Source organism: Rickettsiales bacterium (assembly GCA_033762595.1).
In the GTDB taxonomy this organism is placed as follows: domain Bacteria; phylum Pseudomonadota; class Alphaproteobacteria; order Rickettsiales; family UBA8987; genus JANPLD01.
Map to the genome: position 1 here is coordinate 1 of JANRLM010000028.1, position 55,010 is coordinate 55,010.

A 55,010-nucleotide genomic window follows, 5' to 3' on the forward strand; every position below is an offset into this window, starting at 1 on the left:
TAATTAAATTAATTGTGAACCCAGCAAATAGAGAGAATACAACGATTTGTAATATCTTACCTTCAGCCATTGCACCAATTGCATTGTGAGGGAAAATACTAATTATCATCTCCAAGAAATCTTTTGGCCCATCTGTTGGAATTTGGAAAGTAGATTTCTCCATATGAAGCTCAACACCTTTGCCTGGCTCAAAAATAATGCCAGCACCAAGACCAATTACAACCGCAAAACATGCCGTGCCAAGATATGCAAGCACTGATTTCAAGCCAATCTTAGACATATTAGAGGAATTAACCATATTTGTAATCGCAGAAACAAGCGAAAAGAAAATAAGTGGTGGAATAACCATTTTAACAAGGTTAATGAAGATAGTTCCAAGTGGAAGTAAATATCTAGTGTAATCAGCGGTTTTATATTCTTCTATGGAATCAATTACCCCCATTGAAAGTAGCACATTAGCAAGCGGGTGATGGATAATATATCCAACAATAACGCCAAGCACCAAGCCAATTAGAACCTTAACCCAGAGTGCAACCTTACCAGAAGTATTTTCGTAACTAGCAGCCATATCTAAACCTTACTTATAAAATATTAATAATATTCCAATCCCCTGTGAACAAAACAGGAAATTAGAAACAAATTTTTCAATATGTCAATGCTAAATTTAGAAAAAATTATTAATACACTTGACTTATATCAAACCACAGCACCAAACCATAATTGATTTTTGAATGTGTAGGCGGTTTTCTGCCTCATCGTAAATCACAGATTTTTCACCATCTATAATTTCAGAAGTTACTTCCTCACCCCTGTGGGCTGGCAAACAATGCAGAAAAATGGCATTTTTATTGGCAAGGGCAAAAATTTCTTCATTCACTTGATAAGGTTTTAATATCCTTTTTTTCTCAATATTATCTTCATTTTCTCCCATTGAAACCCAAGTATCTGTGGTTATAACATTCGCATTTTGAACTGCATCTTTTGGGTTTTCATAATATTTTACAAATTCAGATTCAAAATTTTCATATTTGAATTTAGTTGGAAAGGAAATATTTAGCTCAAAACCGAATTTATTTGCGGCTTGAATCCAGCTTCTGCAGACATTGTTGTAATCCCCAAGCCAAGCAATTCTTTGATTTTTTATATCACCCAAATGTTCTTCTATAGTCAGAATATCTGCCATTATTTGGCAAGGGTGGCTATAATCTGTAAGGCCGTTAATTACTGGCACTGAAGCGTTCTCGGCAAGCTCTAGCAAACCTTCGTGCTTATAGGTTCTAATCATTATAATATCAACATATCTTGAAAGCACATTTGCGGTATCTTTAATTGGCTCACCCCTGCCAATTTGAGAGTGAGAGCCACTTATAAAAATTGCATTACCACCTAGCTGATTAATTCCAACTTCAAAAGAAACTCTGGTTCTGGTAGATTCCTTTTCAAAAATCATCGCAAGTTGCTTGCCCTCTAAAATTTTATTGATGATTCCACTTTTGAGATCAGATTTCATTTTTTTTGCGAACTCCAATATATGCCGAAGATCTTTTTCTTCAACATCTGAAATATCAAGAAAATCTTTAGTTCTTTGAGTCAATTTTATTTATTTTATTGAGCTTAAATATACATCCAAAACTTGCAACCCTTCATCAGCTTGGGCTTTTGTTAAAATTAGTGGCGGTAAGAACCTAACCACGCTATCAGCGGCAGGTGCAGTTAGCAAACCAACTTCACGTAAGCCATCAGCGAATTCTTTAACTTCTTTGAATTTTTCTGAGTTAATTTTTAGCCCTATCATTAAGCCTTTGCCTCTAACTTCAAGCAAATAATTTGGATATTTAGTAACTAAATTTCTTAGCCCTTGCATTAGATAATTACCAACCTCAACAACATTTTCGAGGAAGCCTTCTGCAAGCATAATATCCATAACGGCGTGGCAAACTGCAACCGCCAAAGGGTTACCAGCATAAGTTGAACCATGCGAACCGACCGTCATTGTATCACCAACTTTCTTGTTTAGCAAACAAGCACCAACTGGAAAGCCCGAGCCAATGCCTTTTGCCGAAGATGAAATATCTGGGTGAACATTCGCCCATTCGTGAGAGAAAAACTTGCCAGTTCTTCCCATACCGCATTGAACGCCATCAAACATTAGAATAAGATTATTTTCATCACAGATTTTTCTTAAGCCCTGCAAAAATTCATCACTACAAGGGCGAATTCCACCCTCACCTTGCACTGGCTCAACTAATATACCAGCCGTATTTTCATTAATTGCTTTTTTAACCGCTTCTAAATTACCAAATTCTACTTGATCAAAACCATCAGCTGCAGGCTCAAAACCTTTCATGAGCTTCTCTTTGCCAGCCGCAGAAATACAACCAAGAGTTCTTCCGTGAAAAGCCCCGTGGAAAGTTATAATTCTATATTTATGCGGGTTACCGGTTTCATCGTGATATTTTCTGATTGCTTTCATTCCGCACTCAACGGCTTCCGCACCAGAATTACACATAAACATATAATGTGCGAACTTTGAAGCTTTTGTAACCCTTTCCGCAAGCTCCTCATAGCCTTGAATTGAATACATATTTGATACATGCCATAGCTTAGCAGCTTGATCTTGCAATGCCTTTACAAGATGTGGGTGGCAATGACCCATTGAATTTACGCCAATTCCAGAAGCAAAATCTAAATATTTTTTGCCGTTTTTATCATAAAGATAAATATTTTCACCTCTCTCAAAAGAGTATTTTGATTTAGCATATACTGGAAGAATGTGCGTCATTTATTATTATTATTTATTATGATTAGCCTTATATAATAAATGTTTATTAATGCAAGAAAGGTTAGAATTAAAATTTCTTTAGATAAAAATTATTTCACCTTGACTAATTAGTTTTTGTGATTAAATTGCAACAAGTAATTAATTTAATGTTAATTAGCTTGTTACCTACTACAAAAAAAATTGACGGCTTCAACCCTGAGGATTTCCAAGCACTTGCAGACGCTATGGAAATTACTGGTAATCCAGATAATGATGTTCTTCCATCAACAAATTTTTCTCAAACAGCAAGAAAAGCTTTCAACCCTTTTTCTAAATTTAGATAAACTAACAAAGGGAGTGATTAATAAGAATAGATTTTATTAAATTATATGTTGTTTTTCCTCTAAAGTGTCACCCCGCATTTATTGGGGGGTAAGACATAAAACAAGCTCAAAACTTAGGTTTGGAAATACTTTCAACAATTAACCACGCAATAAATGCGGGGTGACATTTAGTGGTTAAGTGGATAAAATCTATGCTCAGTAATAACTGCCCTACCCAAACCTTCTTTCAATATATTCTTCAACTAATTGCTTGAATTCAGAGGCGATATTTGCCCCTCTTAAAGTGTGAGTTTTTTTGCCATCAATAAAAACTGGGGCTGTTGGTGCTTCACCAGTTCCGGGTAGAGAAATACCAATATCGGCGTGCTTGCTCTCTCCTGGGCCATTAACAATACAACCCATTACCGCAACATTTAACTTTTCAACACCGGCATATTTATCTTTCCAAATTGGCATAGAATCTTTCAAAAAATTCTGAATATTTTCTGCAAGCTCTTGGAAGAATGTTGAAGTTGTTCTGCCACAACCGGGGCAAGCTGTAACTTGTGGCGTGAAGGAACGCAAACCTATTGCTTGCAAAATCTCCTGACAAACTTGAACTTCTGTTGTGCGAGGCTCATTTGGGCGTGGCGTTAGCGATGCACGGATTGTGTCGCCAATCCCTTGTTGAAGCAGATAAGATAATGCAGCCGTTGTTGCAACAATTCCTTTACTACCCATGCCAGCCTCTGTTAGCCCTAGATGCAAGCAATAATTAGATTTTGCGGCTAAATCCTCATAAACTTTTATTAGATCATTTACACGGCTAACTTTGCACGAGATAATAATTCTATCAGCACCAAGCCCTATTTCTTCAGCTTTTCTAGCACTTATTAATGCGGATTCAACAATCGCATTTCGCATAATTTCATCTGCTGGTTTTGGGTTTGCGGATTTGGTATTATCATCCATCATTTTAACAACCAACTCCTGATCCATACTGCCCCAATTCACCCCAATACGAACTGGCTTATTATATTCAATTGCTTTCTCAATCATTACTTCAAACTGAGCATCTTTCTTTTTGCCAAAGCCAACATTTCCGGGGTTGATGCGATATTTATCTAATGCCTTGGCACAATCTGGGTAATCAGTAAGTAGCCTATGGCCATTATAGTGAAAATCGCCAACAATAGGTGCTGTGCAGTTTTTAAGTAGAAGTTTTTCTTTAATATATGGAACAGCTTTTGCTGCAGCTTCCGTATTAACGGTTATACGCACTTTTTCAGAACCCGCCTGCCATAATTCAATAATTTGAGCGGTTGTTGCCTCAACATTTTCGGTATCCGTATTCGTCATTGATTGCACAATAATTGGTGCATCACCCCCAACATATAGATTTCCAACTTTTACTTTATATGTTTTATGGCGTAATTTCATTTCATTTTTAAAGTTATATTTCAATATCTTAAGCTTATATAAGGAATTTTTAATAAATAAAGCAACTTGATGAGTGCCTAAAGAATCCTGATGTTAGCTTTAAAATTGGCTCACCCACAGATGGCTTCCAAAAAGAATAACTAACTACTTTCCCGAAAAATCAATCGCGTTGAGCAAACTCTCAGAGGATAGGATATAATAATTATCTTCCATTGAAATTTTGGAGATATCTGGCACTAGAAAACCATTCATATAAATTTCTACATCATCTGTTTTTTGTAGCTTAAGAAATTGTGCATCAACTAAATCAAAGATATAGGTTTGATTAATCTTGAGCGATTTTTCTAAAGAATTTCTGCCATTTGCATCAAGCAGAGAAATTTTTGTTGGGTGCAACGCCAAAATTACTACATTCACATTTTTCTTTTTAAGCTCAGAAATATCCCTTTCAAAAGGGCTTTTTGGAGCTGGAATTATCTGCTCAGAATTTGATTTATCTTGTGTTTTGAGATATTTCGTTTTTTTATCATCGGTTGAGAAAAAGATTAAATAAACCAATATTATAATTAAAAAACAAATTGAAACCAAAGTTTTTGTTGGAACAATATTGTTAGATTCCTTGCCGAATTCTAAGCTCATTTTATGTGGGGAGAATAATTCTTCCTCAGAAACAACTCTCTCAAATTGCTTGGTATCTATCCCCATAAATTCAGAGATACTTTTTACATAAGCCTTAGTATAAATTCCACCCGGAAGCCTAGATAGATCACCTTCTTCAATCGCTTTTACATAATCAAGTTTGATGTTGGTTTTTTCCGCAACATCTTCAAGGCTGATGTTTTTTTCCAGCCGGACGCGTCTTAGCTCGTCTAAAAATTCATTAGAAAGTATTTTTTCTTCCTCTTTACGCACAATTAGAAAAATGATAAATTTATTATAATTCTTATATCTATTCAAATTTCTTAAGACAAGATATAACTTGAGAAAATCTTAGTTTTATGTATTTTTTTGCCAGTAAATAGCAATTATTTTATAAAAATGTCTAATAATAAAACTTGGTCTCCATCTAGTTGGAGGGGGCTCCCAATTAAGCAACAGCCGATTTATGAAGATGAGGCAAAACTGAATAAAACCCTTGGTGAACTTAAAAAATACCCTTCACTAGTTATTCCGTCTGAAATTCGCAATCTAAAAAAGCAAATGGCACAAGTGGCAAAAGGTAAGGCGTTCCTTCTGCAGGGCGGTGATTGCGCTGAAAGCTTTGCTGAGTTTAACCAAGGTAATCTTTTATCTTTCTTCAAAGTTATTCTGCAAATGACAGTCGCTTTGATGTATGGTGCAGGTAAGCCAGTGGTGAAAGTTGGCAGAATTGCAGGGCAGTTCGCCAAACCTCGTTCAGCTGATTTTGAGGAACTGGAAGGAAAATCTTTGCCAAGTTACAGGGGTGATATTGTTAATAACATTGATTTTACTGAAGAATCTCGCAAAAATAACCCTGAAAACCTACTCAAAGCTTATTTCCAATCTGCTTCTACGCTTAATTATTTGAGAGCTTTAGCCAAAGGTGGCCACGCATCTTTGAGGAATGTAAGCAAATGGAATGATGAATTTATCCAAAAATCAACGCAAGGTAAAAGATTTTCCGCACTAGTTGATGCAATCAATGTTTGCCAATCTTTTATGAAAGCGTGCGGAATTTCAACAGATGAAGTTTCTCAGCTACAAGAAGCGGATTTCTTCATTTCTCACGAAGGTTTGTTACTGCCTTATGAAGAAGCTTTTACCACACAAGATGAAAAAGACGGGAAATTTTACGCAACTTCGGCTCATTTACTATGGATTGGCGATAGAACTAGAGGGCTTGATGATGCCCACATTGAGTATTTCAGAGGAATTGAAAACCCAATCGCCTCTAAGGTTGGTCCTTCAATGAAAATTGATGAATTGCTGAAGCTAATTGATACCTTAAACCCTGAAAATGAAGCTGGCAGGCTTACTCTTATCAGCAGAATGGGGCATAATAAAGTTGGCGAAAATTTACCTGCTTTAGTTAGAGCCGTTAAAAAAGAGGGCAAAAATGTCATATGGAGTTGCGATCCTATGCACGGCAACACTATAAAATCACCAAATGGTATTAAAACTAGGCCGTTTAATGATATACTTTCTGAAGTTAGAAGTTTCTTCCAAATTCACGAATCAGAAGGCACTTATGCAGGTGGCGTGCATTTTGAAATGACTGGTCAAGATGTAACTGAATGCATTGGTGGCTCGCAAGCAATTACTGAGGTTGATTTGAACAAACGCTATCACACGCATTGTGATCCTCGCCTAAACGCCTCACAAAGTTTGGAATTAGCCTTCCTGATTGCTGAGGAAATTAAGGGGTAATAGTAAATAGTGATAGTGATTAGTGGCGGTGATTAGTTTAGGTGATGTTTACACTTTATTCCCTTTTGTTTCTTCACAATCACTAACCACCATCACCAATCACTAAAATAATATGAACCAAGAACTTGCGAATTATGCTTGTTATTCCTCAAAATCTCGTGGCAGATTGCATAAAGAGGCACTCAAAAAAGGCAGATCTGAATTCGCGAGAGATAGGGATAGAATAATCCATTCAACCGCTTTCCGCAGGCTTGAATATAAGACGCAAGTTTTTATTAATAATGAAGGCGATCATTATCGCACAAGGCTTACACACTCCCTTGAAGTAGCACAACTTGCAAGAAGCCTTGCAAAAATCCTCAGACTTGATGAAGAGCTTTCAGAAGTAACAGCACTTGCCCACGATTTAGGCCACGCACCTTTCGGCCACGCCGGTGAAGACGCTCTGCAAGAAGCGATGGAAAATTTTGGTGGCTTTGATCATAATGCTCAGACTATCAGAATTTTAACCAAGCTAGAAAAGAAATATATTGATTTTGATGGGCTTAACCTCACTTGGGAATGTTTAGAAGGGCTTGCAAAACATAATGGCCCTGTCAAAAAACCAGCAAGAGCATTACTTGAATTTAATAAAATCTGGAATTTAGAATTAAATAGTTTTGCTTCCCTTGAAGCACAAATCGCCGCAATTTCCGACGATATCGCTTATAACAGCCACGACATTGAAGATGGCCTTAGAGCTAGCTTATTCACCTTTGAAGAAGTTTTTGCCCTGCCAGTAATTGGAGATTTATTCAAAGAAACTAAAAAGCAAATCAAAACCAAAAACTCCTTCACAAACCAAATTTTGGTTAATGAGGTTAGAAGTGCCTTTATAAAACATATGCTAGATGATGTAACATCACAAACTCTTAAAAATATTGAAAAATATAAAATAAGGAATGTTGATGATGTTCGAAATAGTAAATTGCAATTAGCAAATTTTTCTTCTGATTTTAACGAGAAATTAAAAATTATCAGAGCTTTTTTGAAAAATAAAATGTATCACCATTATAAAGTTCAGATAATGACTCGCAAAGCCAAAAGAGTTGTGAAAGATTTATTCAATTTTTACTTTGAAAATCCAAATTGTTTAGCACCAAATTGGCTTGAAAATATTAATATAAAAAATGAAAAAGAATTAGCGGTGAACATCGCAGATTTTATCGCTGGAATGACAGATAGATATGCTTTCATTCAGCATAATAAAATCTTCAATGTGCAATATACTAATTTATAGGCTAGTAAATGAAAATTGAAGATAAAGGTTTTATATTATCAGCCCAAAAATTCGGGGAAAATAGCTTAATTATCAAAATATTAAGCCAAGAAAATGGTATTATACACGGCATTTTTAGAGCAAGCTCAAAAAATAAAAATCATATATTACAGGGCAACCAAATATGTTTCACGTGGAACGCTCGCCTACAAGAACACCTAGGAAATATCTCAATTTCCGTAGAAAAATCATATGGAACAATATGTTATAATAATTACCAAAAAATTCTTTCTATAAATTCCCTATGCTCTCTCATTTTAGAATTATTCCCTGAAAGAGAAAAGATAGAAAATATCCACAAATTAATGCAGGAATATTTATCCTACATTGAAAGCGAATCAATTTTTGAAAATTGGTTAGAGAAATATATATTACTGAAATTAGAATTGCTTAAAAATTCTGGTTTCGGCTTTGATTTTAATAGATGCAGTGAAACTGGTGTAGCGGAAGTTTTTTATATTTCACCAAAGACAGGTGCGTGCGTTTGTAAAGAAATTGGTGACCCTTACAAAGAAAAATTATTTATAATACCAAAAATATTTTTAGAAAATTCATTTGAGAAAACAAAAGAAGATATTATTCAAGCAATTGAAATTATTAGATATTTTTTAGCAAAACATATATTTTCAGAAAAGAATAAAAATCTACCTTTTGCTTTTGAAGAATTTTATTCAATATTAAAAAACCAGAAGAAAAATTTATCTTTTAATTAACTCTGGAAAATCAGTTATAAAATTTGCATTTGGGAGTTTTTTTAGACTATCAAATAAGCCATTTTCAATTTCTTTTTCTTTGATAGTCCAAAAATATTTTTCTCTTTCGCTATTTAATATTTTCTCATTTTTTGTGTAGCAATTTGGAATAAAAATTGTGTTACCTAGTTTATCAGATAAGTTTTCTATATATTCAAAATAACCCTCTTTTTCGGCATCATCTGAGGTAAATAGCAAACCAATTTTTATATTTTTGTCTAACTGCCTAAAAGATATTAAATCAGAATGATTAAACGATGAAATTATCAAATTATCTTTAAGAATTTTGGAATTTTTTATTTCTTTGTAAACTAATTCTGAAATTCCATTTTGCTTAATTTCAATATTAAGAATTTTATTTTTTCTTACAGAAAAATACTCAAAAAGCTCAGATAATTTTGGGATTTTATAGATATTATTTGGTTTTCCAATTCTTTGTAAATCTATAATTTTTGAATTGCTTGAGGTAATTTTTATATCTCCCCCATTATGGATTTTTATTTCATCATCATGGATTACAAAACAAATTTTATCTAAACTTGCAAAAACATCAATTTCAACACCATCTGCATTATTTTTAATAGCAAAATTTATCGCCTCAATAGTATTCTGGTAAGGCTTATTGATATTTTCATCTTGCCTTATACCTCTATGACCAAGAATTTTCATATCTGTTGATATATCTGTTGATAAATTTTTAGTAAGATAATTTTTCTAAATTTATTAGAATTTATGAGTTTAATTTCATAATTTATCAACAGTTTTTATGTTGTTTATAAATTTATTATTATATTATAATAAACCCGTTAAATGTTTGTTTTGTATAATTTATTTATATTTATATTTGTCGATAAATCTGTTGATAAAAAATTATAAGAGTTTTTGTGCCAGATAATAAATACCAATACTAAAATAATTAATATTTTATATTATTTTGCTATTTGATAAATAATTTCTTTGATGGAATGTGAAATATCCATATTTCTTCTTTCATGGAGATTAAACAAATTAAGTGCTGTAAAGAAATTCTTTACATCATCTTTATTTTTTGATGATTTTGCTTTTTTAGAAAGATCAAAAAGCAGAATATTTTTGAAATTATTATAATTATAGGATTTCTTATTTTTATCTTTTTTATCTTCCTTAAAAATTGATGAAATATTTGAAATATCTTTTGAATCAACATTCGGAAATTTCTTCACAAATTTTATGATAATTTCAGTATCATATTTCAACATATTTAGATAATTTCCAGCTGAAAAACCTGAATATTCAGCCAATTCTTTTTTATATTCAACATCAAAATTTTTGATAATTTCTAAAAATTCTTTTTCATTTGGGTTTTTGAAAAAAATTTCAAAACAGCGAGATCTTATAGTTGGCAAAACCGAATTTATATTATGAGAAATTAAAATTAAAATTGAGTTATTATTAGGCTCTTCAGTAATTTTAAGAATTGCATTAGCTGATTGATTTGAAAGATCATCAATAGAATCAATTATAACAATTTTATATTTTGATTCTGCTGGGCTGTGATTGAGAAAAAACTCAATTTCCCTTATTTTATCTATGGAAATAGATTTTTTTTCAGATTCTTCTGTAAGCTCAATAACTAGTAAATCTGGGTGATTACCATTCTCAATTTTAAGCTCAACTTTTTGATTTATTTTAGGCTTTGAATTATCTGAAGTTTCCAGAATGCCCCCAAATAAATCAATTTCAGAATTTTGCTTTTGCTCCTCAATACCTATTGAAAGTAATTTTTTTGCAAAAAGATAGGCAACATTAGCCTTGCCAACCCCTTTACCACCATAAAATAGAAGGGTTTGCGGGATTTCTTCTGAGGATATAAAATCATCAATTTTATTGATAATCTTCTCAGATCCTATGTATTTTTTTACAAATTTTGGTGATGAAATATCTAACATTAAAAACAAAGAAGAAAAATATTAATAAAATTGAAAAATTTTAACCAAATATTAATAAAATGTGATATAATACCATATTAAGCTAAATTACTTGGGTTTCCCAAGTGTTTAATTAGTTTTTTATAGAAGAAATTTTTAATTTCTGCAACCATACAAAAATTAGAAAAAACTAGAAAAATTTATGGCAAAAGGAGATGCAGGAAAAGTTCAGAGAGATCCGTTATTCTTGGCATTAACACGACCAGCTATGATATTCGGTGTAACTTACGCTTGGTTTGGCGTGAACATTATGGCTTGGACAATGGTTTTTGTGAACACAAAAGATTTTGGATTGTTAATTCCGGGCTTAATGATTTTTCACGGAATAGGATATTATCTTTGTGCATTTGAACCAAGATGGATGGAAATAGCAAAAATTTGGGCGTTAACCGTGCCAACTTGTTTGAACCGCTTTTATCACGGCAATACTTGCTCTTATGATTTATATTAAAAAAGATTTTTAAGATGTTAAAATTTACAAGAAGAAAAGCCTTAAAATCTGCGATATGTGCTACTGAAATTAGCCAAACTAAATTTATTCCCTATAAAGGTCACTGGGACGAAAATATTGTTATCACAAAGAAAAATGAAATGCTTTTGACTATTAAAGTTGAAGGGTTTTCATTTGAAACCGCTGATGATGAAGATTTAGACATCAAAAAAACAATTCTAAACACTCTTTTCAAATCTATTTCAGGTGGTAATTACGCAATTTACATTCACACCGTTAGAAAGAGAGATTATACCGAATTAGAAGGCGATTTTAATAATAATTTCTGCAAAGAATTAAATGAAAAATGGAAAGAGAAACACAAAACAAAAGTTAGCTTCAAGAATGATTTATATATAACAATCGTTCATAAAGAGGATAAAGAGGGAACGGTTTCAATGTCCGTGGGTTTGATAAATAAACTCAATCAAGCCGCAGATAAATCTCAAGCGGATTTAGTTTTAAGAGAAGCCGCAAAATCATTAAAAGAAATAGCCAGCAGGTTAGTTGGCTCACTAAAAAGCTATAAAGCAAAATTACTAGGAATTAGAAGGGAAGAAAGGGGATATTTCTCAGAAGTATTTGAATTTTTAGGATTAGTACTAAATGCAGGAACTCCTTCAAATATGTTAGTTCCAGCGGTTAATGCAGATAGATACCTTTCAAAAAATCGTGTTTATTTTGGTAAAAGAGCCATAGAAATTCGTGATGAAAAGGGCAGAAGCAAATTCGGTGGTGCAGTTTCTATTAAGGAATACCCACCATATACACACGCAGGTATGTTTGATTCCCTTCTGCATTTACCTTATGAAATGGTAATAACGCACGCTTTTTATTTCAGTAATCGCTCATCTGCAATAACTTCAATGCAGCTTCACCAAAACCGAATGAGAAGTGCGGGCGATAAAGCAATTTCGCAGATGGAACATCTTACCATCGCGATGGATATGGCACAATCTGGTGAGATTGCATTCGGCAGACATCATATGAGTGTGTTTGTATATACAAATAATTTGGAAGATTTGGATATGCAGGTTTCAGAGGTTTATTCTGAGCTTGTAAATGTGAATGTTTCACCGATTAGAGAAACCTTTACCCTACAAGGCTCATTTTGGGCACAACTTCCTTGTAATTATGATTTTATTGCGAGGCCTTCGGTTATAAACACATTCAACTTAGTGGGAATGTGCCCACTGCATAATTACCCATATGGCAAGCCGAAGAACAATCATTGGGGGCCAGCTGTTACGCAATTAGATACAACTTCTGGCACACCATTTTATTTTAACTTCCATGTTAGAGATGTTGGTCACACTATGATAATTGGCCCAACAGGTGCTGGTAAAACGGTTTTATTAGGTTTTCTTGCGGCTCAAGCACAGAAATTTAAGCCCGATATGTTCTTCTTTGACAAAGATAGAGGTGCTGAAATTTTAGTACGAGCAATTGGTGGCAGTTTTACGATCTTAGACCCATCAGGCAAAATGGGTTTTAACCCTCTACAACTTGAAGAAACTTCAGAAAATAAAGAGTTTTTAATAGATTGGCTTTCTGCTTTATGCTCAGAATCAGGTAAATATGATATTTCGCCTGAAGAAAGGGAAAGAATTGTTGAAGCCATAAACGGCAATTATAAACTCCCTAAAAAAGATAGGGTGCTTAGAAATATCGTTCCGTTTTTGGGGCTAGAAAAACCGGGGTCAATCGCAAGCAGGGTTCGCATTTGGCATAGCGGAGAGGCTAGGGCAGGGGTGTTTGATAATGATGAAGATTCACTTTCATTCAGCGGTAAAAAAACTCATGGGTTTGAAATGGCGCCAGTGCTTGAATCTCCAGAAACATTGGGGCCAGTGCTTATGTATATTTTCCACCGAATTAATATGACGCTCACTGGCTCACCAACAATGATTATTTTAGATGAGGCTTGGGCTTTACTTGATAATAAAGTTTTCGCACCAAGAATTAAAAACTGGCTGAAAGTTCTAAGAAAATTAAATGGTATGGTAATTTTCGCAACGCAATCACCGGAAGATATCTCAAAATCACAAATTAGTGAAACACTTGTTCAGCAAACCTCAACGCAGATTTTCTTAGCGAATATGAAGGGAACTTCAATCTATCAAGATGTATTTAAGCTCTCAAATCGTGAATTTGCAATTATTAAATATACGGACCCCGGCTCAAGATATTTCCTAGTAAAACAAGGTGAGGATTCAGTTGTCGCAAGAATAGATTTATCTGGAATGAATGAACTGATTGAAGTTCTTTCCGCAAGGGCAGATACAATCCGTATATTAGATAAAATAAGAGCAGAAGTTGGTGATGATCCAGATAAATGGCTACCAATTTTTAAGAAGGAAGTTGTTAAATCATAGGGTGTTAGGGTTTGGGAATTAGGTTCTAGGGATAAAATAACGAAGGAAAAACAAACAAAAATAAATGCTAAAGGGATTAAAAATAACTATCATTTTATTCTTTATAATATTTGCGAATTTTTCAAATGTTGAGATTGCAAATTCTTTGCCATTTGGAAATGACGGAAGGGTAAAAGGTGAGGCTATCGGCTGTAATTTTTACCCCGGTTTTGTAAACAAAATTGTTCAATGCATTACAAACCAAACCACTTACGGCCTTGTTACAAATGCACTAAACAGAATGCATAGTTTTTTTGTCGCAACTGGTAATTCTTTAGTAGTGATTTACATAATGTCTTTCGCAATGAAACTCAGTTTGCAAGGCGTTAAAGAGCTTAAGAAAGAAGTTGCGATAGTTGCACTAACCGCAGTTGGTGTAATTACGCTAAACAGCACAACAAGTATAACAAAATTTATGAATTTCTTTATTAAAGGGCAAGAGGAATTTGTAAATGTAACCACAACTGCAATGTCAACAAGGCGCGCTAATGAAACAGAAAGGGGCATTAGAAGCAGTGATTTTTTGTGTTATCAAAGTCAAGCAGGACAAAAATATAATATTTGGCAAAGGATTGATTGCGTAATTGGCTATATTCTAGGCGTTCACCCACTTGTAAAATACACAGAAAAGCATGTGTCTTGTGATAAAAAATTTGATCCAACAATGGGCGTGGATTTAACTGACCCTGATTTATCCTCCGATGAGCAAAAACTAAACCTAACAGCACGGCCAAAAATTGGTTGTTATGATTACAGCTTATTTGCTGGCGATAAAAACCCCTTTGCCGATATGGCATCTGACCCGTTTTCCTTTATGCAAGATACTGGAAAAGTAACTGATAAATTTGAAGTTGGTGTGTCGTTTTCATTTATCGTGATGATTGTTCTAATGCTATTTAGTGAAGATTTTGGGATAATTTTAATGGTTACAGGCTTATTTATTGTAATTATTCTAATAATGGCTTTTGGGCAGGCGGTTTTAATATATGTAACCTCATTATTTACAATTCTAGTTCTTGGACTTTTTGCACCTATAGTTATACCGCTTTTTTTATTCAAAACGACCAATCAGATATTCACATCTTGGCTTCAAATGTTCTTCTCAGCGATGCTAACCCCTGGGCTAATGTTTGCCTATTTAAGTTTTATGATTCTAACCTTGCAATATGTTCTTAACTACGAAACCACCGTTAATGGTGAGCAAGTTAGCATTATGACTTATCATTTTGGCGATAAATATATTAACGCTAAAAAAGATTATAAAGACGCCATGACAGTTACAAAGAATTTAAGCTCTGAGGAACAACTAAACGCAGATAATTGGCGAAAAGTTATTGAGGAAACCATCAGAACCCGTGTTGAAATTAGAGATAGAGATAAAAATGTTGAAACCGATATGTTGAGAGATGAATCTCAATTCACTAAAGATGCACCAAGGCTAATTGCAGAAGGAAGAGCAAGAAATTCAGGAATTTGGGAGAGTATGTCTGGCGTGTTTTCAAGAATGTCTTCAATGCAATCTGATAAAGTTAGAATGCCACATCTTGATTTCCAAAACGCAGATGAGAAAATTAGAGAAATGTATAGTGCAAAAGGTTTAATAGAGCTTCTTCAAGAATCCCAATCCTTCCTCAGCATTCAAGAAATAGCTAGATTTACCGAGCTTACAACCAAACTAAATGATCCTGAACAATGGTATAAATTTGTAAATGAATCACCCGCTATGAAAAATTTTATTGAAGGCAAGATTGCTGGTTGGGAAAGGCAGGATTACCTTGATAAAACCGCTTATATGCAATTAATTATTGTTCTATTTTTGACCCTTTCAGTAACTTATAGCTTTATGAGTAATGTGCAGAATTTTGCCGCAAGGCTTTCAGGCGCTGGGCTTTCACCAGCAGAGAAAATGGTCAATTTATATAATATGAGCGTTAAAAGAATTACAGCTTCTTTCAAACAATGAAAAATATTTTGAAAATATTTATCTTATTTTTATTCGCAATAATTTACTTGCCGAATAATTCTTATGCGGGACCACCGCCACCAAATCCGAATGAAGAAAGAAGACTTAATTTTACTGATGTTTGCCAAAGCCCAGCAATCAAAAAGCCAAACAGAATCACTGGTAATGTTGTTAGGTGCATTGAGGTTTTAATCAATAATTCCGCAGATAGCATAATCGATAAATATATTGCAGGCTTTGCTACTTTTGTTTTTTATCTAACAATGATGGCGATTTTATTTTTCTCAATAAAAGCTATGTTTGGTCAGGTTTCAACAAGGTCTGTCTCATTAGTTTTTATATTCAAAGTCGCATTAGTTTTAAGCATTACTAGCCCGCAATCAGCGGATTACTTGAAAGGGGTTCGAGATACAATGGTAACTTCCCCCAAATATTTTTCAGTGGTGATATTAAATTCTATGTTAGAAAACCCAGTAGAAGTTAATGATGAAGAATCAGTTAAAGTGGATATATTTGATACTTTTGATAAATATATCCTAAAACTTTTTGGGGTTGAAAATGCTGATCAAAAATTCCAAAGAGGTAACGCCTCAACCACCAAAGAGGAGTTTAATAAACAACGGCGAGAGGAATTATTCATTGGGCTTTTTGCATTAGTAGCAGGATTATTTTTTACTGGTGGGGTGGGGGCAACCATCACAACTATAGCACTTGGGTTTGTAACAACGCTTTTATTTGCAATGGCACAAGCGATTTTGTTTTATGCAACCATCACGATTGCACTTAATTTTCTTATAGCAATTTCACCACTTGCAGCAGTTGCTTTATTATTTGATCAATTCAAAAAAATTTCCTTTGTTTGGTTCACAAGTTTTATTGGTTATGCCGTGCAACCTTTAATATTTGTATCGTTCTTAGGCCTTACCCTCCTTGTTTTAGATAAATTAACAACAAGAATTTCAGGGCCTTATGAAAAAGCAAGAATACAATTTGAAAGAGGTGAAAATGGTGAAATAAAATTATTTGATTGCGGAAATTACAGAAAATCCGCTGATGAAAAAGCTGAAGATGCAAATAGTAATACAGGTGATGCTGGGGAATCACAAAGGCAAGCAGAGGGTTTAGGCGGTGATGTTTCTTCAAAAAGTGAAGGCTGTAAATTCTATGCACCTAAACTAAAACTCGGTGAAGGCACAGGGCTTAATCATAATGATATTTCTGAGCTTTCAGGCAATCAGCTTGCCGTAATTTTCTTAATGATTGTAATGCTTGGTTTTATGAAGCAAATACCAGATATGATGAATAAAATAACCAGTGAAGCAATAGTTGCACCAGTTTCTGGTGTTGCGATTGGTGGTGGTCAAGGTGGCATCAATGAAAAACCAATACTTGCAACGCAGAAAATCTTAACAACTGGTAAAGATGTTATTCAGAGTGCAGTTAGGAAATGAAGAGGGCATAGAAAATGAAAAATATTTATCAAAAAATAATGAGTAAAAATCTTTTTAGCATAACGAAGATTATTTTTCTGTGTTTATTCGCGGTAATTCTAAGTTCTTGTGCGGCAAGTGAGGGGGAGTTATCTGATGAAGATCTTAAAAAATGCACACCTTTTGATGAATTTTTCAAACTTAGCCAAAATGCTAGTTATAAGCCAATTGGCATTGATGTGAACGGCACTAGAGTTGGTATAATAAGTTGGCTCATAGATAATATAGATGATATCGTAACTGATGCTTCAAGAGAGATGTTCACCGCTATTTCTGAAGATGATGAATACCGCGCAATAATAGCAATATGTATCACGCTTACAATTATGTTTTATGCAGGCTCAATAATGCTCGGGCTTGCTCAATTATCGCCATATTCGGGCTTTATATTTATTCTAAAAATAGTTTTTGTTTATAATTTTGCAGTCAATTGGGATTTCTTTTTGTTTTATGTGGTTGAAACGATAGAGGCTTTTATTAGCGATACGGTATCGCTTGCTTCAAAGACATTTACTGGCTTTGATGGCTTTAAAGAGGGGGATCTCGGCATAAGTGTTACAAGAATAACCATTATCGGTGAGATGGATAAAATGCTTAGTATATTATGGGATTTTAGAATGTTCAAAGTTGTTCTTGCTCTTGCATTTACTGGTATTACGGGTGCATTTTGGGGTTTGGCATTACTTGCTCTAATTGTTATGTATTTACTTGCAGTTTTAGAGATTATAAAAATTTATCTTTTAGCTTTTATCGGCAGGTATGTTCTTTATGCATTAGGGCCTATATTCCTAACTTTCTTGCTATTTAACCAAACTAAATCCCTATTTAATGGTTGGATGAAAATGCTTATCAGCTTTGCATTACAGCCAGTATTTTTATTCATATTTGTTGGCTTGTTTATGTCTGTAATCGCAAGTTTTATGAATAGTATTTACATTGAAGATTTAAGAGACCCAGTTAGGCTCGTGCAGGGTGGTGGCCCATCTGGAAATGCATTAACAATTCCAGCTAATGCATGTGTAAAATATGAAGTGCTTGAAGATACCCCTTTTGGTAAAATGAATTGGTGGCGAATCTGCACGCAGGTTTCAGCTGATGTAGTTGATTGTAAAACTGACGATTGGCTAAAATCAGCAATTGATTTAGATATTTGGATGTTACTCGCAAGTGTGATTATCTGCTACATGATGTTCTCAATGACAAGTTGGGTAGTTGGCGTTGCTGATTCACTGGCGGCAGGTGGTATGGCACTTTCTAACACGCAATTACAGGGCGTTCCACAAATTAAGAGTGCAATCACTGGCGGAATAGGGCAGGGCTTTAAGACCATGATGCAGAGTGCCGGTAAAGGGAATAGAACGCCTACAGGCGGAGGAGGTGGTTAGTCATTGAAATTTAGGAAATGGTTGTTGGGAGTTAGGAGTTGGGCAAAATAATCCAAAGCCCCTATTCAAACCTCATGTTCAAAGCCTTTTTGGGTGTATTTTATAGGTTTTCCTTTGTGAGATATTTTAACTTTATCAGATTCTTTGCCTAATTTTTCTTTGGTAATTTTCCCAATTTTTGAAATTTTAATATTAAGTTTTTTGGCTAAATTTTTAATTTTATTCCTATCTTTTTGCCTTGCAGTAAATATCAGCTCATAATCATCACCGCCGGAAATTTGTTCAAAGAATAATTCATCTTTTATCGCAACTGGAATATCTTCTTTATTAATTTCTGCATTAACTTTTGAGGCAATACAAATATTTTCCAAATCTCTAATTAAGCCATCTGAAATATCAGTGCAGGCAGTTGCGATGCCAATTAAATTCCTCGCGAGCTCAATTCGGGCAGTAGGATATAAATAACGATTTATAAAATAATTTTTATCCTGATATGAAAATTTTTCAATCTCTCCCTTTAATATTTGAAGCCCAATATAAGCATCACCAATATTGCCAGAAACATAGATATCATCACCCTCAAGTGCGGTTGAGCGAAGCAATGCTTTGCCAGCCTCAACCTCACCAATCATTGTGATCGAGAAAAATAACTGCTCATTAGTTTTTATCGTATCCCCACCAAGCAAGTGGATATTATACTCTTTGTTGAGTTCTGCGAGCTTTGAGGAAAAACCCTTAAACCATTTCTCATCAAGCCCTTTTTTGATAGAACCAGTTATGCTATAATATTTTGGTATTCCGCCACTTGAAGCAATATCTGAAAGATTGCTAACAAGCAGGCGAGAAGCAATAATTTCCGCCATTGAGTTTTCAGGAAAATGAACCCCTTCCGCCATTCCATCGCTGGTGATGATATAATCAAAGTTTTTATCCTTAGGGATAATTGCAATATCATCTTCCAAAGATAAAGCACCGCTAAAACCCTTCGCCAAGGGCTTGAAATATTTAGATATTAATTCAAATTCTTTCATTTACTATTAGTTATTAATGTGTTATAGTATCTATACAACTAGACGTAAGTCGATGCGGCTCCCGAGAGGGAGCCGAATAAAAGCTACAGACTTTCCTTAATTTTTCCAATAATTTCATAAAATTGTTTTTCTGACAACCTTGCTATTTTTTTGAGAAGCCTTTTAGAATCAATGGTTTTGATTTGATGAATTATAGCAGATTGCTCAACTCCATTTAATGTAAATTTATGGTAATAGGGATTATCCTCTTTTATTTTACTACTTAGTGGAACCACAAGAAGAAGTTTTGCATTTCTCTTTTTGCATACAAGAATAGGCCTTGCGGATTCTTTGCCCTTACCATCTTGCTCAAAGCCAATATTAACGCCCAAATTACACCACCAAATTTCTCTCTCAAAGAAAATTGGCCTTTTTTTATGTAAATCAATTTTACTTTTTAGTTTGCACCAATTTTCATAGTCCTTTTCCATAATGATGATATTTTTCTTAAAATAGATAGTGCAATAAGTTTTACTATAAACTATAAAGTTGAAACTGATTTTGCAAGATTAGCTTTTTATGTCAAAATATCAAGTTTTAGCGAGGAAATATCGCCCTAAAAAACTCTCCGAGCTTATCGGGCAAGATGCCCTTGTGCAAACAATTTCCAATGCAATTTCTCAGAATAGATTGCCGCATGCTTTTGTTCTAACTGGTATTCGTGGCGTAGGTAAAACTTCAACCGCCCGAATTATCGCAAGATCTCTACTTTGCACAGGTGTTGATGATAAAAATGAACTTCCAACCACTGAGCCTTGTGGGGTTTGTGCAAATTGTCAATCTATCTCAAATGATAATCACATCGATGTTATTGAAGTTGATGCCGCCAGCCGAACTGGAGTTGATGATATTCGTGAAATTATTGATCAAGTTTCCTACGCACCAGTAATGGGTAGATATAAAATTTACATCATCGATGAAGTTCACATGCTTTCAAAAAGTGCTTTCAACGCACTTCTCAAAACGCTTGAAGAACCGCCTTCGCATGTAAAATTTATCTTCGCAACTACTGAGGTAAGGAAAATTCCAGTTACAATTCTCTCTCGTTGTATGCGTTTTGATTTGCCGAGAGTTAAGGGCGAAACACTGATAAATCACTTCTCTAGAGTGGTTGAAGCTGAAAATGCCAAAGTTGATATTGATGCAATTAGAGTTATTGCTGATGCCTCTGAAGGCTCTGTGCGTGATGGTCTTTCCTTGCTTGATCAAGCAATTGTAACCAATAATGGTGAGGAAGTTACAGCTAAAAAAGTTAGGCAAATGCTTGGGCTTTCTGATAAAGATAATATCTTTTCTTTAGTTGAAAATTTGTTAGAAGGCAATTTTGAAGCCTCTCTTGAATTATCACAAAAAATTTATGATGAAGGTGCTGATGCGAATGTTATCATCAAAGATATGCTAGAGGTTACGCATAAATTAATGATGTATAAAGCAAGCCCTGCCCTGCTAAACCCTAAATTAATTAGTGAAGTAGAAATTACAAAAGCAAAACAAATTTTACAAAAAAACTCCCTGCCGAAATTAGGCAGAATGTGGCAGGTTATTAATAAGGCAATTGAAGAATCTAATTATTGCCCTAGCCCTTTAATGGCGTTGGAAATGTCTGTAGTTAGGTGTTGTTATACAGCAAAATTGCCAACTCCAGAAGAAATTATCTCAGGTAAAGCAAGCATAAATTTTGCGACTAAAGAAGAAATTATTACGCCAACTGAAGCAGTTCAAGAACAAGAAGAAGAAAATTTATTCGCTCAAAAAAAAAGCCTTCTGAACAGCTAGAAACCTCAGAAACTCTGGTAATTAAGGATTTTACCAATATTAATAATTTCTCTGAGGTTGTAAAAGCATTGCAAAATGCAGGTGAAAACCTTACGGCCTCTTGGGCGGAGAACCTTAAAATATCTAGCTTTTCAGCAAGTGATTTCAAAATTGAAGTTACTAAACCAGTTGATTTTTCTATCATTACGCAAAAAGAATTTTTAGAGAAATTAAGGCAGGTTACTAATCAAAATTGGCAGGTTATTTACATAGATGAAATAGAGGCAAAAAGCGATGCGATTTCAATAAATCAGCAGAAAATTTTAGAGATTGAGAATAGAAAAAAACAGGCTATAAATAGCGATGCAATTCAAAATATTCTCAAAGAATTTGAAGGTGCAGAAATAATTTCAGTAGTGGCTTAACTCCTATGTCACACAGCAAGAGCATAACAAAAAAATAAAATTATGAATATAAATCAATTAATGAAGCAAGCACAGAATATGCAGAAAAAGCTTATGGAAGCTCAATCGCAAGTGGAAGAGATGGAAGTAAGCGGTGCTTCAGGTGGCGGTATGGTGAAAATTACTATTAACGGCAAAGGCCACGCAAAATCTATTGAAATTGCACCAGAGCTTATAAACCCTAGTGAGAAAGATATTCTTGAAGATTTAATAATTGCTGCAATTAATGATGCAAATTCTAAAAAAGAAGATGAGGCCTCAAAAAGAATGGCTGATTTAACTGGCGGCTTACAACTTCCACCCGGCTTCAAAATGCCATTTTAGTTTATAAATAGTTATATCAATTATTTGCATCAATTAATTCTTCATCAGTGAAAACTGATTTTTTGATAATTCCGATTCTTTCAATTTTGACAGGGGTTGAGATGCCTGATTTTTCAAGGGCTTCAAGAGCTGTTTCTGCTTCAACTAGTTCGAAATCTTTTTCAGTTTTGAAGATTTTATAACCAGATTGAGATTTTTCCTTAATATTTTTTACCTTAAATTTCGCCTCTTTTAACATTTTTTATAACTTTTTAATAATTATAATAACTTTTTAGTTCTAGTCATACCTGCCCCGTGTCAAGCACGGGATAAACTCCGGCAGGTATCCAGCGGAGGAAAAATTTATAAATCATAGTATAAATCTTTCCATTCTGGGTTAAATTTTACAATTTCTTTAATTTTGTAAATTCTTTTCCAGTTTTTAATTTGTTTCTCTCTAACTATTGCCTCTAAAGGATTATCATAAATTTCATAATATACTAAATTTTTAACGCCATATTTTTTTGTAAAACTATCTGCCAAACCTTCTTTATGCTCCCAAATTCTTCTAGATAAATTATTAGTAACACCTGTATATAACGTGCCGTTTGGTTTTGAAGATAAAATATAGACAAAATATTCCATTTTTGCTCTGGCTGGATACCTGCCGGAGTTTATCCCGTGCTTGACACGGGGCAGGTATGACTAAGTTTTTTTCTATCTAAGCCTATCAAAACCTTCCGCAAGGTCAGCAATAATATCGTCTGGGTTTTCAAGGCCGATATAATATCTTATAACTGAATTTTGATATTTATCTTTGGTTTGAGTTCTAATACCATCAAAAATAACCCTTCTAACAAGGCTTTCAAAGCCACCCCAAGAAGCACCGATGCCGAATATTTCATAATTATCTATCATATTAGCAATTTGAGAAGTGCTATAATTTTTATCAAGCACGATTGAAAATAATGGCGTTGCACCGCTAAAATATTTCTTCCAGTTTTTATGTTCAGAAAATTTTGGATAAGAAGGTGCTAAAATTTCAGAAATGCATTTTTGTTTTGAAAGAAAATCCAAAATTTTCTCAAGGCTGTTTTGCTGATATAAAAGCCTTGCAGAGAGGCTTCTAATACCCCTTAGAGCTTCATAGCAATCTCTTGGGCTAACTGATGCACCAAAATTTTTGTAGTTAGTCGCAATCTTGCTAAAAACTTGCTCGGAGCCAGCGGTAATTGCACCCATTAAAACATCTGAATGTCCATTGATGTATTTAGTTATAGCGTGAATTGAGACATCAAAGCCAATTTCAAGTGGCTTAAAATAAAAAGGTGTTGCCCAAGAATTATCAATAATAGTGATGATATTATTTTCTTTAGCGAATTTTATAATCGGCTCAAAATCAATGATTTCAAAGGTATAAGAACCGGGGGCTTCAATGAAAATAACCTTAGTATTTGGCTTTACTTTTGAAAGCAAATCTTCAACATTATTTGGGATATAAAAACTAGTTTCAACCCCGAAACCGCTTAAAACTTTATTACAAAATCTTCTATTTGGTCCGTAAGCTGAATCAGTTAAAAGTAAATGGTCACCATTCTTCAAAAAGCTAGTTAAACAGAGGGTTATAGAAGAAAGCCCAGATGAAGTTAGCAAAGTTGCGTAACCATTTTCAAGCTCTTTTATAACTTCTTGCAGGGCAAAATTTGTTTGATTTCCTGCAATGCCATAAGCTGGATCAGTGGTTTTTGCATCAAATAAATCCTCATAAAAACCCTCGCCCCTTTCAGCTTTTTCGTAGGCTTCCATAGTTGGAAAAAGCAAGGTTGAGGAAAATAAAATCGGTGGATTTATTGTTCCAAAATGCTTCAAGGAATTTCTGCCCTTTTGAACTAATTTAGTTTCTATTTTCATAAATATTTTTCCTAAAAGGATTTCCAAGAAATACCTATAACCAAATCAGTGATTGTATCATCAATATTGCAAAAAGGCATAATGCAATCACGATATTTTATAACTATATTACCTTTATTAACAAACTGCCCAGATGAAAGCACAAAAACCCTATTATCACAGGCATTATCCATAGCCTCAGCTAAATTAGAGCCTGGTAAAATTCTTTTGTCATAGGAAGAAACGTATCTATCCTTAAGCTCTTTGCCAAAGGCTATTGTTAGGTTCTTACCTATATGTTTGCATTGATAAATCTTTTTTCTTTGTGAGGTTGCATTGGCTTGAAAATGCATACAATTATCCCACATATCTATAATAGAATTTTGATTAAACTTTTGAAATAAAGGGGTTTCTGCGTTTTCTCTAAGGTTATCCCAATAACTTTTAAGGCGGTTTACCAAACGCCTTTCTGATATATTTTCTGTGTTGATTGACATCTTAAAATTTTGGTAATTATTATTAAGTTTACTATTTTGCTTTAGTATTTATAAACAATTAAAACAAATAAAAAACTAAATTCAATGCAAAATAAAATTGTGAAAATAGCCGAGAAAAATGATTATAAAGTTAAAGATATAACTCTTGCTGATGAAGGCAGAAGGCTGATTGATTTGGCAGAAACTGAAATGCCCGGCTTAATGGCACTTCGTAAAGAATATAAAAATAAAAAACCTTTAAGTGGTGCAAATATTATCGGTTGTCTTCACATGACTGTAGAAACAGCAGTTTTAATTGAAACCCTTACAGAGCTTGGTGCTAATGTTCGTTGGAGTTCTTGCAATATTTTCTCAACCAATGATTACGCAGCAGCTGCAATTGCTAAAGCAGGTATTCCAGTTTTTGCTTGGAAGGGAGAAACTGAAGAAGAATTCAACTGGTGTATTGAGCAAACCATAATTGCCGATGGCTGGCAGCCTAATATGATTCTTGATGATGGCAGCGATGCAACTGATATGGTGATTAAAAAATTCCCTGAAATTGCGAAAAATATTCGTGGGGTTTCGGAAGAAACCACAACAGGCGTTAAAAGATTAAGAGAGCTTGAGATGGAAGGCAGGCTTCAATTTCCAGCTATCAATGTGAATGATTCAGTTACAAAATCTAAATTTGATAATCTTTATGGTTGTCGTGAAAGCTTGCTTGATGGCATTAAGCGTGCAACTGATGTGATGATTGCTGGCAAAATCGGTGTGGTTGCTGGTTATGGTGATGTTGGTAAAGGCTCAGCTTTTGCATTAAGAAGCCAAGGTGCAACGGTTTTAGTTACTGAGATTGATCCAATCTGTGCATTACAAGCCTCAATGGAGGGTTTTAGAGTGGTAACTATGGAAGAAGCGGCGTCTATAGGAGATATTTTCGTTACCGCGACAGGCAATAAGGATATTATTACTTACAAACATATGGAAAAAATGAAGGATAGAGCCATTGTTTGCAATATAGGGCATTTTGATAATGAAATTGATGTTGCTAGCACCAAAAACTTAAAATGGCGTAATATCAAGCCTCAAGTTGATGAAATAACTTTCCCTAGTGGCAATAGAATTATTTTACTTGCAGAAGGAAGATTGGTAAATCTTGGCTGTGCCACTGGCCACCCTGCTTTTGTAATGAGTTGTAGCTTCACAAACCAAGTGGTTGCCCAAATTGAACTTTGGCAGCATCATAAAAAATATGAGAATAAAGTTTATGTTCTTCCAAAACATCTTGATGAAATGGTAGCAAAACTTCACTTAGATAAAATCGGGGTGAAACTTACAACTTTAACCGCCTCACAAGCAGAATACATAGGTGTTGATATTGCTGGGCCTTTCAAGCCAGATACTTATAGATATTAGGCTGAAGAGCTTCATTCCTACAAAAACGGATATGACTAAGTTAGTTAATTGAACTATTTAGTTTTTTGACTTTTCAACTGCATCTTTTGCTTTTGGGGAGAGTTGGATATTTAATTCACGAAGTTGTTTTTCCTCAACAAAGCAAGGGGCGTTCATCAATAAATCTTCTGCATTTTGATTAAGTGGGAAGGCGATGATTTCCCTGATATTCGGCTCATCAGCAAGCAACATAACCATTCTATCAACACCTGGGGCAATACCGCCGTGAGGTGGTGCACCATATTTGAAAGCACGGATCATTCCGCCGAATTTTTCATCAACAATTTCCTTGCCGTAACCAGCAATTTCAAATGCTTTATACATTAATTCTGGCTTGTGATTTCGAATCGCACCGCTTGAAAGCTCAATACCATTACATACAATATCATACTGGAAGGCTTTGATTGCAAGTAAATCCTCCTTAGTTTTCGCATTCTGCAAGGCTTCAATTCCACCTTGAGGCATAGAGAAAGGATTATGTGAGAAGATGATTTTGTTTTCTTCCTCATCCCATTCATAATAAGGGAAATCCGTAATCCAGCAGAATTTGAAAACATCTTTTTCAAGCAGATTTAATTCTTCACCTATAATTTTGCGGAATTCACCAGCCTGCTTTGCGGCTTTATCTTTCACGCCACACGCAAAAAACAGACCGTCGCCCGCGTTGATATTATTTTGTGTTTTGAGTGCTTCAATTTGTTCTGTGGTAAGATTTTTAGCTATAGGCCCTTTTCCTTCACCGGTTGCATCATCAAAAATTATATAACCTAAACCTGCGTAACCGAGTTCTTTTGCGAGCTCATTTTTCCTATCAAAAAAACCACGCCCAAGTTTTGCAGTTTGTGGCGCAGGTATCGCACGCACTATCGCACCAGTTTCAATTTGTTTTGCGAAAATACCGAAATTAGAATTGCGGAAAACTTCTGTCGCATCAGAAATTATAAGCGGATTGCGTAAATCTGGCTTATCAGAGCCATATTTCAGCATCGCATCATCAAATTTAATATGCGGGAATGGACTTGCAGTCATCTTTTTATTGCCACCGAATTTAGTGAATAACTGCACCATTAATGGCTCAACGGCTGCAAAAACATCTTCCTGTGTAACGAAACTCATTTCCATATCTAGCTGATAAAACTCCCCCGGAGAGCGATCTGCACGAGCATCTTCATCACGAAAACAAGGTGCGATTTGGAAATATCTATCAAAACCGCTTATCATTAAAAGTTGTTTGAATTGCTGTGGAGCTTGCGGAAGGGCGTAAAATTTACCAGGATTCAAACGGCTTGGAACTAAGAAATCCCTAGCACCTTCAGGCGATGATGCCGTTAGGATTGGCGTTTGGAATTCCATAAAACCCTGCCCTGTCATAAAACTTCTAATCTCAGAAATAACTTTTGAGCGAAGCACAATATTATTATGCAATTTCTCACGACGCAAATCTAGGAAGCGATATTTTAGGCGAGTATTTTCAGGAAATTCCTTATCAGTATTTACCTGCACTGGAAGCTGCTCATCTTCAACCAAGCTTTCGCCAATTAAATCTTCAACTACAACTTCAATTTCACCGGTTGGCATTTTTGGGTTCACTGCTTCTTTAGCACGCTCAATCACTTTGCCAGTGATGGTAATTACTGATTCAAAGCGGATTTTATCCGCATTTTCAGGGTTGATTTTTCCACCTTGAGGGAAAACCAATTGCGTAACGCCGTAATGATCCCTTAAATCAATGAATAGAACGCCTCCGTGATCCCTTTTTCTATGCACCCAGCCAGATAAACGAACGATGTTACCCGAATCATTTTTACGAAGTTGATTGCAATTGTGAGTTCTATATTTATGCATTTTAATAGGTGTTGGTAGTTGGGAATTGGGAATTAGTTAAAACTAACTCCTAACTCCTAACTCCCAATTCCCCTTCTAGACAAAGAGAACTTATTGTGTATATTTCCCTCAAAATCAAGAAATTTTCTAAAAGTGAGAATAGATAATAAATTTTCTGAACTTAAAAAACAAGGCAAGAAAGCATTTATTTGCTATCTTATGGCATCTGACCCATCTGAGAATTTTACCGCTGAAATTCTTCCTAAGATTGTTGATGCTGGTTGTGATATAATAGAACTTGGAATGCCATTTTCTGACCCAATGGCAGAGGGGCAAATTATCCAAGATGCTACCAAAAGAGCATTAAAAAATAATTGCGATATAAATAAAGTTTTTGAAATCGTTTCAAATTTTAGAAAAACCAATAATCACACGCCAATTATTCTAATGGGATATTATAATCCAGTGCTGAAATATGGCGTGCAGAAATTTCTTGAAAACTCTAAATATTCAGGCGTTGATGGGTTTATAATCGTTGATTTGCCTTTTGAAGAAGAAAATGAATTCACTAAATTTAGTAAAGCTTTGGATTTACCTCTAATCAGGCTTACAACACCAACAACTGATGAAAACCGTGCGGAAAAAATTTTGAAAACTGCGAGTGGATTTGTATATCACATCAGCGTTTCAGGCGTTACAGGGCAGAAAGAAGCCATTGCAGATTCGGTTGCAAGCGGAATTTCAAAGATTAAGAAATATACAAATCTGCCAGTTTGTGCAGGTTTTGGAATTAAAACTGCCTCTCAAGCTAAAGAAGTTGCCAAGAACGCTGATGGCATTGTAATTGGCTCAGCACTTATAAAAATGATTGAAGAAAATCTTGAAAATCCAAAACTTGCAGAGGAAAAAATCATCAATTTTGTAAAGGCAATTAGAGAGGTTCTTTAGCTTTCAAAAAATCACTCATACTCAAAAATTTCTGAGATTTTTTGGCGACGACGAATTATTTTGAATTTTTTATCATCAACCAAAATCTCAGGAATTAACGGTCTAGTGTTGTAATTGCTTGCCATTGAAGCACCATATGCACCAGCATTTAGAATAACTAAAAGCTCACCAGCTTTGAGATCAAATAATTTTCTATCCCTACCGAAAATATCAGAAGATTCACAAACTGGCCCAACAATATCATAATTTTTCTTTTCACCATCTTTATCCCTAACCTGAATAATCTCGTGATAAGCGCCGTAAATTGCTGGTCTTGCTAGGTCATTCATTCCAGCATCTAAAATTGCGAATTGCCTTTCCCCAGTATTTTTAATGAATTGAACTTCAGTAACTAAAATTCCAGCATCACCAGAGATTCTTCTTCCTGGTTCTAAAAATAGTTTAAGCCCCGTTGATTTAACCGCAGAAATTATTGCTTTTGCGTAATCTTTAATAGAAATTGTTTCTTCATTTTTATATTTTATTCCAACACCACCGCCGAGATCCAATCTTTTTAACTCAAACCCTCTTTTTTTGAGAGTATTCGCAAATTCTGCAACTTTTTGGAAAGCCTGTTTGAATGGCTCAATATCAGTAATTTGGCTACCGATATGGCAGGCGATGCCTTCAATTTTTATGTTATCTAACTTAGCTGCTGAATCATAATATTTCTTAGCATCTTCAAGTGGAATGCCGAATTTATCGTGCTTTCTGCCGGTGGTAATTTTTTCGTGAGTTTTGCCATCAACATCAGGGTTTACCCTAAGTGAAACTTTTGCTTTTTTCTTGAGTAGACCAGCAATTTTATCAATGATTTCAAGCTCCTCTAGGCTTTCAGCATTTAACTGACCAATGTTTTTTTGTAGTGCAAATTTAATTTCTTCTTTAGTTTTTCCAACACCAGAAAAAACAATTTTTTCAGGCTTGATGCCTGCCTTCAGAGCTCGGATAATCTCACCCTGTGAAACCGTATCCGCACCACTCCCAAGACTAGCAAGTAATTTCAAAATATGGATATTTGGGCAAGATTTTACTGCAAAGCAAATTGTGGTTGGGTAATCAGAAAAGTTTTGTTTGAACTCTTTATAATTGTTTTCAAATTGCTTTTTGCTATAGCAATAGAAGGGTGTTCCAACTTTTTTTGCAATTTCATTTATTGCAAGATTTTCAATGTGTAGAATTGAATTTTTATAATCTAACATGTTTTCATTTTTCTGATTTTGCTAAATCTTGTTCACGCGGTGGTAGGGTTAAAGCCCTTTTCATTCCGCAGGAGGAAGTTAGCATCAAAACTACAAAAAGCAAAATCAAGATTTGAGTTTTATTTTTCATTTATCTAAATTTTTAAGTTTTTTCTAAAAATTTAACCATCTGTGCCAGTAAAGAAATCCTTCACATTGCTAAAAAAGCCTTTGTCTTCCTCAGATAAAGTTGCATCTAGCTGTTCTAACAACTCCTTTTGTTTTTTGTTGATGCTAGTTGGGATTTGAATATTTGCATGAACATATAAATCACCCACAAAGCCAGAATTTACCTTCGGCATTCCCTTGGCTTTTAGCCTAAATTGTTGACCTTGCTGTGTGCCAGCCGGAATTTTCAGCTTCGCTTTTGAGCCATCTATACACGGCACTATAATCTCACCGCCTAAAATTGCAGTCGTGATTTTTATTGGTACGGCGATGTGCAAATCAGTATTTTCTCGAGAAAATAAATTATGATCTTTAATTGAAATGAAAATATATAAATCTCCAGCTTGACCGCCCTGAACGCCAGCTTCTCCTTCACCTGTGAGCCTTATTCTCATACCTTCTTCAACGCCTGCTGGGATTTTGACAGAGAGGGTTTTTTCTTTAGTGATTCTTCCTTCACCACCACATTTTTTGCAAGGATTTTTAATTATATAACCAGTGCCGCCACAAGTGCCACAAGTTCGTTCCACCATAAAGAAGCCTTGAGAGGTGCGAATTCTACCTGTTCCATTGCAAGTTCCGCAAGTCTCCTTTTCTTTTTTGCCTTCGCTGCCTGTGCCGTTGCAGGAATCACAAGTTGCTTTAGTTGAAATTTTAATTTGTTTATTTTCACCTTTGAAGGCTTCTTCAAGTGAAATTTCTAGGTTATATCTTAAGTCAGAACCGCGATTATTATTGCTGGCCTTTCTTTGTCTGCCACCACCTCCACCACCGCCAAAACTGCCAAATAAATCTTCAAAAATATCAGAAAATCCACCACTAAAATCAAAGGGATTGCCACCATTTCTACCGCCACCAAAGCCACCATTCAAGCCGGCCTCACCGAATTGATCGTAAGTTTGGCGTTTTTTATCATCTTTTAGAACATCATAAGCAGCGTTGATTTCCTTAAATTTCTTTTCAGCCTCTTTATCATTGGGGTTTTTATCTGGGTGATATTTCATCGCAAGCGTGCGGTAAGCTTTTTTAAGCTCCTCAGCAGATGCGTTTTTTTCTACGCCTAGTATTTTATAATAATCAGCCATATTATTAATTAGAAAAATAATGTATTACAAATAGTGAAAAAATAAAGATTTTCAATAGGCTACCAATTTTGTGAGTTATTATTGTCATCAATAAGCTCACTAACAATCAAATTATAGGCTTTTTTTAGTTTTTGTTCATCAGAAATAGCATTTGATAAGCCTTTTTTGAGGCCAACTGAAATTTCCTCTTTTTTACGAAAATAAGCTGCACGAATATCATCACCGCCATTTTCAGCGTCAATACCTAAAAAGGTGTAAAGAGATTTTATTTCCAATTTTATTTGCCTGAAAGCCTCAGTGATTTCCAAAAATTTCTTATTTGAATTTTCATTGTTATCGCCAACTTTATCTGGGTGATATTTTGCAGATAGGTTTCTATAATTTGCTTTAATAAGGCTTATGGGAGAGGTTTCTTCAACTTCAAGTATTTGATAAGGATTTGTCATTTATAATTGCTTATTCTTAAAGTTTCTTTGCTTTTCTCTCTGCCAATCCTTTTCTTTTATAGTTTCTCTTTTATCATATTTGGATTTACCCCTGCCAAGCCCAACCTTTATTTTAACTAAGCCTTTAGGATTAAAATATATCTCTAGTGGAATTAATGAAAAGCCTTTTTGTTTTATTTTACCAATTAATTTTTTAATTTCTCGCTTGTGAAGAAGTAATTTTCTTTCACGAGTGGGTTTATGATTATATTTTCCAGCATTTTTATATTCGGAAATGTGAAGATTTTTTAGCCAGACTTCTTCCTCATTATTTGCGGGTGTGATTATATCAGCGTAAGCATCAGTGATGTTGCATTGCCCCAAACGCAGGCTTTTAACTTCTGAGCCTTGAAGAATAATTCCCGCTTCAAATTCTTCTAAGATTTCATAATCAAAATAGGCTTTTTTATTTTTTACAATTAAATCAGAAGACATAATCAAAAACCATTTTGGTCTAAGCTTCTAAAATATTGCAAAAATTCACTATCAGGGGAAAGAACAACTGAAGTATCGCCACTTTTAAGGGATTCCTTATAAGCCTGCATAGCCCTGTAAAAAGCGAAGAAATCAACATCTTTGCCATAGCTTTCAGCGAAGATTTTACTAGCCTCACCATCACCCTCACCACGCAAAATTTCAGATTTTCTTTTAGCTTCAGCAAGGCTAATTGTTCTTTCTTTTTCAGCTCTAGACATTATTTCTTTGGCTTGTTCTTCACCCTCTGCACGAAATTCTTTTGCTTCTTTTTCACGCTCTGCAATCATTCGGTTGAAAATAGAATTCAAATTTTCACGAGGTAAATCAGCCCTTCTAATTCTTAAATCAACTATTTTCACTCCAAATTCTTCAGCTTTACTAGAAACATTTATTTTTATTTCATTCATTACGGATTTTCTTTTTTCAGAGAGTAAATCTTGGAATTGAATTCTACCTAAAGTATTTTTAAGGCTTGCCATCATTATGGAATCAACTTTTTGATAAAGCCCATTATAATTCTGCACTGTCTGATAAAATTTTAGTGCATCAGTGATTTTATATTTGATAAAAGCATCAACTGAAACCTGCTTCTGCTTAACATCTGGCAGGGTTTTAGGCTCAAGATTAACTTCCAAAATTCTTTTGTCATATTTCACAACATCTTGCAGAAAGAAAGGTGCTTTGAAATAAAGCCCCGGCTTAGATTTTATCTCACCAATAGGTTTTCCAAATTGCAAAACAATGGCTTGTTGGCTTTGTTCAACAACATAAACGCTGCCATAAATTAAAAAAATTATTGCAGATAAAATAAAAGCAAAAATTTTTGCTTGATTAGTGAATTTCATAAATTACTTCTTTTTTCTAATTTCATTAACTGGCAGATAAGGCAGAACACCTGCAGAATTATCAACAATCATCTTATCAGTGCCGGTTAAAATTTGTTGCATAGTTTCAAGATACATTCTTCTTTTTGTAACATCTTTTGCCTTTGCATATTCATTATAAACTGAAACAAACCTTGCGGCCTCACCTTTTGCGATTGAGATAACTTGCTCTTTATATGCTTCCGCATCTTGAATTATTTTTCTAGCCTCACCACGAGCTTTCGGCACAATATCATTTTCATAAGATTTCGCTTTATTTATAGCGGTTTCCCTATCTTGTTTTGCAGTTTCAACATCAAGGAAGGCCGGCATTACTGGTGCAGGGTTCTGCACATCATTCAAATTCACCGCATAAATTTCAACTCCTGAATTATAACTATCCAAAATTTCTTGAATTATTTTAGAAACTTCACTTTCTATTTGGGCTCTTTTAGTTGTCATTGCCTCTGCGAATAGAGATTTTCCAATAACTTCACGCATTGCACTTTCTGCAACTAATTTTATAGTTTGCTCTGGATTATCAATTTCAAAAAGGAAATCTTTAGGCTCTTTAATTCGCCATTGCACAGCAAAACTTACATCAGCAATGTTAGTATCGCCTGTAATCATAAGGCTTTCGCTTGAAATATTGGCATTATCTGAATTTTCATCATTATAGCCAAAAAACCTTGTATTGCCTTGATTGGTTTTTCTAAAGCCAACTTCAATAGTGTTAATGATAGTTCTTTTAACAATTATAACTTTCTCAATCGGGTTTGGCAGGTGATATCTTAAGCCTTCTGAGGCATATCTATCAAACTTACCAAATCTAAGCACAACACCAACTTCAGTGGCATCAACTTTGTAAATTCCTGTGCTTGCCCAGCCAACTAAAGCAAGAATAATTAAAATAATTAAAGTTCTAAGATTGATAATTATCTCGCCAGAATTATTTGGCTTGATGTTAAAAATTTTATTAAAGTCATTACCACCCCCACTACCAGAAGAGCCATTAGAATTTTGAGGCTTTTCATTGTTATTTCCACCTGATAGTGAAGCAGGGTTCACGGGCTTTTTGCTGTTGTTTGGAATATTGCCCCAAGGGCCTTTATTATTTTCTCCCCACGCCATTTTTAACCTAATTAAAATTTAATTTTATAATCGCAATATATTCTATATTATCTCAGTTTCAAGTTGTATAATCACACTATGTTTTTCAAGAAAAAACCACAAATTACTAGAGAAGAAATTATAAATTTTGTTAATCCAATTTTTGATTCGCTTCGTGCGGAAGGGCTTTCAATCTCTGAGGAAAATATCGAATCAATAATTATTGTTGGTGATAAAATTTCTATGATAATTTCTGCCCCTCAAGAGATTGCTTCAAAAGAGCAAAGCGATAATATTCTCAAAATAAAAAATTATTTGCATAATATTATTTCTAAGGAATTTCCTAAATCTCAAGTGAATATTGTTTTTACTTCACCGAAAGAAAAGCCAGCTAAGAAAGATGATATTCAATATAATATTCCAAAACCGCCAAAGGCAAAAAATGTTGCGAATATCAAGAAAATTATAGCTGTAGCTTCGGGTAAAGGCGGTGTTGGAAAATCTACGATTGCAAGTAATCTCGCTTTATCACTTGCGAATAAAGGCTTGAGTGTTGCGCTAGTTGATGCGGATATTCACGGCCCTAGCATCGCCAAAATTATGAATATAAAAACTGAGCCACAAATTGTTGATAATATGATGATTCCAATATTATCCAATAATATAAAATGTATGAGTATGGGCTTTCTGCTTGGTGAAAATGCCCCTGCAATCTGGCGTGGGCCAATGATAACAAAAGCGTTGCATCAATTAATGCTTGGTGCAAATTGGGCTTCTGATGGCAAGGCGGTTGATGTTTTAATTATGGATTTACCACCCGGCACAGGTGATATTCAGCTTTCCATCGCACAAAATTATAAAATAGATGGTGTGATTTTAGTTTCAACCCCGCAGGAAGTTGCGATTTTAGATGTGAAAAAAGCCCATTCAATGTTTAGTAAATTGGAAATTCCTATTCTTGGAATTATAGAAAATATGGCTTATTTTGAAGATTCGCTTGGCAATAAAAATTATATCTTCGGTAATAGTGCAGTGCAGAAATTTTGCGATCAAAATAATGTAAAATTACTCGCCCAAATTCCGCTAATTTCTGATATCGCAAAAATTTGTGATGAAGGCTTAAACCCCTCAAGCCCTTGCATTTCTATTTTAGAGAAGATTGAGATTTTATAATAGCTTTAAGCCTTCTTCTAGAAGAATTTTTGGTTTCCAATTTGGCAGAATTTCACCTATGTAAGGTGTCATTATTTGGTTATTACGATAATCTATTGCACCCCAATTGATAGAAACTTCTTTTCCAGTAATTTTAATATATTTTTCAACAATTTCTCTTAGAGAAAAAACTTCAGAAGCTAAAAAATATAATAAATTTTTATTTTGAAAATCTTTATCATCAAGCAACTCAAAGGCTTTCAAATAGCCATTTATAGCATCGTCAATATAAACTGGGCTTAGTTTTTGAAGACCTTCAGTAAAATCAATTTTTCTATTATTTTTATATGCATCATCTAGCAGCCAAAAAAGCTTTTTACGATTATCATCTACGCCATAATTATCATATAAAACCAAAGTTATAGCACTTATATTCCTACATTTTGTGTAATATTCCAATATTTCTCTAAATGCTTTTTTTGTAGAGCTATACAAGCTATCGGGGTTATAATTTCCATCTAGACCAAACTCGGTAAAAGAAGTTGTATTAACAAATTTTAGGCAATTATTATTGGTTGCAGCTTCAATTAAATTATTTGAAAAGATAATATTGCTACTTATCAAATCATTAATATTTTCAGGTTTATGATCTCTCAAATACCAGCTTGCAATATGAAAAACGGCTGAAATATTTTTATTTTCAGTAAAAATTTTTTCTATTGAATTTATTGTGCCATCATAATCGTAAAGTGTTATTTTATCTTGAATTTCTAATATGTTTTTTAGACTAGAAGAAGGCCTTTTGATTGCTATAACTTCATAATTTTCTGAAATTAGCTTTTTTGCTAATTTACTTCCAACATAACCTGTTACACCTGTAACTAAAAACTTCTTACTCATAATTTAGGCCAATTATAAGGAACTTTATCAAATGACATTCTGCCAATTTCCGCGTCGTAATGCTCAATATTTGAAATAACTAATAGCAGGTTATCTGCTTTCGCTTCGCCACGATGTGCAAACCAAATTTTTGGTGGCATAGTGATTCTAAGGTAGCTATCTTCAGAATCTGGGCTCAAGAGATATTCCTCAAAATTTCCTTTTCCATTTTCATCACCATCATAAATTGCAAAACGCATTTTGCCGAATGGAACAATTAAATTTACCCTTGCTTCAAGATGAGTTTTCCAGCCTTTTATTTCATTAAATTTGGTCATTGAAAAATAAGCCTCACCAAAATTTTTGAAGCTATCTTCACTTTTTCTTAATGCGTGAAGAATATCTCCCTTTGGGTGATGAACACGCTTAATTTTGTTGATTTCTAAGCCTTTTATTTTTGATTCTATCAAGGACATATCTAATTATACTGCTTCAAAAATTCTTCAACTGAGCTGTGCATATGGGCAAACATCTCATCATTTAAGCCGTGATGGCAAGCAAGTAAAACTCCCCCTCTCATAACATTATCAGCATTTTTATAGCCTGAATTAGATTTTTTCATTTCAAGATTTTTATAACCTGGTTGACGAGTAATATTTCCAGTGAACACAACCCTAGTTTGAATATTTCTTTTCTCTAGGAAAATCTGTAATTCACTTCTGCTAAAAGGTGCGGATTCCTTAACTATAATTGGGAAGGCAAGCCAACCACTTCTAACCCCTTTTGTATAATTTGGCGTTGTAAAAAACTCAGAATATTTATCAAAGAATTGTTTTTGTTTATTGAAATTATTTTCTCTAGTAATGATATTTTTTTCTAAATCTTCTAATTGAACTAATCCAAAAGCAGCACCAATTTCTGAGCCTTCAAGATTGTAGCCAATTCTCTCAAATAAAAATTTTGCATCATATTGAATTTCATCAATGTAGACATTAAAGCGGTTTTCAATTGATTCTGATTTTTCATCAAATATAGAGGAACTTCTACCCCAAGAACGAAGCAATTTAGCTTCTTTCAAAAATTCATCGTCATTAATGCAGAGCATTCCACCATTACCAGCACAATTGATAATATGAGAGCCGTAAAAGCTGGTGATTGACATATCACTCCAAGCACCTGAAGGCTTGCCATTCAAAGTTCCGCCAAGCGTATCTGCGGAATCCTCAATGATTTTAAGATTATGCTTTCTCGCAATTTGTGAAATTTCTTCCCAATTACATACATTTCCCATTAAATTTGGTGCAGAAATTGCAACCGTGTTTGGGTTTATCATTTCTTCAATTTTATTGACATCAATGCAATAATCACTCTCACCTACATCAACATAAGCAGGGATTAAACCTGCTTTATAAATTGATCCAATAGTTGTAGAAAAAGTTAGGGCAGGGGTTATTACTTCCGCACCCTTCTTGAAGCCAAAAACTTTAGCCATTGCCTCAACGCCAATATATAAAGCAGATGAACCAGAATTTACAAAAAGCCCATATTTTTTATCAAAAAGATTTGCGATTTTTTTCTCAAATTCTCTGGCGTATTTACCCATCTGCGTGCCTTCATTAAGGCATTTAACCACTGCATCAATTTCCTTCTGACCATAAACGGTTTTTGCATAAGAAACGGCAATATTATTTTTATTTTCTTGAGTTGCGAGAGCTTGTTTCATAAGAATTCATTTTTGAAACAATATATATTGATTGCAAAGCAGTTCAATAATTATTTCTCACCTTCAAAATTGCGGTAATATTTGAAAATTTCAGGATCTTCTTTGCCGTAATCTATAATTTTCTTGTGCAGGGTTTCGGTATCTTCTTTAGAAATTGGCTTAACATTAGGCACATTAAATTCTATCGCCGTTGAGTTCAAATAATCATCTGGGGTTTCCATACCAAGATAGCCTGAAACTAAGCCTTCAGAATTTTCAGAACTCTCATCACAAGCGTTAATAAATATATTATCAAAGGAATCTTGATTATAGGTAAATTGCCAATCTCTGCCACTAGTAACTGAAAAATAGCCAAATTTTATAGATGGATTTTGAAAAATTATACAATATTTATCCGAGCGACTAAAGTAATAAGTTCCCCTAATACCGTAAGAATAATATTCGTGGCGTTCAAGTAGGAATGGATTTGGCTTTGAAAAATCAATTATATCATCTAAAACCTTTGGATATTCGCCATTTTCATAATAATATTTATCAATTTTTGGTTTAAGTTCTTCAATATAATTTTTAGCATATTCAACATCATTATTATTAACCAAAATTCCAAAAGGAATTGAAATTAAAATAATCAAGGCAGAACACAAAAAAAGCCCAAATATTTTGAAACTTCTGAAGAAAATATTAGGAATAATCTCACCGCTTTTTACCCATTCCAAAATTAAAATTATAAAACCAAAAATTACTGAAAATATAAAATATAAAATTACCTGCTTGAATAAAAATCCTTTGCTTAAACTGGCAAGTGAAAAGCCATTAAAAATAGTGCCAGATAAACTTGCTATATGCTCAATGCTACCCCTGCCGAAGAATATAAATAGAAATGAAAATACGCCTGATAAGATTAATGAAAAATGAAAAAACCGAGATAAATTTTCAGAAAAAATATTCGCTAAAACCAGCAGAATAAAAGAGGCAAAGCACCAAAAATTAAATAAAATAATAAAATTCTCAAACCCATAGTTTGAAACATCAGCAATTCTTTCTAAGGCTCTATCTGAAAATATAAACAGCGAAATTATTAGAGAAATTGAGAAAATAAAAAACTTAAACCCTCTTTTCAAATTGCTAAAAAGAAAAATATTAATCAGCAAGATTATTGGCGTTAAATAGAAGCAAAAATTTATAATATTATTGCATTTACTTGAAAAATCTGGGTTGCTACCGCATATTTCCTTAGCTTCTGGAAAGGCAAGAAATTCAAATATATTGATTAGGTAAAATTTTAATAATTCCATAAAATTTTCAAAAAATAAATTTTCATAGAATGTCACCCCGCATTTATTGCGGGGTTAACTGCAAAACACGCTCAAAATTAAGTTCTAAAAACACTTTCAACCATTAACCCCGCAATAAATGCGGGGTGACAATTTGAGTTTTAAGAGCAAAAAATTCTATGAATTACAGAAACTAATAATTCCATAAAATAGATGACTATTTAATTAAAGAATATTAAAGCTAAAATTAAATTCAATCTAGTTTATATTTTCTGTGCCAAATTTTGCTAAAAGAATTATCTCAACAATTATACTTGCACCAGTTTTGATTTATCTAATGATTATCGGCGGTGCATTGCTTGATCTAGTTATAATTTCTGCTTTTTTGATAGCCCTTTTTGAATGGGTTAAAATTACCAATTCTAGCAAAAAAAAATTTTTATGGTGGATTTTTGGAGTTCTTTATATCAGCTTTGCCTGTTTGGTTTTACTTTTTTTAGCAAGATACAGGGTTAATATTCCTTATTTTGATAATTTCCCTATTTTAATGTTTGTAATAGTTTTACTGGTCTGGATTAATGATATTTTCGGTTATATTTTTGGCAAATTAATTGGGGGGCCAAAATTATGCCCCAAAATTAGCCCTAATAAAACTTGGGCTGGTGCAATTGGCGGAGTGTTTGGCTGTTTATTATTTTTCTTTATTCTCAATTATTCTGTAGATTTTGGTGCAGATAAAGTTAGCGATAAAAATTTCTATAGTGCTTTATTAATTCATATTTTTATTCCAATAATATCTCAAATTGGAGATTTGTTTGAATCTTGGTTGAAACGCAAACATAATGTAAAAGATTCAGGAAATATTATCCCTGGACACGGCGGAATTTTAGATAGAATTGATGGTCTTCTGCTGGTCCTTAATGTTACAGGAATATATTTTTACTATCACATTATTAAGGTGATAAGCTAATGCAAAAGCAAGTTTCAATATTGGGTGCAACTGGCACTATTGGTAAAAATACACTTGAGATAATCTCTGGTAATCCAGAAAAATATTCAGTTAGTACTCTGATAGCTCGCAGTAATTTTGAGGAGCTTGCAAAGCTCGCAACCCAATATAAAGTTAAGCAAGTTGCGATTTATGATGAAGAAAATTATCTGCCTCTCAAAAATTTATTAAGTGGATCAAATATAAAAATTTTTGCAGGTAAAGAAGGCTGCAAAGAGGCCTCAAGTGAAAAAATTGATATTTATATTTCCGGTGCAGTTGGCTTTTGTGCTTTAGAACCGACGCTTTCAGCGGTTAAAGCGGGTGTAAATATTGGAATGGCAAATAAAGAATGTTTAGTTTGTGCCGGTGAAATTATCATAAATGAAGCCAAAAAATCTAATGCAAAAATTATCCCAGTTGATTCTGAGCATAATGCAATATTCCAAATTTTTGATTTTGAAAAACTAAACTCAATTGAGAAAATTATACTTACTGCTTCTGGTGGGTCATTTCTAAATTTAGATATAAAAGAATTTAGTAAAATCACCCCTGAAATGGCGGTTAAGCACCCTAATTGGAATATGGGGGCAAAAATCTCAGTGGATTCTTCAACGATGATGAATAAAGGTTTAGAGGTGATTGAAGCTATGCGTTTATTCCCACTAAATCCTAATCAAATAGAGGTTTTAGTTCACCCGCAATCAATAATTCATGGGCTGGTTTATTATAATGATGGCTCTGTGCTTTCAGCACTATCAAACCCAGATATGAAAATTCCAATCTCTTACGCTCTTGGGTTTCCGGATAGAATTAAAAATAATTCTCAAAAATTAGACTTGGCAAAAACTACAAATTTAAGTTTTTATAATCCTGATTTTGAAAAATTTAGATGCTTGAAGCTTAGCTTTGAGGCCTTAAATTTTGGTCAGAATGCTTGTGTTGCACTAAATGCGGCGAATGAAATTGCGGTAGCAGAATTTTTGAATCACAAAATAAAATTTTCTGATATCCCTATTATAGTTGAAATGGTTTTGGAAAAGATTATATCAGAAAATTATAGTGCGAATTCTTTAGAGGAAATTTATTTCATCGATGAAATTTCTAGAAATTCCGCACAAGATTTTATAAAAACCAAAATTAGCAAGGTTGCCTAATGGATTTATTTTTCAATATTTTGCAGAGCGTTCTTTCCTTCATCGCAATAATTTCAATAATAGTTTTTATTCACGAATTTGGCCATTATTGGGTGGCAAAAAAATGCGGTGTGATGATTGAAAGTTTTTCTATCGGCTTTGGTAAAGAGATTTTCGGCTGGAATGATAAATCTGGAACTCGCTGGAAGTTAAGCCTTATCCCGCTTGGTGGTTATGTAAAAATGTATGGTGATGAAAATGCAGCCTCTGTACCAGATAAAGATAAAATTTCTCAAATGGCGGAAGACGAAAGAAAAAAATCTTTTCATACGCAAGACTTATGGAAAAGATTTTTAATTGTTCTTGCAGGGCCTTTGGCAAATTATATTTTCGCAATTATTATTTTATCTTTTTTCTTTTTTGCTTATGGCAAACCTAACACTTCAAATGTGATTTCCGGTATTCAAAAAGAGAGTGTTGCCGAGAAATTTGGGCTTCAAGAAGGCGATAAAATTATTTATCTTGGTGGTTCAAAAATCAAAACTTTTGAAGATATTAGAAGCATGGTTTCAATGCACCCCGCTATTGAGCTAGATATTTCATACGAAAGAAATGGCGAGGTTAAAAATTCAAAAATCACTCCAGAGAAAAAAGTTTCAAAGGATATTTTTGGGAATGAAGTTGAGGTTGGCTTGCTTGGAATTTCCTCAAGCAAAATGGAATATAAAAAATTGAACTTTCTTACATCAATTTCAAGTGCTGCTTATGAAACCTATGATTTATCAGTTAGAACCTTGCAAGCAGTTGGTCAAATTATCACTGGTAAAAGAAGTGCCGAGCAAATTAGTGGTATTTTAAGAATCGCAGATTATTCTGGTAAATCAGTTGAACAAGGCTTCAAAGTTGTATTTTGGTTTATGGCAGTGCTTTCTGTAAATTTAGGTCTTGTAAATCTTTTTCCAATTCCTATGCTTGATGGTGGTCATTTATTCTTTTACATAATTGAAGGTTTAAGGGGTAAGCCACTGCCAGAAAAATTGCAAGAATATTTCTTCAGATTTGGCTATGGCGTGCTTATTGGTTTAATGCTTCTTGCAACCTTTAATGATTTGAAATTTTTTAAGATTTTCTAGTATTTATGAAAAAACTCTCGGCTTTATTTTTTACTTTTTTACTATTAACCAATTCTGCATTTGCTGAGAATTTGGTTATCAAAGATATTAAAATCTCTGGAAATGGCAGGGTAGAACCTGCGACTATTGAAGCATTTCTTGGTGTTAAGAGAGGTCAAACAATTGCCCGAGAAGATTTAGATAACGCATTTAGAAGAACATTTGATACTGGCCTTTTTGAAGACATACAAATTGAATTCCAAAATGGTATTTTAGAAGTTGATGTTAAGGAAAACCCTACCGTTGCTGAAGTTGCCTTTGATGGAAATGATAAAATTGATAATGAAAAATTCCTTGCTGAAATTAAAACTGAGCCTCGTGCGGTTTTTAAGGAATCTGACCTTCAAGCAGATGTTAAAAGAATTATGACACTCTATCAAAGAAGTGGCAGATTTAATGTTAGAGTTGAACCAAAGGTTGAAAAATTAGAAAATAATAGAGTTAAAGTTACTTTTATAATTGATGAGGGGCAGAAGGCAAAAATTGCACAAATTTCATTCATAAATAATTTTGCATTTGATGAGCCAGAGCTTGAAACAGTAATCGGCACTAAGGAGTCAAGATGGTATAGATTTTTCTCCGGTAGCGATAATTATGACCCTGATAGAATTGAGTTTGATAAAGAATTGCTAAGAAGGCATTATGTATCCAAAGGTTATGCTGATTTCAAAGTAGTTTCAGCAGATGCGGAATATAATAATATCAATAAATCCTTTAATATTATTTTCACGCTTGATGAAGGCAAGCACTTTACTTTCGGAAAAATTGACATTCAAAGTGCAATCCCTGATTTGAACTTAGATGAAGCTCGTGGCCTTATAAAATCTAAGGAAGGCAAAGAGTTTGATGCTAAGAAACTTGAAGATACAATAACCACTTTAACTGATTATCTTGGCGAAAAAGGCTACGCATTTACTAGAATTAATCCTCGCTATAATAAAGATGATAAATCTCAAATAATAGGAATTACCTATGAAATTTCAGAAGGTCCTAGGGTTTATGTTAATCGCATAAACATTATTGGCAACTCAAGAACGGGTGATGAAGTTATAAGAAGGGAGTTTAGACTGAATGAGGGCGACCCTTACAATTCATCAAAAATCAAACGCTCTAAAGAAAGAATTGAGGCTCTGGGCTTCTTTAGTAAAGTTGATATTCAAAATAAAGAAACTGAGTATGCCGATAAAGTTGATCTAGATGTTGGTGTTGCTGAACAATCAACAGGTGAACTTACTCTCGGTGCTGGTTTTTCCACCAATGATGGTGCTTTGGGAGATATTGCTATAACCGAAAGGAACTTCTTGGGTAAAGGGCAGTTCGTGCGTGCAAACTTTACGCTTGCTGCTGTTCGTCAAGATATTCGCCTTTCATTTACTGAGCCATATTTTATGGATAGGCAACTTTCAACTGGTTTTGATATTTTTAATACGCAAATTGTTTCTCAAAGTGGGTTAAACAACTTGGCGTTTGATAGTGCCTCAACTGGTTTTACGCTAAGAAGTGGTTATCCACTTTCTGAATATTTGTCTCACAATGTTAACTATACTTTAAGGCAAGATGAAATTACTAACCCTCAAGCTGGTGCATCACTCTTTGTAACACAACAATTAGGTGAATTTTTAAGCTCGGTTATTGGTCATAGTTTTGTTTATAATAGCCTTGATAATCAGTTTCTGCCAAATGAGGGCTGGTTTGCTTCTATCTCTCAAGATTATGCAGGTTTGGGCGGTGATATTGCTTACTTAAAACATGATGCGAGAGTTTCATATTTTACACCAATTTCTGAGGAATATAGAGATTGGGTTGTTCGTCTTTCAGGTAGGGGTGGTAATGTTACTGGTATGAGTGGTAAAGATGTTAGAATTAACGATAGATTTTTTGTTGGTGAAACATTGATGAGGGGTTTTGATAACCAAGGTATTGGCCCTAGAGATAGAGTCTCCCTTGATCCTTTGGGTGGTAATAACTATTTTGTTGGAACTTCAGAGTTAATGTTTCCGCTTGGGCTTCCTGAGGAATTACAAATTAAAGGTGCTGCATTTACTGATGTTGGAACATTATATGGAATTGATGCGACAGATCCAACTTTACAAATTGAAGATAAAGATTCTTTAAGGGGTTCTGCTGGTGTTGGTGTTTTCTGGCGTTCACCAGTTGGGCCAATTAGAATTGATTATGCTGAGCCATTTGCTAAAGAATCTTTTGACCAACTTCAGCAAATTCGCTTTAGCTTCGGAACAAGATTTTAATTTTATAAAAAACAAAAAAACGGAGATTTATTATGAAAAAAATTATTTTAACTTTAATCTTAGCTTTTGCGGTTAATTCAGCAAATGCTCAGAATTTTGATGTAAAAACCATTGCAACTGTTGATCTAAAAAAGATTGTTGATGAATCTAAAGCTGCCAAAGCCGCTGAAGAAGAAGTAAAAAGAATTCAACAAAAATATGTTTCTGAAACTAAATCTCAGGAAGATGCTCTCAAGAAAAATGAGGAGCAATTAAAAGCTCAGCAGAAAGCTATGTCGCAAGAAGCATTCGCAAAAAAAGTTCAAGAGTTTAGAGTAAAATTAATGAACAGCCAAAGGGAAGTAATGAAAAAAAGAAAAATCCTAGAAACTGCTTATATCAAGGCACTTGAGCTAGTGAGAAATGAAACTATTAAAATAATTGCTGAAATTGCTAAAGAAAAAAATGTTGATGTAGTAATTGCTAAAGGTCAACTTTTATTTGCAAAAGATAATTATGATATTTCAAATGAAGTCTTAGAAAGGCTTAACAAAAAACTTGCTAAAGTTAATATCAGCGTTGATAAAAAGTAATTTCATCTCAATAAATTCTATGATTAATCTTACAGGAAAAAAGGCACTTATAACTGGTGCAACGGGTGGAATTGGTGAGGCAATTGCCCGCAAACTTCATCTTCTAGGTGCAGAAATTGTTGTTTCTGGAACAAGAATAGAAAAGCTAGAAGGGCTTGCAAATTCGCTTGGTTCTCGTGTGCATATTCTAACAACAAATTTGAAGGATAAAGAGCAGGTAAAAAAACTAGCATCAGAGGCAGAAGAAAAATCAGGCGGAATAGATATTCTTGTCTGTAATGCTGGGATTACCAAAGATAATCTAATACTTAGAATGTCTGAAGATGATTTTGAAGAGGTGCTTGCGGTTAATTTAACCTCAAGTTTTATTCTTATAAAATCATTTGTAAAAACAATGATGAAGCGTCGCTTTGGAAGAATTATTTCAATCGGCTCAATCGTTGGTACAATGGGTAACCCAGGGCAAGCAAACTATGTAGCCTCAAAAGCTGGGGTTGCAGGGCTTATAAAATCAGTTGCAGCTGAAGTTGCATCTCGTGGAATTACCGCAAATAATATCGCGCCGGGTTTTATTGAAACCGCAATGACTGATAAATTAAATGAAGATCAGAAAAATAAAATGCTCGCTAATATTCCAATTGGTGCATTTGGCAAGGGTGAGGATATTGCGAATTTAACTGCTTTCCTAGCTTCAGATGAAGCAAAATACATTACAGGGCAAACTATCCACATTAATGGCGGAATGTTGATGGTTTAATCTAATAAGATTATACCCAATAATCTTTTTATGAATAATAAATTAACTTCAAATAAAGCTGAAATTTCCTCGCTTACTTTTTTTCGATTTCTAACAGCTTTCATAGTATTTTTATTCCATTGTAAAATTCACTTAAACTTTTCAACTAATATTAAGTTTATTGATAAATTTATTAATAATGGTGCAGTCTTCATGACTGGTTTCTTTGTGCTTTCTGGATATATAATGTGCTATGTCTATAAAAATAAAGATTTTTCAAAAAGAAATGAAGTATTAAATTTTTATCTAAAAAGATTTGCAAAAATTTATCCAACATATTTTTTGGGTTCCATTTTATATTTTTCCTTAATTCAGCCTAACACGCCTTATACTAGTGAAGAATGGATTAGAATAATTATAAATGATATATTTTTATTGCAGGCAATTTTTCCTAAAATGTTTCACTTAGGCATTAATGGAGGAACTTGGAGTATAAGTGTTGAAGCCTTTTTTTATCTTTTATTTCCTTTAATTATTTTAATATATTCAAAAAAACCTATTAAGCTTATTTTTTTAGGTTTTTTAATGGCAATAATAGTAAATATTAATGTAATTTCTGATTCAGAAAGCAAAGGCTATTATTATTCCAATGCTTTTATGAGACTCAATGAATTTTTTATTGGAATAGGCTTTTATCTTCTTACATCAAATAATAAGCTAGATAAATTACCATTTATATTAAAGTCTCCCTTCTTTATATTTTTGGTTATTTTTTGTTTAACAACACTTAAACAGTCAGAAGCTATTTATTCATATATGGGGTTAAATATTGTTATTGCTCCACTTTTTGGCTTATTATTATTCTCTCTTAGCATAAATAATAATTCATTTGTATTTAATAACAGATATACAAATTATCTCGGAAAAATATCTTACTCTTTTTACATATGGCAGTTTATTGCAATAGAATTTGGCAGAGGCCTTATCAAGTTAGACATAAATAATTGGCTAATTATAATTATTGTATTTATGTTAAATATACTCATCGCTTCAATATCTTATTTTCTTGTAGAGGAAAAATTTAGGAAAATAATTATAAATAGGTTTTCAAATTATAGTAATTGATTTTTCAAGTAGTCCTAAAAATCCAAACCAATATCTATTGATTTTACTGAATGGGTTAACGAACCGATAGAAATTCTATCAACTCCAGTTTCAGCAATTTCTTTAATTGTTTCAAGGGTAACACCACCTGATGCTTCTAGTAAAATATTAGTATTTTTAGCAAGTTCAACTGCCTGTTTTAATTCATTAATATTCATATTATCAAGCAAAATAATATCTGGCTTTTCTTGAATTGCGATTTTGAATTGCTCTAAATTATCGCACTCCACCTCAATAATAAAACCCTCCGGAGCATTATTTTTAGCAAGCCTTATAGTTTTTTGAATATCACCATTGTTAAATGCAATGTGATTATCCTTAATTAAAACTGCATCATCAAGGCAATATCTGTGATTCACCCCGCCGCCTATCCACACTGAATATCTCTCAATCTTCCTAAGGTTTGGTGTGGTTTTTCTTGTATCTAAAATTTGTGCTTTCGTGCCTTTGGTTTTTTCAACAAATTTATTTGTTAAGGTGGCAATTCCGCTCATTCTCTGAATAAAATTAAGCGCAACCCTTTCAGATTGTAAAATAATCCTAGCATTTCCTGAAACTTCAAAAACCGCTTGGCTTGCTTGAACAAAACTTCCCTCTTTCACTAATGGAATAAATTTAATTTTCTCAGAATATCTAAGGAAAATATTTTCTAAAATTGGCGTGCCACAAAAAATTGCATCTTCACGAAAAATAAATTTTGCTGAAATATTTGCATCTTCAGGAATTGTAAGATTAGATGTTACATCGCCACGCCCAATATCTTCCTCAAGTGCATTTGAGATTATTTCATTTATGTCGTCAAAATTAATTTGCATATTCTAATCTTAAAAATTTATGATATAAGTTATATATTCAACACATATAAAAAGCAATGAAGTGGAAAGATATAGAAGATATTGCAATAGAGCTTGAAGAAAAGCACTATGATAAAGATAATATCAATCTAAGATTTACAGATCTACATAAATGGGTTTGTGAACTTGAAGATTTTGATGATGACCCCCAAAAATCTAATGAGAAAGTTTTGGAGGCTATTCAAATGGCTTGGCTTAAGGAACGCGGTAATGCTTAATGAAAATATTTTCGCAAAAATTTTTACTCATATTTTTACTTACAATTTTTGTTGCAACGCCTTTGCTAGCTAGGGACTCTATAACTAAAAATTACAATTTTAATACTACTATAGAAAGAGGAATTTCTCCGCAACCTAAAGCGGTAAATAGAATAATCACTGAAAAGCCAGAATATCAAAAAGCCCCTTCTGCTTCTTACGATATTGAAAAGCATAAAAGCCCTTCAATTCATAAAGATAGAACTCTTGGCGTTATTGAAAAATTAAGATCACGCAAATTTTTAGATATTCATACTAATGAAATAAACCCTGTTTATGTTCCCTCTAAAAACCAAATTGAAACCGAGAGATTCCGCTTAAAGCGTCGTAATTTTGCTGATTTTACTAAAAGAGAATATGTAAAACTTGCTGATAGATTATTCCTTCACCACAATTATACTGACGCAACGCATTTCCGCAGAAAAGGCCTTAAAGCAGATGGTTTAAGGGATATTCTGCCAGAAGATCCTAAAAAATGGGAAATTAAAGACGATATTGAACTTGATGATTTACTAAAAGCTAGAATTGCCTTACTAGAGTCCCTATCAGTAAATGCTGTTTATGTTGCTCCAAATGCTGCCGCAAAATCTTTAGTATTCTATGATTGCTGGGTTTCCCAAGCCAAAAATAAATGGGTTGATGAAAGAACAAATTGTAAGATGGCCTTCAAAGAAGTTAATGATTATCTGCACGGAATTTATGAGGAAACCAAATTCAAGGGTCTAGCTGAAGTTATTTCTGGTTACGCTCACACTGATATTGATGAAAATTATACACCATTCAAAAATTATGAGGCGGAAGAAGAATATGAAGGCAATTATGCACAAGAGTTAGTTAGGGTTATTGAAAATAGAGTCAAAGATGATGAAGCTAAAAGGCTTCTTGATGAAAAAGTTGCTTCAGAAAATAAAAAAGAAGCCGGCAATTTCATTTATGCAAGGGGCGGTGGAGGCAGTGATTTAATGTATCTAGCTTATTTTGATAAAAAATCTTTTGAACTTGACGCAAACGCTAGAGCTGAACTTGATAAAGTAGCTGAACAAATTAAAAAATCAAACCCGCCTTCGGTTATTATTAATGGTCATACTGATAGATCTATTGGTGATAATGAGGCGATGGTTTTATCAAAGAAAAGAGCTGATATTGCTAGAGATTATCTTATCGGCAAAGGCGTAAATAAAAACCTATTTAGAACATTCGGTTTTGGTAAAAATGATAATATCGTGCCAAATGAAGAAGGAAAAGAAGCCGCTGCAAACCGAAGAGTTGAAATTGTATTCAAAGGCAAAGCTGAAAAATCTAATTAGGAAAAATCTTAATTTCCCATTCAAGCATTACACCAGATTTTTCAAAAACTCTTTTTCTCACTTCTTCGCCGAGATTTATGATGTCGCTTGCGGTTGCGTTTTCCTGATTAATTAGAAAATTACAATGTTTTTCCGAAACAATTGCCCCGCCCATTTTAAGCCCTCTGCAACCTGCTTCATCAATTAGTTGCCAAGCCTTTTTATCAGAATTTTTAGGGTTTTTGAAAGTGCTTCCGCCAGTTTTTGCTCTAACTGGTTGGGTTGCTTCCCGTGATGAAGAAATGAAATTCATTTTCTCTAAAATTTTCTCTTTAGAAGATTTTTCGCCTTGCAAAATTGCAGAAGTGTAAATTAATTTTTTTGATAATTTTTCTTCAATCAAATTTCCTCTATATTTGAAAGAAAAATTCTCATTTTTTAACTCTATGATGTTTCCATCTTCATCAATAGCAGTTGCGGAAACCAGAATATCTTTTAACTCAGAACCATAAGCACCGCCATTCATAGCAATCGCACCGCCTAAACTACCAGGAATCCCAACAAGAAATTCTAAATTTGCAATTTCATTTTCAGCCGAAAACCTTGCGATATTTGCATCTAAAGCACCAGCACCTACTTTGATTTGATTATCAGAAATCTTTTTAATGCCAGCAAATTCTCTGCCCAAGCGAATTACAACGCCTCTAAAACCTTCATCAAGAATAATCACATTTGAAAAAACTCCAAAGCAAATATATGGTAAATCTTTGGGCCTGTGTTTAAGAAAGAAACTCAAATCCTCTTCGTCTTTGGGCTTGAAAAGAATATCTGCATTGCCACCAACACCAAACCAAGTAACTTTAGAAAGAGGATAATCAAAGCGATATTCACCCCTAATTTTAGGCAGATTTTCTAAGGTGAACTTCATCTAAAAGTCAGATTTTTTATTTTTACCATAAAGTGTATCTTCATCAACCGTTGTTTGCGTTATGCCTTTTAGAGAAGTTGAGAGATTACTTTCAGAAAATTGTGATAATCTAAGTCTTAAATTATTAGGATTATCCGCTTCTTTCAAGGCAGTTTCACGCGTAATAATTTTATCTCTATAAAGTCGGAATAATGATTCATCAAAACTCATCATTCCATTATTTAGATTTTTGTTTATAACCTCTTTTATCTCATGAAATTTTCCCTCTCTTATAAGCTCTGTAACCAAGCCTTCATTCTTCAAGATTTCATAAGATAGAACTAAATTGCCAGTCAAATTTTTTACTAATCTTTGCCCGCACAACGCAACTAAATTATGTGAAAGAGAAATTAGAATTTGATTATGAACTTCCTCAGGATACAAACTTAAAATTCTTTCAAATGTTTGGTTTGTATTGCTTGCGTGAATTGTTGCAACTACCAAATGCCCTGTTTCACTAAACATTATAGCATTTTCTATTGAATCTCTATCTCTAATTTCACCAATAAAAATAACATCAGGTGCTTGTCTAAAAGCATTTTTAAGTGCTATACCATAAGAATAAGTATCAATGCCAATCTCTCTTTGAGTAAAAATACAATTTTTATGTTTGAAAACATATTCTATTGGGTCTTCAATAGTAACAATATGTCCACTTCCTTTATTATTTCTATGCTCTAAACATGCTGCAACTGAAGTTGATTTTCCACTACCTGTTGCACCCGCAATTAAAAACAAACCACGCTTTGCCATAATAAAATCTCTGTAACTTTCAGGCAAACCAAGATCTTTGAAAGTAGGGATTTTTGATTTTATATGACGAACTACAAGCCCAATATTTTTTTGCTGATAAAAAACATTAATTCTAAACCTTTCTTCACCTATAGAGTATGCAACATTAAGTTCTAGCGTTGAAAGAAAATCTTGCATTTGCTCATCAGTTAAAAATTCTTTCACTAATTTTTCAATATCGCTAGTGGTAAATGATTCATCTTTACTTCTAACTAAATTAGATTGCACCCTATATGTTGCAGGTAAATCAGTGGTTATATAGAGGTCAGAAGCCTCGATTGAAACCATTTCTTGTAAATAATAATTTATCTTTTTTTCAGACATAAAAATATATTTAGAAATCAGAGTTATTTATTTTTTCACTAATTTTTGGAGTATTAGATTCGTTTGAATTATTATTCTCAAAAACCGATTTTGAAATTGATTGCATTACTTTAGGATTTTTTTCTAATTTATTAGCATCTTTTGCGATTTCATCAAACTCGGCAGAATCTTGCAGAGAGTTCAGAACAGATTTTGCGGTTTCCAGAGAAATTTTATTATCCTTAAGAAGATTTTCTACGTAATCTTTCATTGTTACCATACCAAATTTCGCACCAACCTGCATCATAGAATTTATCTGAGGTATTCTATTTTCACGAATTAAATTTCTAACAGCTGGTGTGCCAAGAAGAATTTCAAGCCCGGCAACTCTACCTTTTTCATCTTTAGTTTTCATTAAGGTTTGAGCAATAACCGCTTGAATAGATGAGGAAAGCATTGAGCGAATTAATTCTTTATCAGCCGCTGGAAATACATCAATAATTCTATCAATAGTTTTTGCGGCAGATGTTGTGTGAAGCGTTCCAAACACTAAGTGGCCTGTTTCAGCCGCAGTTAGAGCTAGTGATATAGTTTCCATATCTCGCATCTCACCAACTAGAATAATATCAGGATCTTCCCTCAAAGCACTTTTCAAGGCTCTTGAAAATGATTTCGTATTATTATGCAACTCCCTTTGGTTTATTATTGATTTTTCTGGACGATGAATAAACTCAATTGGGTCCTCAATAGTTAAAATATGTTTTTTATGTTTGAGGTTGATTTCATTTATTATTGCCGCAAGCGTTGTTGATTTCCCTGAACCAGTTGGGCCTGTAACTAGAATCAAACCTTTATGAAGATTACATAATTTATAAAAAATTTGAGGCATGTTTAACTGCTCAAGCGATAGAACTTTTGTAGGTATTGATCTAAAAACTATTGCAGGGCCTTTGTGAGTTGTAAAAGCATTTACACGAAACCTCATATCTGGGCCATATTGCAAGGCAAAATCAAGCTCCAACTCTTTTTCAAAAACCGCCCTTTGCGAATCAGTAACGATTGAATAGAGCATTGATTTAATTTCTTCACCAGAGAGATTTTTAGTCAAAAAAGGCTCTATATCGCCATTTACACGAATACATGGAACATAATCAGGGGTTAAATGAAGGTCTGAGGCATTTTGACGCTTCGCATAATTTAATAAATCTATAATTTCCATAAATTAATTTTTTATAGATAATAATGAAAAATATCTTTCCCTAATTGTTAGTGGATCTTCAGGTAAAATCTTACCTTTTGCAGATTCATCGAGCAGATTTTTATAATATTTTACCGCTAAGTCACTCGCACCATATTTTTCAAGTAAAACCGCTAAATTATATTTATAATCTACATTTTCAGGTGCAACGCTGACTGCTTGAAAATAATATTCAATTGCTTTTTTAAGATCATTTTTTGCGTAATATAAATTTGCAATATGGGCTGGAATAACTGATATTTCCTTATTTTCCTGCCATAATTTTTCTAATTTAGGAATTGCAGAATCACCGTATTCTTCAGAAAGTAGAATTATATAATTATTAAGTGCATCAGTATTTTCTATATCATCATTAATAATTTTTTTATAAATTTCCTTAGCGTTTGAAAATTGTTTTGCCCTATGATAAGAAGTTGCCAAGCCAAAAAGAGCGTTTTTATCATTTGGCAGAATTTCTAAAACTTGTTTGTAATATGTTACTGCAACTTCATATAAACCCATTGAAAGTGCATCAAAAGCATCTTTTCTAAGCTTTAATACTTCGCCATCGCTTTGTTTTTTAACCTCTACAGATAGAGTTTTTTCTTGATCATAAAATTCTGGTTTAGTAAAAACTTTTACAATTTTTTTCTTAGGTTTAGTTTCTTTATCAGCAACGCCAGTATTTTCAACTTTAGGAGCATTTGCCAAATTATTTGGAGCATTATTAGTACTTTGTTTTTCTTCGAATGGTTCAACTTCATCATAAAATGGATCATTAAATTCACCTCTTTTCACATTTATTTTTTTAGAGTTAATTTCTGGAAGAGTTTGATTTGATAATTTAATTAACTCATTTAATGCTTCAATATCATCTCTTGGAGGCATTCTAACAACTTGATTTGAATTATTATTTGCAATCAAAGAATTGTTATAAAATTTATCCGCAACAACTAAATTAGCTGTTTTTTGCATAGATTTTGGCAATCCACTAAAGATTGGCGTAAGGGCTTCATTGGTTTTATTAAGTGGAAGATTATTTTCCTCGCTAATCGCTATTGCTTTAACTTCTTTAATATTTTCCTCGTCATCAATTGGAACAACCGCAACTTTATCAACTATTTCAGGCTCTGATTCAGTTTTTTTATCAGCAATATTTTTTTCAGATTTTACTTCCTTAGAAGGGTTTTGTTCTTTGATTTCTTCTTTTGCTTCCACAAGCTCTTGTTTAATTTCCTCTTTAACCTCTTGAGGTTTTTCTGTAGTTTCTTGAGTAAGATTTTCTGCTTTAGTGGTTTCATTTTCAGGTTCTGCGGAAACACTTATTGTAACTTCCTCATAATTTCCTTTTTGCTCTGGTGAAGCCTCGGCAACGGGTGCAACATAATCTGGCTTTGATAAAATCTCAATTTGCGAATAATTATTTTTAGGTTTAGGGGCTTCATATTCTTGATATGAAGGCTCATTTATAATCGGCTCATTATTATTTTGCGACTCATCAATTTTAACATCTTTCGCAACCGCAAGTGGGGGAGGTGTTTCAGCCTCATTTTTCTTTTGCTCTTCAAAAACATCACCAACAGCATCCTTTAGAATATCTGCACTGATATTATTAACCACATTAGGCTGGGGGTTTTCTTGAGATTGAGGGGGTTCAGTAAGGCTTGGCAAAACTGGCGGTTCAGCAGATGCACTTGCTGTTGAAATGCTAAAAGCAAGAAAAAATATGTATGTAAAAAAGCGTTTCAATTCAAAGAAAATCTGTTTATAAACCTTTTTAGCACTTGCCTTAAAACACATCAATTGAATTTTTATTTTTACCACAATAATGGATAATTTTATTTTAATCGCACTTGGTTCTAACTTGCTTGATAGAGAGAAAAATATCAAATCTGCAATAGAAAAACTCTCAAAAATTGTTG

Annotated in this window: 54 protein-coding genes; 24 read left to right on the forward strand and 30 right to left on the reverse strand. The window is 33.7% G+C overall.

Translation table 11 applies throughout. The features are described 5' to 3' along the window. The 3 genes from SFT90_01885 to SFT90_01895 all read right to left on the reverse strand — a co-directional run. Window positions 1-568: cation:dicarboxylase symporter family transporter (locus tag SFT90_01885; GenBank protein ID MDX1949233.1), on the reverse strand; the 568-nt coding region annotated here is incomplete at its 3' end. A 123-nt stretch (window positions 569-691) separates the two neighbouring features. Then, window positions 692-1,594 (reverse strand): ornithine carbamoyltransferase, encoded by a 903-nt coding sequence (argF, locus tag SFT90_01890; GenBank protein MDX1949234.1) that lies wholly within the window; start codon window positions 1,592-1,594, stop codon window positions 692-694. Between the two features lie 6 nt (window positions 1,595-1,600). Beyond that, entirely contained in the window at window positions 1,601-2,782 is a 1,182-nt protein-coding gene (locus SFT90_01895; GenBank protein MDX1949235.1) for an aspartate aminotransferase family protein, read from the reverse strand. Window positions 2,783-2,928: 146 nt separating this feature from the next. Between SFT90_01895 and SFT90_01900 the strand changes: the two genes are divergently transcribed. After that, entirely contained in the window at window positions 2,929-3,105 is a 177-nt protein-coding gene (locus SFT90_01900) for a hypothetical protein (protein ID MDX1949236.1), read from the forward strand. A gap of 210 nt (window positions 3,106-3,315) precedes the next feature. On the opposite strand, the gene ispG is transcribed toward SFT90_01900, so the two are convergent. Next, window positions 3,316-4,524, reverse strand: a complete 1,209-nt coding sequence (gene ispG / locus SFT90_01905; GenBank protein ID MDX1949237.1) for a flavodoxin-dependent (E)-4-hydroxy-3-methylbut-2-enyl-diphosphate synthase — start codon at window positions 4,522-4,524, stop codon at window positions 3,316-3,318. Window positions 4,525-4,668: 144 nt separating this feature from the next. Further along, window positions 4,669-5,436: a helix-turn-helix domain-containing protein gene (locus SFT90_01910; protein MDX1949238.1), complete on the reverse strand. Its 768-nt coding sequence runs from the start codon at window positions 5,434-5,436 to the stop codon at window positions 4,669-4,671. Window positions 5,437-5,562: 126 nt separating this feature from the next. On the opposite strand from SFT90_01910, the gene SFT90_01915 reads away from it, so the two are divergent. The 3 genes from SFT90_01915 (at window position 5,563) to recO (ending at window position 8,943) form a co-directional block, all read left to right on the forward strand. Continuing rightward, complete coding sequence (locus tag SFT90_01915) at window positions 5,563-6,912, forward strand: 3-deoxy-7-phosphoheptulonate synthase class II (GenBank protein ID MDX1949239.1); 1,350 nt, start codon at window positions 5,563-5,565, stop codon at window positions 6,910-6,912. Between the two features lie 112 nt (window positions 6,913-7,024). Beyond that, window positions 7,025-8,191: a deoxyguanosinetriphosphate triphosphohydrolase gene (locus tag SFT90_01920; protein ID MDX1949240.1), complete on the forward strand. Its 1,167-nt coding sequence runs from the start codon at window positions 7,025-7,027 to the stop codon at window positions 8,189-8,191. A gap of 8 nt (window positions 8,192-8,199) precedes the next feature. Continuing rightward, the gene (recO, locus tag SFT90_01925) at window positions 8,200-8,943 is read left to right on the forward strand and encodes a DNA repair protein RecO (protein MDX1949241.1); all 744 of its coding nucleotides are present in this window, start codon (window positions 8,200-8,202) and stop codon (window positions 8,941-8,943) included. Here recO and SFT90_01930 read toward each other — a convergent pair. Next, the gene (locus SFT90_01930; protein ID MDX1949242.1) at window positions 8,929-9,651 is read right to left on the reverse strand and encodes a glycerophosphodiester phosphodiesterase; all 723 of its coding nucleotides are present in this window, start codon (window positions 9,649-9,651) and stop codon (window positions 8,929-8,931) included. The two genes, recO and SFT90_01930, sit on opposite strands and share 15 nt — an antisense overlap. 260 nt (window positions 9,652-9,911) lie before the next feature. Further along, on the reverse strand, window positions 9,912-10,910 hold the full coding sequence (locus SFT90_01935; GenBank protein ID MDX1949243.1) for an AAA family ATPase: 999 nt from the start codon (window positions 10,908-10,910) through the stop codon (window positions 9,912-9,914). Window positions 10,911-11,091: 181 nt separating this feature from the next. Here SFT90_01935 and SFT90_01940 point away from each other — a divergent pair, with 181 nt between their 5' ends. The 5 genes from SFT90_01940 (at window position 11,092) to SFT90_01960 (ending at window position 18,691) form a co-directional block, all read left to right on the forward strand. Then, on the forward strand, window positions 11,092-11,400 hold the full coding sequence (locus tag SFT90_01940; protein MDX1949244.1) for a VirB3 family type IV secretion system protein: 309 nt from the start codon (window positions 11,092-11,094) through the stop codon (window positions 11,398-11,400). A 14-nt stretch (window positions 11,401-11,414) separates the two neighbouring features. Further along, window positions 11,415-13,814 carry a VirB4 family type IV secretion/conjugal transfer ATPase gene (locus SFT90_01945; protein ID MDX1949245.1) on the forward strand — a complete coding sequence of 800 codons (2,400 nt, stop codon included), beginning with the start codon at window positions 11,415-11,417 and terminating at the stop codon, window positions 13,812-13,814. A 64-nt stretch (window positions 13,815-13,878) separates the two neighbouring features. Then, window positions 13,879-15,816 (forward strand): type IV secretion system protein, encoded by a 1,938-nt coding sequence (locus SFT90_01950; GenBank protein ID MDX1949246.1) that lies wholly within the window; start codon window positions 13,879-13,881, stop codon window positions 15,814-15,816. Next, window positions 15,813-17,267, forward strand: coding sequence for a hypothetical protein (locus SFT90_01955; GenBank protein ID MDX1949247.1), 1,455 nt, complete (start codon window positions 15,813-15,815; stop codon window positions 17,265-17,267). The genes SFT90_01950 and SFT90_01955 overlap by 4 nt, the downstream gene beginning before the upstream one ends. A 14-nt stretch (window positions 17,268-17,281) precedes the next feature. Next, on the forward strand, window positions 17,282-18,691 hold the full coding sequence (locus SFT90_01960; GenBank protein MDX1949248.1) for a type IV secretion system protein: 1,410 nt from the start codon (window positions 17,282-17,284) through the stop codon (window positions 18,689-18,691). 65 nt (window positions 18,692-18,756) lie between these two features. On the opposite strand, the gene thiL is transcribed toward SFT90_01960, so the two are convergent. Then, entirely contained in the window at window positions 18,757-19,722 is a 966-nt protein-coding gene (thiL, locus tag SFT90_01965) for a thiamine-phosphate kinase (protein MDX1949249.1), read from the reverse strand. An 83-nt stretch (window positions 19,723-19,805) separates the two neighbouring features. Continuing rightward, window positions 19,806-20,192 carry a type II toxin-antitoxin system PemK/MazF family toxin gene (locus SFT90_01970; GenBank protein MDX1949250.1) on the reverse strand — a complete coding sequence of 129 codons (387 nt, stop codon included), beginning with the start codon at window positions 20,190-20,192 and terminating at the stop codon, window positions 19,806-19,808. 88 nt (window positions 20,193-20,280) lie between these two features. Here SFT90_01970 and dnaX point away from each other — a divergent pair, with 88 nt between their 5' ends. Genes dnaX through SFT90_01985 form a run of 3 tightly spaced genes read left to right on the forward strand, consistent with a single transcriptional unit; the run spans window position 20,281 to window position 22,304 of the window. Beyond that, complete coding sequence (gene dnaX / locus SFT90_01975) at window positions 20,281-21,537, forward strand: DNA polymerase III subunit gamma/tau (protein MDX1949251.1); 1,257 nt, start codon at window positions 20,281-20,283, stop codon at window positions 21,535-21,537. A 38-nt stretch (window positions 21,538-21,575) separates the two neighbouring features. Next, entirely contained in the window at window positions 21,576-21,941 is a 366-nt protein-coding gene (locus SFT90_01980; protein ID MDX1949252.1) for a hypothetical protein, read from the forward strand. A gap of 42 nt (window positions 21,942-21,983) precedes the next feature. Next, entirely contained in the window at window positions 21,984-22,304 is a 321-nt protein-coding gene (locus SFT90_01985) for a YbaB/EbfC family nucleoid-associated protein (protein MDX1949253.1), read from the forward strand. A gap of 16 nt (window positions 22,305-22,320) precedes the next feature. On the opposite strand, the gene SFT90_01990 is transcribed toward SFT90_01985, so the two are convergent. From SFT90_01990 to SFT90_02005, 4 genes are all read right to left on the reverse strand, one after another. Next, on the reverse strand, window positions 22,321-22,542 hold the full coding sequence (locus tag SFT90_01990; GenBank protein MDX1949254.1) for a hypothetical protein: 222 nt from the start codon (window positions 22,540-22,542) through the stop codon (window positions 22,321-22,323). A gap of 104 nt (window positions 22,543-22,646) precedes the next feature. After that, the gene (locus SFT90_01995; GenBank protein MDX1949255.1) at window positions 22,647-22,928 is read right to left on the reverse strand and encodes a GIY-YIG nuclease family protein; all 282 of its coding nucleotides are present in this window, start codon (window positions 22,926-22,928) and stop codon (window positions 22,647-22,649) included. 72 nt (window positions 22,929-23,000) lie between these two features. After that, window positions 23,001-24,194, reverse strand: coding sequence for a cystathionine beta-lyase (metC, locus tag SFT90_02000; GenBank protein ID MDX1949256.1), 1,194 nt, complete (start codon window positions 24,192-24,194; stop codon window positions 23,001-23,003). 11 nt (window positions 24,195-24,205) lie between these two features. Then, the gene (locus SFT90_02005) at window positions 24,206-24,670 is read right to left on the reverse strand and encodes a hypothetical protein (GenBank protein ID MDX1949257.1); all 465 of its coding nucleotides are present in this window, start codon (window positions 24,668-24,670) and stop codon (window positions 24,206-24,208) included. A gap of 84 nt (window positions 24,671-24,754) precedes the next feature. Here SFT90_02005 and ahcY point away from each other — a divergent pair, with 84 nt between their 5' ends. After that, the gene (gene ahcY, locus SFT90_02010) at window positions 24,755-26,068 is read left to right on the forward strand and encodes an adenosylhomocysteinase (GenBank protein ID MDX1949258.1); all 1,314 of its coding nucleotides are present in this window, start codon (window positions 24,755-24,757) and stop codon (window positions 26,066-26,068) included. Between the two features lie 57 nt (window positions 26,069-26,125). On the opposite strand, the gene aspS is transcribed toward ahcY, so the two are convergent. Continuing rightward, window positions 26,126-27,952 carry an aspartate--tRNA ligase gene (gene aspS, locus SFT90_02015; protein MDX1949259.1) on the reverse strand — a complete coding sequence of 609 codons (1,827 nt, stop codon included), beginning with the start codon at window positions 27,950-27,952 and terminating at the stop codon, window positions 26,126-26,128. A gap of 132 nt (window positions 27,953-28,084) precedes the next feature. Here aspS and trpA point away from each other — a divergent pair, with 132 nt between their 5' ends. After that, complete coding sequence (gene trpA / locus SFT90_02020; protein ID MDX1949260.1) at window positions 28,085-28,879, forward strand: tryptophan synthase subunit alpha; 795 nt, start codon at window positions 28,085-28,087, stop codon at window positions 28,877-28,879. Window positions 28,880-28,890: 11 nt separating this feature from the next. On the opposite strand, the gene lysA is transcribed toward trpA, so the two are convergent. Genes lysA through hflK form a run of 7 tightly spaced genes read right to left on the reverse strand, consistent with a single transcriptional unit; the run spans window position 28,891 to window position 34,368 of the window. Then, window positions 28,891-30,120 (reverse strand): diaminopimelate decarboxylase, encoded by a 1,230-nt coding sequence (gene lysA, locus SFT90_02025; protein ID MDX1949261.1) that lies wholly within the window; start codon window positions 30,118-30,120, stop codon window positions 28,891-28,893. A 4-nt stretch (window positions 30,121-30,124) separates the two neighbouring features. Beyond that, window positions 30,125-30,250, reverse strand: coding sequence for a hypothetical protein (locus SFT90_02030; GenBank protein MDX1949262.1), 126 nt, complete (start codon window positions 30,248-30,250; stop codon window positions 30,125-30,127). A gap of 31 nt (window positions 30,251-30,281) precedes the next feature. Next, window positions 30,282-31,412: a molecular chaperone DnaJ gene (gene dnaJ, locus SFT90_02035; protein MDX1949263.1), complete on the reverse strand. Its 1,131-nt coding sequence runs from the start codon at window positions 31,410-31,412 to the stop codon at window positions 30,282-30,284. 59 nt (window positions 31,413-31,471) lie between these two features. After that, complete coding sequence (locus SFT90_02040; GenBank protein ID MDX1949264.1) at window positions 31,472-31,858, reverse strand: J domain-containing protein; 387 nt, start codon at window positions 31,856-31,858, stop codon at window positions 31,472-31,474. Next, a complete protein-coding gene (gene smpB / locus SFT90_02045; GenBank protein MDX1949265.1) occupies window positions 31,859-32,332 on the reverse strand; it encodes an SsrA-binding protein SmpB in 474 nt (157 codons plus the stop codon). Window positions 32,333-32,334: 2 nt separating this feature from the next. Continuing rightward, a complete protein-coding gene (hflC, locus tag SFT90_02050) occupies window positions 32,335-33,219 on the reverse strand; it encodes a protease modulator HflC (protein MDX1949266.1) in 885 nt (294 codons plus the stop codon). 3 nt (window positions 33,220-33,222) lie between these two features. Next, window positions 33,223-34,368 carry an FtsH protease activity modulator HflK gene (hflK, locus tag SFT90_02055; GenBank protein ID MDX1949267.1) on the reverse strand — a complete coding sequence of 382 codons (1,146 nt, stop codon included), beginning with the start codon at window positions 34,366-34,368 and terminating at the stop codon, window positions 33,223-33,225. Between the two features lie 78 nt (window positions 34,369-34,446). On the opposite strand from hflK, the gene SFT90_02060 reads away from it, so the two are divergent. Then, window positions 34,447-35,520 carry a P-loop NTPase gene (locus tag SFT90_02060; GenBank protein ID MDX1949268.1) on the forward strand — a complete coding sequence of 358 codons (1,074 nt, stop codon included), beginning with the start codon at window positions 34,447-34,449 and terminating at the stop codon, window positions 35,518-35,520. Here the strand turns inward: SFT90_02060 and SFT90_02065 are convergent. The 4 genes from SFT90_02065 to SFT90_02080 are packed head-to-tail and all read right to left on the reverse strand — an operon-like array spanning window position 35,515 to window position 39,396. Further along, window positions 35,515-36,399: an NAD(P)-dependent oxidoreductase gene (locus tag SFT90_02065; protein ID MDX1949269.1), complete on the reverse strand. Its 885-nt coding sequence runs from the start codon at window positions 36,397-36,399 to the stop codon at window positions 35,515-35,517. The two genes, SFT90_02060 and SFT90_02065, sit on opposite strands and share 6 nt — an antisense overlap. After that, window positions 36,396-36,854, reverse strand: a complete 459-nt coding sequence (locus tag SFT90_02070) for a hypothetical protein (GenBank protein MDX1949270.1) — start codon at window positions 36,852-36,854, stop codon at window positions 36,396-36,398. The genes SFT90_02065 and SFT90_02070 overlap by 4 nt, the downstream gene beginning before the upstream one ends. Window positions 36,855-36,856: 2 nt before the next feature. Beyond that, window positions 36,857-38,101 (reverse strand): DegT/DnrJ/EryC1/StrS family aminotransferase, encoded by a 1,245-nt coding sequence (locus tag SFT90_02075; GenBank protein ID MDX1949271.1) that lies wholly within the window; start codon window positions 38,099-38,101, stop codon window positions 36,857-36,859. Window positions 38,102-38,151: 50 nt separating this feature from the next. Continuing rightward, window positions 38,152-39,396: a hypothetical protein gene (locus tag SFT90_02080; protein ID MDX1949272.1), complete on the reverse strand. Its 1,245-nt coding sequence runs from the start codon at window positions 39,394-39,396 to the stop codon at window positions 38,152-38,154. A 253-nt stretch (window positions 39,397-39,649) separates the two neighbouring features. Between SFT90_02080 and SFT90_02085 the strand changes: the two genes are divergently transcribed. The 7 genes from SFT90_02085 to SFT90_02115 are packed head-to-tail and all read left to right on the forward strand — an operon-like array spanning window position 39,650 to window position 47,353. Then, entirely contained in the window at window positions 39,650-40,345 is a 696-nt protein-coding gene (locus SFT90_02085) for a phosphatidate cytidylyltransferase (GenBank protein ID MDX1949273.1), read from the forward strand. Further along, window positions 40,345-41,520, forward strand: a complete 1,176-nt coding sequence (gene dxr, locus SFT90_02090; GenBank protein MDX1949274.1) for a 1-deoxy-D-xylulose-5-phosphate reductoisomerase — start codon at window positions 40,345-40,347, stop codon at window positions 41,518-41,520. Before SFT90_02085 ends, dxr begins: the two co-directional genes overlap by 1 nt. Continuing rightward, window positions 41,520-42,632 carry an RIP metalloprotease RseP gene (gene rseP / locus SFT90_02095; protein ID MDX1949275.1) on the forward strand — a complete coding sequence of 371 codons (1,113 nt, stop codon included), beginning with the start codon at window positions 41,520-41,522 and terminating at the stop codon, window positions 42,630-42,632. The genes dxr and rseP overlap by 1 nt, the downstream gene beginning before the upstream one ends. Window positions 42,633-42,637: 5 nt before the next feature. Next, complete coding sequence (gene bamA, locus SFT90_02100) at window positions 42,638-44,920, forward strand: outer membrane protein assembly factor BamA (protein MDX1949276.1); 2,283 nt, start codon at window positions 42,638-42,640, stop codon at window positions 44,918-44,920. A gap of 32 nt (window positions 44,921-44,952) precedes the next feature. After that, entirely contained in the window at window positions 44,953-45,492 is a 540-nt protein-coding gene (locus tag SFT90_02105) for an OmpH family outer membrane protein (protein ID MDX1949277.1), read from the forward strand. A gap of 19 nt (window positions 45,493-45,511) precedes the next feature. After that, window positions 45,512-46,249, forward strand: coding sequence for a 3-oxoacyl-[acyl-carrier-protein] reductase (gene fabG, locus SFT90_02110; GenBank protein MDX1949278.1), 738 nt, complete (start codon window positions 45,512-45,514; stop codon window positions 46,247-46,249). Window positions 46,250-46,279: 30 nt separating this feature from the next. Further along, a complete protein-coding gene (locus SFT90_02115) occupies window positions 46,280-47,353 on the forward strand; it encodes an acyltransferase (GenBank protein MDX1949279.1) in 1,074 nt (357 codons plus the stop codon). Between the two features lie 14 nt (window positions 47,354-47,367). On the opposite strand, the gene nadC is transcribed toward SFT90_02115, so the two are convergent. Next, on the reverse strand, window positions 47,368-48,207 hold the full coding sequence (gene nadC, locus SFT90_02120; protein ID MDX1949280.1) for a carboxylating nicotinate-nucleotide diphosphorylase: 840 nt from the start codon (window positions 48,205-48,207) through the stop codon (window positions 47,368-47,370). Window positions 48,208-48,263: 56 nt separating this feature from the next. Between nadC and iscX the strand changes: the two genes are divergently transcribed. Further along, the gene (gene iscX / locus SFT90_02125) at window positions 48,264-48,464 is read left to right on the forward strand and encodes a Fe-S cluster assembly protein IscX (GenBank protein ID MDX1949281.1); all 201 of its coding nucleotides are present in this window, start codon (window positions 48,264-48,266) and stop codon (window positions 48,462-48,464) included. Further along, window positions 48,464-49,810 (forward strand): OmpA family protein, encoded by a 1,347-nt coding sequence (locus SFT90_02130; GenBank protein MDX1949282.1) that lies wholly within the window; start codon window positions 48,464-48,466, stop codon window positions 49,808-49,810. Before iscX ends, SFT90_02130 begins: the two co-directional genes overlap by 1 nt. Here the strand turns inward: SFT90_02130 and murB are convergent. Genes murB through SFT90_02150 form a run of 4 tightly spaced genes read right to left on the reverse strand, consistent with a single transcriptional unit; the run spans window position 49,803 to window position 54,837 of the window. Next, window positions 49,803-50,717, reverse strand: a complete 915-nt coding sequence (gene murB / locus SFT90_02135; protein ID MDX1949283.1) for a UDP-N-acetylmuramate dehydrogenase — start codon at window positions 50,715-50,717, stop codon at window positions 49,803-49,805. The two genes, SFT90_02130 and murB, sit on opposite strands and share 8 nt — an antisense overlap. Then, window positions 50,718-51,872, reverse strand: coding sequence for a PilT/PilU family type 4a pilus ATPase (locus SFT90_02140; protein ID MDX1949284.1), 1,155 nt, complete (start codon window positions 51,870-51,872; stop codon window positions 50,718-50,720). Window positions 51,873-51,882: 10 nt separating this feature from the next. Next, the gene (locus SFT90_02145) at window positions 51,883-53,070 is read right to left on the reverse strand and encodes a type IV pilus twitching motility protein PilT (protein ID MDX1949285.1); all 1,188 of its coding nucleotides are present in this window, start codon (window positions 53,068-53,070) and stop codon (window positions 51,883-51,885) included. A gap of 3 nt (window positions 53,071-53,073) precedes the next feature. Next, window positions 53,074-54,837, reverse strand: coding sequence for a tetratricopeptide repeat protein (locus tag SFT90_02150; protein MDX1949286.1), 1,764 nt, complete (start codon window positions 54,835-54,837; stop codon window positions 53,074-53,076). Window positions 54,838-55,010: the final 173 nt, after the last annotated feature.

Coding starts and splice junctions, on each gene's coding strand:
- SFT90_01915 (MDX1949239.1), top strand. CDS start 5,563: ATGTCTAATAATAAAACTTGGTCTCCATCTAGTTGGAGGGGGCTCCCA.
- SFT90_02070 (MDX1949270.1), bottom strand. CDS start 36,854: ATGTCCTTGATAGAATCAAAAATAAAAGGCTTAGAAATCAACAAAATT.
- smpB (MDX1949265.1), bottom strand. CDS start 32,332: ATGTCTTCTGATTTAATTGTAAAAAATAAAAAAGCCTATTTTGATTAT.
- rseP (MDX1949275.1), top strand. CDS start 41,520: ATGGATTTATTTTTCAATATTTTGCAGAGCGTTCTTTCCTTCATCGCA.
- SFT90_01900 (MDX1949236.1), top strand. CDS start 2,929: ATGTTAATTAGCTTGTTACCTACTACAAAAAAAATTGACGGCTTCAAC.
- fabG (MDX1949278.1), top strand. CDS start 45,512: ATGATTAATCTTACAGGAAAAAAGGCACTTATAACTGGTGCAACGGGT.
- lysA (MDX1949261.1), bottom strand. CDS start 30,120: ATGTTAGATTATAAAAATTCAATTCTACACATTGAAAATCTTGCAATA.
- nadC (MDX1949280.1), bottom strand. CDS start 48,207: ATGCAAATTAATTTTGACGACATAAATGAAATAATCTCAAATGCACTT.
- SFT90_01970 (MDX1949250.1), bottom strand. CDS start 20,192: ATGGAAAAGGACTATGAAAATTGGTGCAAACTAAAAAGTAAAATTGAT.
- recO (MDX1949241.1), top strand. CDS start 8,200: ATGAAAATTGAAGATAAAGGTTTTATATTATCAGCCCAAAAATTCGGG.
- SFT90_01945 (MDX1949245.1), top strand. CDS start 11,415: ATGTTAAAATTTACAAGAAGAAAAGCCTTAAAATCTGCGATATGTGCT.
- SFT90_02075 (MDX1949271.1), bottom strand. CDS start 38,101: ATGAAACAAGCTCTCGCAACTCAAGAAAATAAAAATAATATTGCCGTT.
- SFT90_02030 (MDX1949262.1), bottom strand. CDS start 30,250: ATGAAAAATAAAACTCAAATCTTGATTTTGCTTTTTGTAGTTTTGATG.
- SFT90_01940 (MDX1949244.1), top strand. CDS start 11,092: ATGGCAAAAGGAGATGCAGGAAAAGTTCAGAGAGATCCGTTATTCTTG.
- aspS (MDX1949259.1), bottom strand. CDS start 27,952: ATGCATAAATATAGAACTCACAATTGCAATCAACTTCGTAAAAATGAT.
- bamA (MDX1949276.1), top strand. CDS start 42,638: ATGAAAAAACTCTCGGCTTTATTTTTTACTTTTTTACTATTAACCAAT.
- SFT90_02005 (MDX1949257.1), bottom strand. CDS start 24,670: ATGTCAATCAACACAGAAAATATATCAGAAAGGCGTTTGGTAAACCGC.
- metC (MDX1949256.1), bottom strand. CDS start 24,194: ATGAAAATAGAAACTAAATTAGTTCAAAAGGGCAGAAATTCCTTGAAG.
- SFT90_01895 (MDX1949235.1), bottom strand. CDS start 2,782: ATGACGCACATTCTTCCAGTATATGCTAAATCAAAATACTCTTTTGAG.
- SFT90_02130 (MDX1949282.1), top strand. CDS start 48,464: ATGAAAATATTTTCGCAAAAATTTTTACTCATATTTTTACTTACAATT.
- SFT90_01950 (MDX1949246.1), top strand. CDS start 13,879: ATGCTAAAGGGATTAAAAATAACTATCATTTTATTCTTTATAATATTT.
- SFT90_02040 (MDX1949264.1), bottom strand. CDS start 31,858: ATGACAAATCCTTATCAAATACTTGAAGTTGAAGAAACCTCTCCCATA.
- SFT90_01935 (MDX1949243.1), bottom strand. CDS start 10,910: ATGTTAGATATTTCATCACCAAAATTTGTAAAAAAATACATAGGATCT.
- SFT90_01920 (MDX1949240.1), top strand. CDS start 7,025: ATGAACCAAGAACTTGCGAATTATGCTTGTTATTCCTCAAAATCTCGT.
- SFT90_02115 (MDX1949279.1), top strand. CDS start 46,280: ATGAATAATAAATTAACTTCAAATAAAGCTGAAATTTCCTCGCTTACT.
- SFT90_02060 (MDX1949268.1), top strand. CDS start 34,447: ATGTTTTTCAAGAAAAAACCACAAATTACTAGAGAAGAAATTATAAAT.
- SFT90_01995 (MDX1949255.1), bottom strand. CDS start 22,928: ATGGAATATTTTGTCTATATTTTATCTTCAAAACCAAACGGCACGTTA.
- SFT90_01985 (MDX1949253.1), top strand. CDS start 21,984: ATGAATATAAATCAATTAATGAAGCAAGCACAGAATATGCAGAAAAAG.
- SFT90_01955 (MDX1949247.1), top strand. CDS start 15,813: ATGAAAAATATTTTGAAAATATTTATCTTATTTTTATTCGCAATAATT.
- murB (MDX1949283.1), bottom strand. CDS start 50,717: ATGAAGTTCACCTTAGAAAATCTGCCTAAAATTAGGGGTGAATATCGC.
- dxr (MDX1949274.1), top strand. CDS start 40,345: ATGCAAAAGCAAGTTTCAATATTGGGTGCAACTGGCACTATTGGTAAA.
- SFT90_02145 (MDX1949285.1), bottom strand. CDS start 53,070: ATGGAAATTATAGATTTATTAAATTATGCGAAGCGTCAAAATGCCTCA.
- dnaJ (MDX1949263.1), bottom strand. CDS start 31,412: ATGGCTGATTATTATAAAATACTAGGCGTAGAAAAAAACGCATCTGCT.
- SFT90_01930 (MDX1949242.1), bottom strand. CDS start 9,651: ATGAAAATTCTTGGTCATAGAGGTATAAGGCAAGATGAAAATATCAAT.
- SFT90_02080 (MDX1949272.1), bottom strand. CDS start 39,396: ATGGAATTATTAAAATTTTACCTAATCAATATATTTGAATTTCTTGCC.
- SFT90_02140 (MDX1949284.1), bottom strand. CDS start 51,872: ATGTCTGAAAAAAAGATAAATTATTATTTACAAGAAATGGTTTCAATC.
- ahcY (MDX1949258.1), top strand. CDS start 24,755: ATGCAAAATAAAATTGTGAAAATAGCCGAGAAAAATGATTATAAAGTT.
- SFT90_02065 (MDX1949269.1), bottom strand. CDS start 36,399: ATGAGTAAGAAGTTTTTAGTTACAGGTGTAACAGGTTATGTTGGAAGT.
- SFT90_02105 (MDX1949277.1), top strand. CDS start 44,953: ATGAAAAAAATTATTTTAACTTTAATCTTAGCTTTTGCGGTTAATTCA.
- thiL (MDX1949249.1), bottom strand. CDS start 19,722: ATGAAAGAATTTGAATTAATATCTAAATATTTCAAGCCCTTGGCGAAG.
- SFT90_01960 (MDX1949248.1), top strand. CDS start 17,282: ATGAAAAATATTTATCAAAAAATAATGAGTAAAAATCTTTTTAGCATA.
- dnaX (MDX1949251.1), top strand. CDS start 20,281: ATGTCAAAATATCAAGTTTTAGCGAGGAAATATCGCCCTAAAAAACTC.
- iscX (MDX1949281.1), top strand. CDS start 48,264: ATGAAGTGGAAAGATATAGAAGATATTGCAATAGAGCTTGAAGAAAAG.
- hflK (MDX1949267.1), bottom strand. CDS start 34,368: ATGGCGTGGGGAGAAAATAATAAAGGCCCTTGGGGCAATATTCCAAAC.
- SFT90_01990 (MDX1949254.1), bottom strand. CDS start 22,542: ATGTTAAAAGAGGCGAAATTTAAGGTAAAAAATATTAAGGAAAAATCT.
- hflC (MDX1949266.1), bottom strand. CDS start 33,219: ATGAAATTCACTAATCAAGCAAAAATTTTTGCTTTTATTTTATCTGCA.
- ispG (MDX1949237.1), bottom strand. CDS start 4,524: ATGAAATTACGCCATAAAACATATAAAGTAAAAGTTGGAAATCTATAT.